Source organism: Stenotrophomonas sp. 86156_Sma (genome assembly GCF_056481625.1).
Genome location: NZ_CM151157.1, coordinates 3,789,215 through 3,846,885, shown reverse-complemented (window position 1 = coordinate 3,846,885; position 57,671 = coordinate 3,789,215). Strand labels below are relative to the sequence as shown.

The following is a 57,671-nucleotide window of genomic DNA, read 5'->3' as shown; positions in this document are numbered from 1 at the left end:
AACCAGCTGGCGGAACACGCTGCGCCAGGTGCGCGCGTCGAGGTCGCGGCCGATCGCGTAGGTGCTGAGCTTGTCGTGGCCCTGCTGCTTGACCTTCTCGTTCTCGCTGCCGCGCAGGACGTCGATCAGGTGGCCGACGCCGAAACGCTGGCCACTGCGGTAGACGCAGCTCAGCGCCTTCTGCGCCGGAATGGTCGCGTCCCACGAGGCCGGCGGCGTCAGGCAGTTGTCGCAGTTGCCGCAGGGCTGGGGATAGGTCTCGCCGAAACCGGCCAGCAGCACCTGGCGACGGCACTGCATCGACTCGCAGTAGCCCAGCAGGTGGTCCAGCTTGGACCGCTCCAGCTGCTTGCGCTCTTCGCCGGCTTCGGACTGCTCGATCATCTGCTTGAGCAGCACCACGTCGCCCAGGCCGTAGCACAGCCAGGCCTCGGCGGCCTCGCCATCACGGCCGGCGCGGCCGGTTTCCTGGTAGTAGCCTTCCATCGACTTGGGCAGGTCGGTATGCGCGACGAAGCGCACGTCCGGCTTGTCGATGCCCATGCCGAAGGCGATGGTGGCGCACATCACGATACCGTCCTCGCGCAGGAAGCGGCGCTGGTTGTTCGCGCGTACTTCCGGTGGCAGGCCGGCATGGTAGGGCAGGGCGTTGAAGCCCTGGCCGCAGAGGAATTCGGCGGTCTCTTCGACCTTGCGCCGCGACATGCAGTAGACGATGCCGGCCTCGCCACGGTGGCCGCGCAGGAAATCGGTCAGCTGCTTGCGGGCGTTGTCCTTCTGCACCACGGTGTAGCGGATGTTGGGGCGGTCGAAGGAGCTGACGAAGTGGCGTGCTTCCTGCAGATCGAGGCGCTCGGCGATCTCGCGCTGGGTCGGCGGATCGGCGGTGGCGGTCAGCGCGATCCGCGGGATCTGTGGCCAACGCTCGTGCAGCACGGTCAGCTGGCGGTACTCGGGGCGGAAATCATGGCCCCACTGCGACACGCAGTGTGCTTCGTCGATGGCGAACAGGGCGATCTGGCTGCGCGACAGCATCGACAGGAAGCGGCCGGTCAGCAGGCGCTCGGGGGCGACATAGAGCATGTCCAGCTCGCCAGCGAGCAGTTCGCGCTCGACGCGGCCGGCGGTCTCGGCGTCCAGGGTCGAGTTCAGGTACTCGGCACGCACGCCGAGCTGACGCAGGGCTTCGACCTGGTCCTGCATCAGCGCGATCAGCGGCGAGATGACGATGCCACAACCGTCACGCAGCAGGGCCGGCACCTGGTAGCAGAGCGACTTGCCGCCGCCGGTGGGCATCAGCACCAGGGCATCATGACCGGCAGCCACATGCTCCACGATGTCCTGCTGGGGACCACGGAAATCGTCGTAACCAAAGACGCGTTGAAGCAGGTCGTGCGCGGGACGGGAAGCCATCCGGCTAGTTTACCCCGGCGGGGGTGTCTCGGCAGGGCTGCGCCCTGCACCTGCTACAAGCCAGAGCAACCTCAAAGGCAACAGCCGTCTCTGGGGTGATCCGTGGGTTGGCGGGGCGGTGTCGGATTGCGGGGACGCCGCAAGTACGTCCGTGTAGGCTTGGCAGCCGCATCCATGCGGCTGACACCCCGCAATCCGACACCGCCTCGCCCTCGACAGGTTCACGCGGCTGTTGGTAGGTGTCGACCTTGGTCGACACATCTGTCAGATATCGAATGAATTCATCCGCGTCGACCAAGGTCGACACCTACCAGAGCGGACCCACCCCGCCTACCCACAGGAAACCAGCTTTTGACGTTGATGTTGACGTTGATTCGGCGGGTGCAGGGCTGCAAGCCCTGCCGACCCCCCTCAATCCTTACTGGAGCAGCGAGCGCAGCATCCAGGCGTACTTCTCGTGGGTCTGCAGGCGCTGGGTCATCAGATCCTCGGTCGGGGCGTCGTCACCCTTGGCCGCCACGTCCAGCACTTCACGTGCCGTACGGCAGACCGCTTCGTTGGCGACCACCAACTGGCGTACCATTTCACGCCAGTCCGCACTGTCGGTCAGGCCCGGTTCCTCGGCGATCGAGGTCAGCGCAGCGAATTCCCGGTAGGAGCCCGGGGCATTGAAGCCCAGCGCGCGGATGCGCTCGGCCACGTCGTCCAGTGCCGCCCACTGCTCGGTGTACTGCGTCTCGAACATGGTGTGCAGCGAGTTGAACATCGACCCGGTCACGTTCCAGTGGAAGTTGTGCGTCTTCAGGTAGAGCGTGAACGCATCGGCCTGGAAGCGCGACAGACCGTCGGCGATCTTCTTGCGGTCGCCCTGGGTGATCCCGATATCGATGTTCGGCGCCGACGGTGCCGCCGCTGCAAGCTTCTGCTTGCCGGTCTTGGCCTTGGTCGTGCTCTTGGTCTTCGCCATGGGGTTCCTCCTTGTGGAATCGTTGGCCTTCACAATAAACCGGTCGTGATGACTGGTCGCTTTCAAAGTTTTGAACGAACCGATTGATGAACTCTATCGATAAAAATCCATCGCCCCGCCTGCGCCAACAGCGCGCCGCCATCGACGGCGCCATGAGCCGCGACCGGGGCCGTTTGCTGGGGATGCTCTCGCGTTGCCAGGCCAAGCCGCAGGATGCGGCACTGGCCGCCACCTTCGAGCAGGCCTTGCAGGCGTCAGTGCAGCGCCGGATGACACGGGCGCAGCAGCAGCCGTCCATTACTCTGGACCCGCAGCTGCCGATTGCGCGTGAAGCCGACGCCATCATCGGGCTGATCCGCGACCACCAGGTCGTGGTGATCGCCGGTGAAACCGGCTCGGGCAAGACCACCCAGCTGCCGAAACTGTGCCTGGCTGCGGGGCGTGGCCAGGCCGGCATGATCGGCTGCACCCAGCCGCGACGGATTGCCGCACGTGCGGTGGCCAGCCGCGTGGCGCAGGAACTGCAGAGCGAACTGGGCCAGCTGGTCGGCTACCAGGTGCGCTTCAACGACAAGGTCAGCGAAGACAGCCGCATCAAGTTCATGACCGACGGCATCCTGCTGGCGGAAATCGCCAGTGACCGCTGGTTGTCGAACTACGACACGATCATCGTCGACGAGGCGCACGAACGCAGCCTCAACATCGACTTCCTGCTGGGCTACCTGAAGCAGCTGCTGCGTAAGCGCCCGGACCTGAAGCTGATCGTCACTTCGGCCACCATCGACACCGAACGCTTCGCCCAGCATTTCGACAATGCGCCGGTGATCAGCGTTGAAGGCCGCACCTACCCGGTGGAAGTGCGCTATCGCGCGCTGGAAGGCGAGGGCGAAGACCAGGGCGAACGCACCGTCAATGACGCCATCGTGTCGGCCGTCGACGAGATCACCCGTCTGGATTCGCGCGGCGACGTGCTGATCTTCCTGCCGGGCGAGCGCGAGATCCGCGATGCGCACCAGTCGCTGGAACGCCGCAAGTACCGCAATACCGAGGTGCTGCCGCTGTACGCGCGCCTGTCCAACCAGGACCAGGACCGGGTGTTCAACCCCGGGCCGAACCGGCGCATCGTGCTGGCCACCAACGTGGCGGAAACCTCGCTGACGGTGCCGCGCATCCGCTACGTGGTCGATCCGGGCTTTGCCCGCGTCAAGCGCTACAGCCCGCGCAACAAGCTGGACCGCCTGCACATCGAGCCGATCTCGCAGGCCAGCGCCAACCAGCGCAAGGGCCGCTGCGGCCGTATCGCCGAGGGCATCTGCTACCGCCTGTATGCCGAGGCCGATTTCCAGGCGCGGCCCGAGTTCACCGATCCGGAAATCCGCCGCTCCAGCCTGGCCGGGGTGATCCTGCGCATGCTGCAGCTGGGCCTGGGCCGCATCGAGGAGTTCCCGTTCCTGGAAGCGCCGGACGAACGCGCGGTGGCCGATGGCTGGCAGCAACTGACCGAACTGGGCGCGATCGACGCCGAGCGGCGCATGACTACCATCGGCAAGCAGATGGCACGCCTGCCGGTGGACGTGAAGCTGGCGCGCATGCTGGTGGCCGCGCAGGCCGCCGGCTGCCTGCGGCCGATGCTGGTGATCGCCTCGTTCCTGGGCATCCAGGACCCGCGCGAACGCCCGCCGGAAGCGCGTGGCGCGGCCGACAGCGCGCATGCGCAGTTCGCCGATGGGCGGTCAGAGTTTGTCGGAGTGCTGCGCCTGTGGGATGCCTATCGGCAGGCCCATGAAGACCTGACCCAGTCCAAGCTGCGTGACTGGTGCGGCCGCCACTTCCTTGGTTTCCTGCGCATGCGCGAGTGGCGCGAGCTGCATCGCCAACTGCGCCTGCTGTGCGAGGAACTGGGCTGGAAGGAAGAAGCCAACGAGGCCTCGATGGCACCGCTGCTGGCCGGCAGCAGTGCACCGGCTCCGGCGCGCGATGACGCCGCTGCAGTGAAGGCCACCCGTGGTCAGCTGCACCGTGCCGCGCGCCTGGCCCGCGAAGGCAAGGCCGAGGCGGCCCCGGCGCCAGTGCCCGTGCGTGCGCAGAAGGAACAGGTACCGGTGGGCGGCGGTTTCAGCGAACGCGTGCGTGCCGCTGCGTACCAGACCCTGCATCGGGCGCTGGTGGCGGGCCTGCCGACGCAGATCGGCCACCGCACCGAGAAGGGTGACTTCCAGGCGCCGCGCCAGCGCCGCTTCCTGCCGTTCCCGGGCTCGGCGCTGTCCAAGCGTCCGCCGCCGTGGCTGCTGGTGGCCAACCTGCTGGATACGCAGAAGGTGTGGGGCATGACCCTGGCGGCGATCGAGCCGGACTGGGTCATCGCCGAACTGCCGCACCTGCTGCTGCGCAAGCACTTCGACCCGCACTGGTCGCGCGCACAGGGCCAGGTGCTGGCCTCCGAGCAGATCAGCCTGTTCGGCCTGGTGCTGGCGCCGAAGAAGCCGGTGCACTACGGCCGCATCGCGCCGGGCGAAGCGCACGACATCTTCGTGCGCCAGGCACTGGTGACCGGTGAGATCAACACCCGCGCCAGCTTCGTGGCCGACAACCAGAAAGTGCTGGAGATCGCCCGCGAGGAAGAAGCCAAGCTGCGCCGTGCTGGGATCGTTGCCGACGAGGACTGGCAGGCGCGCTGGTACCTGGACCGGGTGCCGCCGCAGATCCATTCGGCGGCGGGTCTGGACACCTGGTGGAAGGGGCTGGCGCCGGAACAGCGCAAGACCCTGCACTGGTCCTTGGTCGATCTGTTGCCGGGTGAGGGCAGCGAACAGGAGCGCTATCCGAAGTACCTGCCGCTGGGCCAGGCGCGCCTGCCACTGCATTACCGCTTCGAGCCGGGAGCCGACGACGACGGCGTCACCCTGGACGTGCCGCTGCATCTGCTCAACGCGCTGGACCCGGTGCAACTGGGCTGGCTGGCGCCGGGTTTCGTCGCCGACAAGGCCTCGGCACTGATCCGCAGCCTGCCCAAGGCGATGCGCCGCAACTACGTGCCGGCACCGGACTTCGGTCGCGCGTTCTACGAGGCGTTCCCGCAGCCCAGCGCCGATGCCATCACCGGCGAGCTGGCGCGCTTCCTGTCACGTGCGACCGGCGCAACGGTGACGGCGCTCGATTTCGAGCCCGGCTCGATCGAGCCGCACCTGCACATGAACCTGCGGCTGCGCGACGAGCAGGGCAAGGTGCTGGCGACCTCGCGCGATCTGGACGCACTGCGCGCGAAATTCGGTGGTCGTGCCGGCGATGCGTTCGCTGCACGCGCTGGGCGCGAGATGGCCGCCGATGGCCTGCGCACGTTCCCGGCCACGCCGATTCCGCTGCAGGTACCCGGTGAAGCGGGCGTGCCGGCTTATCCGGCGCTGCTGGACGAGGGCGACAGCGTGGCGCTGCGCATCTTCGCCGATCGCCAGCAGGCGCTGGAGGCCCATCCGCTGGGCGTGCGCCGTCTGCTGGAGATTGCCCTGGCCGAGAAGGTGAAGCAGGCACGCAAGCAGCTGCCGGTCGGTGCCAAGACCGGCCTGTTGTATGCGGCGATCGAGTCGCAGGAGCGCCTGCGTGGTGACCTGGTCGATGCGGCGATGAACGCGGTGCTGGCCGAGGGGCTGGAAGACATCCGCGATGCGGCAGCCTTCGAGCAGCGTCGTGAGCATGCGGCCAAGGCGCTGTTCGGCGAGGCCATGTCGCGGCTGAAGCTGGCCGAAACCATCCTGGCGCTGGTCGCGGAACTGAAGCCGATGCTGGAAGCACCGTTGATGGGTTGGGCGCGCGGCAATCTGGACGACATGGAAGCGCAGCTGGTCGGGCTGATCCATCCCGGCTTCCTGCGCGACACGCCGGCCGACGCGCTGGCGCAGTACCCGCGCTATCTGAAGGCGATGATCCTGCGTACCGAGCGTGCCAAGCGTGATCCGCCACGTGACCAGGCACGCATGCTGGAACTGCATCCGTTCCTGGAGGCGTTGGCAGTGGGGGAGCAGCAGGGACTGCGCGAACGCCCGCAATGGCAGGCCCTGCGCTGGGACCTGGAAGAGCTGCGGGTATCGCTGTTCGCGCAGGAGCTGGGTGCGCGCACCGGCATCTCGGCGAAGAAGCTGGCGCAGCGGGTGACCGCATTGCGCCAGGCGTGACGTCGTTGCTGCAGAGCCGAGCCCACGCTCGGCTCTGCAGCAACGTCACGGCGTTACTTGGTTCGGCGCACCTTCGGCTGGGTGTTCACGCCGTCGACCTTCAGGTACCACACGCCCATCACACCGGGCTTGATGCTGACGGCGGGGGACTGCTTGCGCACACCGGCCAGGGTGCTTGCATCGGTCTGCTCCCATTCCTGGCCGTTGTCCAGCACGTAGACGCGGCCTTTGCCGAAGCCGCGGAACTCGCCCTGCAGCACGCCGGTGATCGGCTCGCTGCTGCCGAAATCGAAGAAGCCGCGATTCTTCACGATCACTTCCTGACGGCCTTCCTCGCGCGCCGTTTCCCGTACGGCCGCAACCGCTTGGGTGGTGGCCGCTTCGACCTTGCCCTGCAGCCAGTGGTTCAGCGTGGCCAGTTCCTGCGCGTTGAGCTTGTCCAGGCCGGCCGCCTTGAACTCGGCCGGTGACATCTGCTGCTGCAGGTCACCCTCCACCACGCGCTGGGCCAGCGCAGGCGCCGACAGGGACAGCAACAGTGCGGCACAGGCCAGCAGCCGTAGGCGGAAACGCGGGACGATCGAGGACATGTCGGGACTCTCCTGGGTTTGCCCGCGAGTGTAGCGGCATGTCTTCATGCCGGGTGATGGTGGCCGCGGTGATTGTCCCTGAACGGCGCCGGCGCTAGTGTAGGGGCCTCTGTCTTGCCTGCTCGATGCTGTGAACCGCGCTTCCGTCCCCGGCCTGGATGCCTTGTTGAACCGCCCCTCGGCAGCCGTGCTGCCTGCTCCGCTGCGCCAGGCCCTGCGCGGGCACTGGGAAGCGCCGGACTGCGACCATCAGATGCGCGCCAGCTGGTCGGTGCTGGGCGACACCCTCGACGCACTGGCGATGCTCTCGGCCGACGAAGGCGCGGTGGTCGCGGCCCTGCTGTTCGATCTGCCCGGCCTGCGCGCCAGCCTGGAGCAACTGCCGCTGGGCAACCACAAGGCCGCAGTGATCGGCCTGCTGGATGGCCAGGATGCGGCCGACCCGGTCTGGGCACTGCATGCCGGACGTGAGGCAGGGCGCAACAGCGAGGGCCTGCGCCGCCTGCTGCTGGCGATCATCCGTGACCTGCGCGTGGTGCCCATCCTGCTGGCGCGGCAGCTGGCGCGCATGCGCGCGGCCGACAAGCTGGACGACGAGCAACGCCGCGCGCTGGCGCAGCTGACCCGCGACATCCATGCGCCGTTGGCCAACCGTCTGGGCATCTGGCAGCTGAAGTGGGAGCTGGAGGACCTGGCGTTCCGCCACCTGGAACCGGAGACCTACCGGCGCATTGCGCGGGAGGTGGACGAAACCCGCATCGCCCGCGAGCGTTACGTCGAGAACGTCAAGAAGGTGCTGTCGCGCGAACTGGTCGCGCAGGGCATCAAGGCCGAGGTCAGTGGCCGCCCGAAGCACATCTACAGCATCTGGCGGAAGATGCAGAAGAAGCGGCTGGCGTTCGACCAGCTGTACGACATCCGTGCGGTGCGCGTCATGGTCGACGATGTCGCCGCCTGCTACGCCGCGCTGGGCGTGGTGCATGCACTGTGGGCGCCGGTGCCCAGCGAGTTCGACGACTACATCGCCCGGCCCAAGGCCAACGACTATCGCTCGCTACATACCGCCGTGGTCGGCCCGGAAGGGCGCACTATCGAAGTGCAGATCCGTACCCACGAGATGCATTCGCAGGCCGAGCTGGGCGTGGCCGCGCACTGGAAGTACAAGGAAGGCGGCAAGGGCGCGGAGAAGTCCTTCGACCGCAAGATCACCTGGATGCGCCAGCTGCTGGAGCAGGCGCAGGATGGGCAGGGCAATGAACTGGCCGGGGCGCTCGATGCCGAGCTGACCGAGGACCGGGTCTATGCACTGAGCCCGAAGGACGAGGTGCTGGACCTGCCGCAGGGCGCCACGCCGCTCGATTTCGCCTACCAGGTGCACACGATGGTGGGCCACCGCTGCCGTGGTGCGAAGGTCAATGGCCGTATCGTGCCGCTGACCTACCGCCTGCGCAGCGGAGACCGCGTCGAGATCCTGACCGGCAAGGAGGCCGATCCGCGCCGCGACTGGCTGATGCCGGCCAACGGCTTCCTGGCCAGCAACCGCTCGCGCGAAAAAGTACGCAGCTGGTTCCACAAGCTGGACCGCGCGCGCAACGTGCAGGCCGGGCGCGAACTGCTCGAGCGCGAGCTGAAGCGTCTGGGCCTGCAGCATTCTGATCTGGCGGTGGCGGCGAAGAAGTTCCATGCCGACAGCGTTGACGACCTCTACATCCAGGTGGCGCTGGGTGACACCGGCCCGAACCAGGTCAGTCGTACCCTGCTGGAAGCCGAACGTGCAGCGAGCCAGCCGGCGCCCGCGCCAGCCCTGCCGCGGCCGACCGCGCGCCGCGAGAACCTGGGCAAGTCCAAGTTCACCGTGCAGGGCGTGGGCAACCTGCTGGTGCAGCTGGCGCGTTGCTGCCAGCCAGTGGCCGGTGAACCGATCGTCGGCTACCTGACCCGTAGCCGGGGTGTCACCGTGCATCGTGCAGACTGTGCCGCGCTGGCCCGGCTGGCAGCCACCAGCCCGCAGCGCATCCTGCCGGTGGAGTGGGGCCAGGCCGGTGGCGGCTACGAAGTGGACGTGGTGGTCACTGCGGTCGACCGCCGCTGGCTGCTGAAGGACATCACCAACCTGATCGCCCAGGAAGACGCCTACGTGCTCGACATCCACAGTGACAACGTGCGCAACAGTGGCCGTGCCCACCTGCGCCTGCGCCTGAAGGTGAGCGACTACGGCCAGCTGTCGACCCTGCTGGGCAAGCTGGATGCGCTGCCCGGCGTGAGCGAGGCGCGTCGCCTCGGCTGAGCTTCACGCTGCCCCGGCTACCCTGCACGCATGGAACGCGAGCCTCCGCATCGCCCGCATGGCGCTGAACATCCTGCGCTGGACCGCGTCCGCCGCGAAGGCCGTTGGTGGTGGCTGCAGGCACGTCACGCGCGCCGGGTGTGGCGCTGGGCGCTGATCGCGGCGCTGGCGGTGTTCGTGCTGCTGGTGCTGCTGCGCAAGCCGCTGGCCGACTGGTTCTGGGATGAGCCTCAGATTGAACAGTTGCTGGCCGAAGGCGATCGCGCACTGGCGGCCGGGCGGCTGAGTGCCGCCGATGGCAGTGGTGCGCGTGAGCGCTACCAGGCCGTGCTGGCGCTGGATGGTGATCGTCCGCAGGCCCGTGAGGGGCTGGCCCGTACCGGCGCCGCGGCCCTGCAGCAGGCCAGCGAAAAACTGCAGGCCAACGACGTCGAAGGCAGCGCGCAGGCGCTGGCCCTGGCCCGGGAACTGCAGGTGCCGCAGGGCGACGCGGACGCCGTGGCACGCCAGCTGCAGGCCCGGCGCAGCGCAGGCGCCGGCATCGGTGCACTGCTGGCGCAGGCGCGCAACGCCTTTGCAGCGGGCCGGCTGGACGACGGTGACAGCAGCGCGCTGCCCCTGTTCCAGCGCATCCTGGTACTGCAGCCGGACAATCTGCCGGCGCTGGAAGGTCGCGAGGACGCACTGAGCGATCTGCTGCAGCAGGCCCGCATCCTGGCCGGACGCGGCGAGCTGGCCGAGGCAGCCGCGATACTGCAGCGTGCGCGCCAGTTCGATGCCGGCCACGCCGATCTGCCCGCCAGCCAGGAAGCATTGGCACAGGCCGTCGACCAGCGCCTGCGCCAGGCCCAGCGCGCCTTGCAGCGTCGGCAGCTGGAATCCGCAGCGAAGGGATTCCTCGCCGTGCTGGCAGTGGCGGTTGATGATTCCAGTGCCCAGCGCGGCCGCGAACAGACCTTGCAGGCGGTGCTGGCACGCAGCCAGAAGCAGGCCGACGATTTCCAGTTCGAAGCGGCGCAGGCCGATGCCGCACTGGCAGCGGAACTGGGTGCTTCGCCGGCCGTGCAACAGCAGCTCGCGCAACGCCTGCAGCGCGCCCAACAGGCGCAGAAGGCGCTGCAGCAGCCGGCGGTCAGCAACACGCAGCGCGAGCGCCAATTGCGCGACCACCTGCGCAGGATCGAGCGCGCCGAACGTGCCGGGCAATGGATCAGCCCCCCCGGCCACAGTGCGTTCGACGCGTTGCGCGAAGCGCAGTCACTGGCGCCACGCGATGCACGGGTGAAGGCTGCCGCAGCGCGGCTGCTGCCCGCCAGTCGCCGCTGCTTCGACGACAACCTGCGGCAGAATCGCGTGCAGGCGGCCGGTGCCTGCCTGCAGGCGTGGCAGACCCTGTCGCCGACCGCGGCCGGGCTTCCCTCGGCACGCCTGCGCCTGGCCCAGCGCTGGCTGGCGATCGGCAGCGAACGGCTCGGCAACGGCGATCTGGCTTTCGCGGCACACGCCGCCGAACAGGCCCGGTTGCTGCAACCGGACCTGGCCGAGCTGCCGGCGTTCGAAGACCGCCTGCGCCGCGCCGGCGGTCGCCCGGATTAGGTGAAGAACACCCGCTGCACGGTCGCGCGGGCAGCGTCGAGGGAGAAGTGCTCTGCGATGTTGGCCAGGCCGGCGTCGGACAACTGCTGCCACAGCTGCGGATCCTGGTACAGGCGGACCACCGCATCGGCGAAGCCCGCCGCATCATCCGCCACCAGCACGTCCTGGCCCGGGTGCAGGTGCATTCCTTCCACGGCGCAGGTGGTACCTACCACCGGCTGGCCATGGGCCATGCTCAGGTTGATCTTGCCCTTCACGCCGGCGCCGAAACGCAGCGGCGCGATGGAAATGCGTGCGCCGTCCATGTAGGGCGTGATGTCCTCGACGAAACCGTGCATCTGCACGCCGGGCTGGCGTGCGGCCAATGCCAGCAGCGATTCCGGTGTGGCGGCACCGATGCAGTGCAGGCGTACCTCGGGCAGGCGGGCGCGGATGCCGGCAAAGACTTCGCCGATGAACCACTCCATGGCATCCAGGTTCGGCGGATGGCGGAAGCCGCCGACAAACACCAGATCATGGCGCTGTTCGAACGGCTTGCCCGCGCCGGCGACGTCGTGCAGGTTGGAGATCAGCTCCACCTGCACGGAAGGGGCGTCGGCCTGCAGCTGCTCGCGCTCGGCGGCACTGACCAGCACGGTGACGTCGCACTGCTCCATCACCGCCAGCTCGCTGGCGCGGGTGCGCTCGGCGGCGCGCAGCAACCCGGCATCACCGGCGACTTCGGCACCACGACGTTCGCGCAGGTAGTGCAGGTCCACGGTGTCGAACACGGTGCGGGCCTGCGGCGCATAGCGCTTCAGCAGCGGCAGGCACTCGTGGGCGACATGGTGGCGGACCAGCAGCGCCACGTGGAAACGCGCACCGTGCGTTCGCAGCCAGCTGGCGACGCCATCGAGGAACGGCGCATACCAGACTTCCACGCCCATCCGCTGCAGTGCTTCGGTGGCGGCACCGCCATGTTCGCGGCGGGTGGGAACAAACACCACATGAGCGCCGCCCTGCAGCAGCAGGCGGATCAGGTTCACCTGGCGCAGTGACGCCGAATCGCGATCCGGTTGGGGTACTTCCTCGTCCAGGATCAACACCTGGCGTCGGCCACGCAGCAGCAGCGCGGGTGACGGGACTTCGCCCACCGCCGGATGGCGGGCCAGCTCGGTGGCCCAGCGGGCGGCGAAGATGGCCTGGTTGCGCACCTGGTAGGCCTTCACCCCGCTGCCGGTATCGGTGCCGTTGCTGGTGCCTTCATCGTGGATCACCCGGCTGGCTGGTTGCACCAGCACACGCAGGCCCTGGGCGCGAACGCGGAAGGCCAGGTCGGTGTCCTCGTAGTACGCCGGCTTGTAACGGGTATCGAAGCCGCCCAGCTGCTGCCAGAGGGCGCGCGGCAGCATCAGCGCCGCGCCGGAGCCGTAGTCGACGTCGCGCAGGCTGGCAAAGCGTGGGTCGTCCGCCGCCTCGAAACGGCCGTAGCTCCAGCCGCTGCCGTTGGCGAAGATCACACCCCCTGATTCCTGCAGGCGGCCATCCGGGTACAGCAGCTGGCTGCCGACCAGGCCGGCGTCGGGCGTGCTGGCGAACGTGTCCAGCAGGGCATCCAGCCAGCCCGGCTGTGGCACCGTATCGTTGTTGAGCAGCACCACATAGCGGCCGCGTGCGCGCGACACGCCATCGTTGCAGGCCTCGATGAAGCCGCCGTTGTGCTCGCGCACCTCATAGCGCAGTCCGGCGACCTGCGGCATCCACTGCACGGTGGCGTCGCTGCTGCCGTCATCCACGACCAGGATCTCGCACGCCGCCAGCGGCGGATGTGCCGCCAGGGCGCGCAGGCAGGCCAGGGTATGGCCGACGTGGTTGTAGACCGGGATGACGATACTCACTTCCGGCGTTTCGCTGAACGGCACCGTGAAGGGGGCGAAATCCTGTGCCGGCGGCAGGAACAGCGGCGTTCGCGGCGCGGGAACGGCGCGCTGGGTATGCACGCGGATGCGCTGCCAGGTCGCCCGCCACCCACGGGTACGCAGGCTGGCCAGGCTCCGGCGGGCCAGGCCCGTGAGGCGGTTGATCAGGTATCGGATCTCGGCCAGGGACATCGCCATCCGGTTGCAACTCCAGCTTAAGCAGGGGAACCCGGGAGAATTCGCCAGCCGCAGCGGCTGGGGTAGACTCGCCAGACCCTACATTCTCGCATTCCCGTGCCCCGACGCTACGATTCCGACGACATCGACGATTTCGACGACGACGACCAGCAGGACAACGGCCCGCTGTGGCGGCGCCGGCTGATCACCTGGAGCATGGCTGCGGTCGCGTTGGGATTGGGTTTCCTCATTCCCTATACGCTGTACCTGAACCAGCAGGTGACCCAGCGTTTCGGCGAGCTGCGCTGGCAGATCCCGACGCGCGTCTACGCGCGCCCGCTGGTGCTCACCCCCGGCAAGGCGATGGATGCGTCCACGCTGAAGACCGAGCTGGCCGCCTCCGCCTACCGCGATGACGGCCAGGGCAAGGAGCCGGCCACCTATGCGGTGAACGGCGGGCGCTTCGTCATCTCCAGCCGCGGCTACAACGACGTCGATGGCCGGGTTGCCCCGCGCCGGCTCGAGCTGTCACTGGCCGATGGTGCGGTCGCCTCGCTGCGCGACGCCGATAACCGCAAGGCCTTGAAGGCCGCGCGGTTGGACCCGGCCCGCATCGCCACCCTGTACGGCCAGAAGCAGGAAGAACGCCGCCTGATCCGCATGGACGAGGCGCCGGACCTGCTGGTGACCGGCCTGCAGGCGGTGGAGGACAAGGACTTCAACCGCCACCACGGCATCGACCTGTCCGGCATCGCGCGCGCGGTGTGGGTAACCATCCGCTCCGGTGGCCAGAGCCGCCAGGGCGCCTCTACGCTGACCCAGCAGCTGGCCCGCAGCGGCCTGCTCGGCATCGGCAAGGAGCAGACGGTTACCCGCAAATTCAACGAAGTGCTCTACGCGCTGATCATGGAAGCGCGCTACGACAAGCGCACCATCTTCGAGGCCTACCTCAACCAGGTGTACCTGGGCCAGCGTGGCAGCCAGGCCATCCATGGCATGTCCTCTGGCGCCGAGTTCTGGTTCGGTCGCGACCTGCAGTCGCTGGAGACCGAGCAGATCGCGCTGCTGATCGGCCTGGTCAAGGGCCCGTCCTTCTACGACCCGCGGCGCAATCCGGAACGCGCGCTGGATCGCCGCAACTTCGTGCTGGGCAAACTGCACGAAGCCACGCTGATCGATGACGCCGAGTACCAGCGTGCGTTGAAGGCCCCGCTGGGCGTGCCCAAGACGCCGGGCCTGGTTGCCGCCAACCGCTTCCCCGCCTATGTCGATCTGGTCCGCCGCCAACTGGGTCACGACTATCCGGAATCTGCCCTGCAGGGCGCCGGCCTGAGCGTGATGACCGGTATGTCGCCGTCCGCGCAGGCCTATGCCGAAGGCGCGGTGACCCGCACCATCAAGTCGCTGGAGAGCAAGCGTCGCCCCGAACTGCAGGCCGGCATGGTGCTGACCGACGTGCACAACGGTGATGTGCTGGCGGTGATCGGCAGCCGTGAAGTGTCCGAGGTGGGGTTCAATCGAGCGATCGAAGCACAGCGCCCGGTCGGCTCGCTGTTGAAGCCGTTCGTGTACCTGCTGGCGCTGGCGCAGCCGGACCGCTACTCGCTGGCCAGCTGGGTCGACGATTCGCCGGTGACGGTGCAGCTCGGCCGTGGCCGCAACTGGAGCCCGGGCAACGCGGACAACCGCAGCCACGGCACCGTGCGCCTGATCGACGCGCTGGCGCATTCCTACAACCAGGCCACGGTGCGCGTGGGCATGCAGGTCGGCCCCGAGCGTGTGACCCAGCTGATCCACGTGCTGGCCGGCATCAAGGCCGAAGCGAATCCGGCGGTGATTCTCGGTTCGACCGACCAGAGCCCGTACGCGATGGCCCAGCTGTACCAGTTCCTCGCGTCCGGTGGCGAAATCCAGCCGCTGCATGCGGTGCGTGGCGTGCTCGATCCGCAGGGCAAGCTGCTCAAGCGTTACGACAAGACCCCGGCACCGGCCCAGGAAGGCGACTCGATTGCCGCCAACCTGATCAGTGTCGGCCTGCAGCAGGTGGTTGCCAGCGGCACCGCGCAGCGGCTCAACGCCGATGGCCTCGGCCGCCTGCAGCCGGCCGGCAAGACCGGTACCACCAACGATGGCCGCGACAGCTGGTACGCCGGTTACACCGGCGATCATCTGGCGGTGATATGGATCGGCAACGACCAGAACGAGCAGGCCGGCCTGTACGGTGCCACCGGTGCGATGCGGGTGTGGTCGGGCATCTTCCAGCGCCTGCCGAGTGCCCCGCTGCGGGTCAGCAACAAGGGCCTGGACTGGCAGTCGGTGGCGCCGACCGGACTCAACAGCACGGATGAAGGCTGTCCGGGCGCGCGTCGTTTCCCGTTCGTGGTGGGCTATGCGCCGGCCTATGCACCGTGTGCGCCGGCGGTGTCGCCGGACGGGCAGGGTGCCGAAGGCGAGGGCGGTGGCTGGCGTAGCTGGTTCGGCCTGGACCGCAAGCCTGAGCCGCCTGCTGAACCTGCTGCGGCGCCCGCCGCCGCCACTCCTCCTCCGAGCCGATGATGCCGATGAACATGCGATCCCTGCTGCAGCCCCTGGCCCTGACCGGCCTCAGCCTGGCCCTGGCCGCCTGCGTCAGCAGCGCACCGCCGGTGGCCAAGCCGCCGGTTGATACCACCACGCCGGCACAGCGCCTGGCTGCGGTGGATGCGGCCGCAGGTCCGGACGACAAGGAGCTGTCGGTGCAGCCTCTGCGTGATTCGCAGGTGGAAGACCTGCGGGTGACTGCACAGACGCAGCGTCAGGCCAACGACCTGGCCGGCGCCGCCAGCAGCCTGGACCACGCGCTGGAAATCGTGGCCGGTGACCCGGCGGTGTTGCAGGAGCGTGCCGAGCTGGCGCTGTTGCAGGGCCAATGGGCACAGGCTGAGACGTTCGCGCGCAAGGCGGTGGATCTGGGCTCGAAGACCGGGCCGCTGTGCCGCCGGCACTGGGCGACGATCGAGCAGTCGCGCCTGGCGCGGGGCGAGAAGGAAAATGCGGTGTCGGCGCATGCGCAGATTGAAGGTTGCACGGTGCCGGGGATCAAGCGGTACTGAGGTATTCCACTCCATCGGGCGCTGCCCCCTCTGCGGCGCGCGCTCGCACTGATGGATACTGGTGATGGGCCGGGTAGGTGGGGCGTGCAGGACACGCCGTAAACCCATCCTTGGGGGCTCGATGGCGCCATCCATGGCGCCAACGGTCCTGCACGCCCCACCCACCCGGCCTGCCATACATCGCGCGGGCCGCAGGCAAGAACAAAATCAAAATCAAAAGCGGGTCGCGCGCTGCGCGCGCTCGCTGCCATTTCCTTTCTTCTTTCCCCGTTCCCTCCACCGCTTTTGACATGCCAGTCGAGCAAGCTCGACTCTACGAAGCACGTCCATCCGTCACCGGGAAACTGTCGAGGGTGGGGCGGGAGGGGCAGGCAGGACCGTTGGCGCCATGGATGGCGCCATCGAGCCCCCATGGACGGGTTTACGGCGTGTCCTGCCTGCCCCTCCCGCCCCGCCAAACACGCAGCAACCCAGAGCCATGAACACCGCTGTTGCTGTTGCCTTTGCCTACGCTCTGGCTTGAAACGGGTGCCGGGCAGCGCCCGGCCGGGTATCCTTTCCCTCTGATGTCCGACCTTGTCCATGCCAGCCGCGAAGCCCTCAGCGACGGCGGCGCGCTCGCCTCGCACCTGGATGCCTTCGTCCCGCGTCCGGCACAGCTGCACCTGACCGAAGCCATCGCCGATGCGCTGCAGCAGCGTGATCTGCTGCTGGCCGAGGCCGGTACCGGCACCGGCAAGACGTTTGCCTATCTGGTGCCGGTGCTGCTGTCCGGGTTGCGCACCATCATCTCCACAGGCACCCGCGCGCTGCAGGACCAGCTCTACCACCGCGATCTGCCACGGGTGCGCCAGGCACTCGGGGTCGGCCTGCGCAGTGCGCTGCTGAAAGGGCGTGCGAACTACCTGTGCCGCTATCGCCTGCAGCAGGCGCGCGGCGAACCGCGGTTTTCCAGTCCCGAGCAGGCCGCGCAGTTCCAGCGCATCCTGGCCTGGTCCGGTCGCTCGGAGTTCGGTGACATCGCCGAGCTCGACGGGCTGGCCGACGACTCCCCATTGCTGCCGATGGTCACCTCCACCGTCGACAACTGCCTGGGCACCGATTGCCCGTTCTGGGATGACTGCTTCGTGGTGCGCGCGCGGCAACGCGCGCAGGCCGCCGACGTGGTGGTGGTCAACCATCACCTGCTGCTGGCCGATCTGGCGCTGAAGCAGGACGGCTTCGGTGAGCTGTTGCCCGGTGCACAGGCCTTCGTCATCGACGAGGCGCACCAGTTGCCCGAACTGGCCGCGCAGTTCTTCGGCGAGGGTTTTGGCATGCGCCCGTGGCAGGAGCTCGGGCGCGATTGCCTGGCTGAAGCACGCGGTGTGGGCGGCGCGCAGTCGGCGCTGCAGGAACCGGTCGACCAGTTGCAGCAGGCGCTGCTGGCGCTGCGTTCGGCGATGGAGGGACTGCCGCCGCGTGGCACGCAATGGCGCGCGCTGGCGATGCCACAGGTGCGCGAGGGATTCGATACGGTGATGGCAGGGTTGGTGACCCTGGAGCAGGCATTGCAGCCGCTGCGCGAAGCGGCGGCGGGTCTGGATGCCTGTCATGCGCGGGCGCGTGAGGCGGTCTCGCGGCTCAGCCGCTGGCTGGGCGATGACGAGCCCACTCTCGACTTCGATACCGATCCGGCGGACACAGCCAGCGCGGCTGATGTGCTCTGGTACGAGCTCACGCCACGCGGTTTCCGCTGCCAGCGCACGCCGATGGATGTATCCGGCCCGTTGCGCGAGCATCGTGAGCGTAGTCGCGCGGCATGGATCTTCACCTCGGCGACGCTGACCGTGGGCGGTGGTTTCGATCACATCGCCACGCGTCTGGGCCTGGACGATCCGCACACGCTGGTCCAGCCAAGCCCGTTCAATTGGCCCGAGCAGGCGCTGTGCTACCTGCCCGAAGGCCTGCCCGATCCGGCGGCGCGCGGGTTTGGCACCGCGCTGATCCAGACCTTGCGGCCGGTGTTGCAGGCCTCGCAGGGCAGGGCCTTCCTGTTGTTCGCCTCGCACCGTGCATTGCGTGAGGCCGCCGAGGCATTGCGCGACGGGCCATGGCCGCTGTTCGTGCAGGGCGAGGCACCGCGCGCGACGCTGCTGCAGCGCTTCCGTGAATCCGGCAATGGCGTGCTGCTCGGCTCGGCCAGTTTCCGCGAGGGCGTGGATGTGGTCGGCGAAGCGCTGAGCGTGGTGATGATCGACAAGCTGCCGTTCGCGGCGCCGGACGATCCGGTGTACGAGGCGCGGCTGGAGGCGATCCGCAGCCAGGGCGGCAATCCGTTCCGCGACGAGCAGTTGCCGCAGGCGGTGATCGCATTGAAGCAGGGTGTCGGCCGCCTGATCCGCAGCGAGAGCGACCGTGGCGTGCTGGTACTGTGCGACCCGCGCCTGCTCAACCGGGGCTATGGCCGGGTCTTCCTCGATTCGCTGCCGCCGTTCCGGCGTACTCGCAGCCTGGCCGATGTGCAGGCCTTCTTTACGCCACAATGGGCGCCCGTGTCCGATGATGCGGCTGCCCCAGTCGCTGTTGCGACCGGCCCTGAGCCGGCGCCCGGTGCCACGTTCCCCCTGTTCTGACCCGATCCGATGAAACTGCTCGCCTTTGAAACCGCCACCGAAGCCTGTTCCGTTGCCCTGCATGTCGATGGGCAGGTGCTGGAACGCTTCGAGATTGCCCCGCGCCGGCACGCCGAACTGAGCCTGCCGTGGGCGGAGGCGCTGCTGGCCGAAGCCGGCATCAGCCGCCGCCAGCTGGACGGCATCGCGCTCAGCCGCGGCCCCGGCGCGTTCACCGGCGTGCGTCTTGCGATCGCGATTGCCCAGGGCATTGCGCTGGCCCTGGACCGTCCGCTGTTGCCGGTCTCGACGCTGCAGGTGCTGGCGTTGCGGGCACCGACGGAAGAAGCGCAGATCCTGTCAGCGATCGATGCGCGGATGGGCGAACTCTACGTTGCCCGCTTCGAGCGCGTGGACGGCCTGCCGGTGGCGCGTGATGCCGAGCGCGTATGCGCACCCGCTGCGGTATCGCTGCCGGAAGGGCTGTCCGCCTACGGTGTTGGTACCGGTTTGGGTGCGGCCGAGGGTGCGCTTGTTGCGCAGTTGGGCGCTGGCCTGCGCGGCTTTGATGCCACTGCGCTGCCGCGGGCGTCGGACGTGCTTGCACTGGCGGTGCCGGCGTTCGCTCGTGGCGAAGCCATCGCACCGGAGAAGGTCGAGCCGGCGTACCTGCGTGACAACGTGGCACTGACCCTGGTCGAGCAACAGGCCGCGCGCGAGGCGAAGGCGAAGGCCAACGGCTGAGCCCCTCGTGGCGGGGGGGGGGGCGTAGATCAAAAGCCGTGGTTTGGCCGGGCGGGTGGGCTGCGCAGGGGGCGCTGCAAGTACGTCCCTGTAAGCTCGGTCGCCGCTTGCCCGTGTGCGCTGTCCTGCGCACACGGCAAGACCGGGGTTGGGCGTCCTGCCCAACCCGCCCGAGGCATGCCTCGGGCCCATGCGGCTCACGCCCCTGCGCAGTCCACCCGCCCGGCCTCTGACAGTTCCCGTGTGCGTCCGCCACGGAAAATCAAAAAAAGAAAAGTCAAAGTCAAAAGCGGATCGCTTCGCTCGCATCCACGCATAGCGTGGATGTGTGTCGACCAAGGTCGACACCTACCAACAGCGGAGCGGGACGCGATGCGCCGGGATCTGTCAAAGGTGGGGCGGGGTGGCTGGGCAGGACCGTTGGCGCCATGGATGGCGCCATCGAGCCCCCAAGGATGGGTTTACGGCGTGTCCTGCCCAGCCACCCCGCCACACCAAATCCACAGTCCAACCGCCGCCTTTGACGTTGACGTTGACGTTGACGTTCAGCGGGTCCCGGGCCGCAGGCCCGGGCAACAAACCCTACCGGTCGTCGTGCAGGGTGCCGCCCGGCAGGAACACCCACGTGCGCGTGACCTGCAGGATATCGATCTCATCCTCGGTCTTCGGCAACGGCGGGAACGGCTGCGCCAGCTTCACCACCCGCAGCGCCGCCTCATCCAGCAACGGCGTCCCGCTCGAACGCAGGATCCGGCTGCTTTCCACGCTGCCATCGCGGCGCACACCCACGCTGATCACCACCTGGCCACCCAGGCGGCGCTGCCGGGCCTCGTCCGGGTAGTTCAGGTTGCCGACGCGCTCGGCGCGATCGACCCAGGCACGCAGGTAGTTGGCATAGGCATATTCGCGCGTGCTGGCCGACACGAACTTGCGGTTTGGGCGCTTGGCGTACTGCGCCGAGCGCAGATGGACTTCAGCGGCCAGGCGGGCCATTTCCACATCGCGCTGCTCGCGCGCGCTCAGCGGTGCGTCCGGTTCGGGCTGATCCGGCGTGGGCCGGGACTGCGCCTGCGCGACCACCTCTTCGCCATTGCGGCTGCTGACCACCCGCGCCTGCGGCGGCGGAACCGGTGCGGCCGATTGCTGCTGCTGCGGCACCGGGCTGATTCCAGACTGGGCCTGCGGCACGATGCCGGCCTGGTTGTCACGCGGACGCTGTGCGCGGTCGTGTTCGCCACCGCCTTCCTGGTTGGCTGCGGCCAGGAAATCAGCCTGCTTCGGCGTCAGTGCGGTGCGGGTCTGGCTGAAGATCACTTCCAGCGTCGGCACCAGCGGCGCATCGCCCTTCACGGCGAAGCCCACGCCCAGGATCAGCAGGGCGTGGACCAGCACCGACAGCGCGATGGTCGCCCCCAGCCGTTGCGCTTCGCGCGGCGGCGGGGGCAGTACGGCAGGTGCGGACGGCATCAGCGCAGGCCGGCCTCGAGTGCGTCGAACAGGGTGCCGGCGATGTTCAGGCCGTACTGTGCGTCCAGTTCGCGCACGCAGGTCGGGCTGGTCACGTTGACCTCGGTCAGGTAATCACCGATCACGTCCAGGCCGACGAAGCGCATGCCGCGACGCTTCATCTCCGGCCCGACCTGGGCGGCGATCCAGCGGTCGCGCTCGCTCAGCGGGCGACCTTCACCGCGGCCACCGGCGGCCAGATTGCCGCGGAATTCATCGCCCTGCGGGATGCGCGCCAGGCAGTAGTCGACGGGTTCGCCATCGACCAGCAGGATGCGCTTGTCGCCAGCGGTGATGTCGGGAATGAACTTCTGTGCCAGCGCCATCCTGTGGCCGCCGTCGGTCAGGGTTTCCAGGATCACATTCAGGTTCGGATCGCCCTGGCCGCTGCGGAAGATCGAGCGGCCGCCCATGCCATCCAGCGGCTTCAGAACCGCCTGGCCGTGTTCCAGGGCAAAGGCCTTCAGCGCCTTGGCATCGCGGCTGACCAGGGTCGGCGGGCAGCACTGCGGGAACAGCAGGGCGGCAAGCTTCTCGTTGTAGTCGCGCAGGCCCTGCGGGTTGTTGACCACGCAGGCACCGGCAGCGGCGGCCACGTCCAGCACCTGGGTGTCGTAGATGTACTCGGCGTCGACCGGCGGGTCCTTGCGCATCAGCACGATCTGGCCGGGACCGAACTCGGTACGACTGAACGCACCCAGCTCATACCAGCCGGCCGGGTCGTCGCGCACCTGCAGCGGTGCGGTCTGGGCCACCGCCACGCCACCTTCCAGGGCCAACCCGCCAGGGCGCACGTAGTGCAGGGCATGGCCGCGGCGCTGGGCTTCCAGCAACATGGCGAAGGTGGTGTCCTTGGCGATCTTGATGTGGGCGATGGGGTCCATCACCACGATGACGTTCAACGGCATGGGCGCACCTGTCTGGCAAGGCGTTGATGGTAGCGGCAACGCCGGTCGCGCGCCTCCCCGCCGTACTGCAACGCAGCGTCCGCCCGGCGGTCGCGCACGCATTGCGAAACCCGTCACGTTCAGGAGGGTGCCATGCCCCGCGCCATGGGGCGGCCTTGAAGCGGGCGCGGAAAGTGCGATATAGATACGCTTTCGTAGCGGCCCCCGCCAGAGATCGGGCCGTGCGCTTGGGGATAGGCAATGACTGAAAACACGACTGCGGGCGGGGAACTCGCAGGACTCCGGGTGATGGTCATCGATGATTCGAAGACCATCCGCAGGACTGCGGAAACGCTGCTCAAGCGCGAAGGCTGCGAGGTGGTCACCGCCACCGACGGCTTCGAAGCGCTTGCGAAGATCGCAGACCAGCAACCGCAGATCATCTTCGTCGACATCATGATGCCGCGCCTGGACGGGTACCAGACCTGTGCGCTGATCAAGGGCAACCAGCTGTTCAAGGCGACCCCGGTCATCATGCTGTCGTCCAAGGATGGCCTGTTCGACAAGGCGCGGGGACGCATCGTCGGCTCGGAGCAGTACCTGACGAAGCCTTTCACGCGTGAAGAACTGCTGGGTGCCATCCGCACATACGTCAACGCCTGACCAGGGGGGAAAGGCACAATGGCTCGTATCGTTCTGATCGAGGATTCACCGACCGACCGCGCGGTGTTCACCCAGTGGCTGCGCCGTGCCGGCCATGAGGTGCTGGAAGCGGACAACGCCGAGGATGGACTGCAGCTGGTCCGCGACCAGGTGCCGCAGCTGGTGCTGATGGACGTGGTCCTGCCCGGCATGAGCGGCTTCCAGGCCACCCGCGCGATGGCCCGTGATGCGGCGATCAAGCACATCCCGGTGATCATCGTCAGCACCAAGGCGATGGAAACCGACAAGGCATGGGGCCTGCGCCAGGGTGCAGCCGATTACATCGTCAAGCCGCCGCGCGAGGATGAACTGATCGCGCGGATCAACGAACTGGTGGCCTGATGCGCTCGCCCTTCGACATCCTCGAAGCCTATGAACGGCGCAGCCTGGCCCATGCGGTGCAGCTGCCCGAGCGGCAGTTCGCCCAGGATCTCTGGCGTGGCGTGGGCTACCGCGTCGGCCAGCGCCGGCTGGTATCCGATTTCCGCGAAGTGGTGGAAATCGTGCCGATGCCGCCGGTGACTCCGGTGCCGTGCGCGCAGCCGTGGCTGCTGGGCGTAGGCAACCTGCGCGGCAACCTGTTCCCGGTGGTCGACCTGAAGTACTTCCTGGAAGGCACGCGCACCGTGCAGCAGGAAGGCCAGCGCGTGCTGATCATGCGCCAGGCGGGTGGCGACGTCGCGCTGACCATCGATGAACTGTTCGGCCAGCGCAGCTTCGAACTGGACCAGCAGATCGCGGCCGGCACGCTGGCCGAAGGACGTTACGGCCACTTCGTCGATCGCGCCTTCCACGCCGACGGCCACGACTGGGGCGTGTTCTCGCTCTCGCTGCTGTCGCGTACCCCTGAATTCCGGCAAGCCGCGGCCTGAGGCCGGGCATCGCCCTCTGCATTGAAGATCGAGGTTGAACGATGAGTACTGCTTCGGACGCCACCAAGACCGGCAAGCTGCGGCTGGGCGGCAGCAACCTCTGGTTGTTCCTGCTGCTGGCATCGATGATCCTGTTCGGCGTCAACACCGGCGTCGCCACCTGGCAGGGCAGTCGCCTGGCCGATGCCGGCTCCAAGGCGGCCGACCTGCAGGTGCTGTCACAGCAGCTGGCCAACCAGGGCCGTGATGCGGTGGGCGGCAACGCGCAGGCGTTCACCGCCTTCAAGGCCACCCGCAACGCGATCGAACAGAACGTGTCGACCCTGCAGGGGCGCTACGGCAAGGAACCGGGCGTGTCCGGTGCGATCGCCACCCTGGCCGAGACCTGGGCGCCGCTGGGCAAGCAGGCCGGGCAGCTGGTTGCCAGTGAACCGGCGGTGCTGGCGCTGGCCGGCAATGCCAACAACTTCACCGGCGCGGTGCCGGGCCTGCAGGCCCAGCTGAACGAGCTGGTGCGCGCGATGTCCGCCTCGGGCGCGCCGTCGTCGCAGGTGTACAGCGCACTGCAGCAGGTCGTGGTGGCCGGTTCGATGGCCCGCCGCGTGACCGAAATGCGTGCCGGTGGCAGCGCCGCTGCCACCTCGGGCGATGCACTGGCACGCGACATTACCGTGTTCTCGCAGGTGCTCGACGGCCTGCGCAACGGCAACGAGGAACTGGGCATCACCGCCGTGCGCGGTGCCGCCGCCGTGGCCGCGCTGGAGCAGTCGCAGCAGAAGTGGGAGGCAATGAAGCAGGACGCCGATGCGATCCTGGCCAGCTCGCGCCAGCTGTTCGCCGCCCAGTCCGCCGCCACCGCGCTTGGCCAGGGCTCGGCGCACATGCTGGACGACAGCCGCAAGCTGTTCGAGGCGTTCTCCTCGTTCGGCTCGGTGTCCGATACCCGCCTGTTCCCGAACTTCTGGATCGGCGTGGTGTCCGGTGCGCTGTCGCTGATCGCGATCATTGGCTTCGTCTCCACCAACGTGCGCAGCCGCTCGCGCGAGCAGGAACTGCGCTACCAGACACAGGTGGAATTCAACAGCCGCAACCAGCAGGCGATCATGCGGTTGCTGGACGAAATCTCCTCGCTGGGTGAGGGCGACCTGACCGTGAAGGCCTCGGTGACCGAGGACATGACCGGCGCCATCGCCGACGCGATCAACTACGCGGTGGACGAGCTGCGCCACCTGGTGACCACCATCAACGACACCTCGGCCAAGGTCGCGCTGTCCACCCAGGAAACCCAGGCCACCGCCATGCAGCTGGCAGAGGCGGCGGGCCATCAGGCCAACCAGATCACCTCGGCCTCGGACCGCATCGGTGAAATCGCGGCGAGCATCGAACAGGTGTCGCGCAACTCGGCCGAGTCGGCCGACGTGGCACAGCGCTCGGTGGTGATCGCTGCCGAAGGTGCCGGCGTGGTGCGCGAGACCATCCAGGGCATGGACCAGATCCGTGACCAGATCCAGGAAACCTCCAAGCGCATCAAGCGCCTGGGCGAGTCGTCGCAGGAAATCGGCTCGATCGTGGAACTGATCAACGACATTTCCGAGCAGACCAACATCCTGGCATTGAACGCAGCGGTGCAGGCGGCTTCGGCCGGTGAAGCGGGCCGCGGTTTCGCGGTCGTGGCCGACGAAGTGCAGCGCCTGGCAGAACGCACCTCGGGCGCAACCCGACGCATCGAGAACCTGGTCCAGGCCATTCAGGCCGATACCAACGAAGCGGTCACCTCGATGGAACAGACCACCGCCGAAGTGGTGTCCGGTGCACGCCTGGCCGAGGACGCCGGCACCGCACTGACCGAAATCGAGCGCGTGTCCAATGCACTGAACACCCTCATCAAGAACATCTCCATCGCCGCCCAGCAGCAGTCGGCTGCGGCCTCGGACATCACCCGTACCATGGGCGTGATCCGGCAGATCACCGGCCAGACCTCGCAGGGTGCCGGGCAGACCGCCGAATCGATCGGTCACCTCGCGCAGCTGGCGGCCGACCTGCGTCGTTCGGTCGCCGACTTCAAGCTGCCGGCGTGACGCGGGCAGGGCGGCGAGCAAGGAACCAGTCGATGAAGCATTTCCATTCCCCACGCCAGAACTCGCGCGGCTTCCGCGCGGCGGCGAACGGAGCGCGTCCATGAGCAGTCTGCGCGATGCGATGAGCCACGCAGCGCTGGGCTGGGTCAAGCCCGAGCTGGACGAGACCCTGCGCCAGGTGCGCAACGAGGTCGAGTACTACGCGGAAGACCCGGCCGATGCCAGCCGCATGCGCATCTGCGCCGGCTACCTGCACCAGGTGCAGGGCACCCTGCGCATGGTCGAGCTGTACGCCCCGGCGATGGTGGCCGAGGAGCTGGAACAGCTGGCCAATGCCATCGGCGCCGGTAGCGTGGCTGATCGGGATGAAGCCTGCGCGACCCTGATGCGCGGCAGCGTGCTGCTGCCCGATTACCTGGAGCGCCTGCAGAACGGCCACCGCGACATTCCGATCGTGCTGATGCCGCTGCTCAACGAAATCCGTGCCGCGCGTGGCGAAGAGGGCGTGCATGACAGCGTGCTGCTGGCGTTCGCGCCGGACAGCGTCAGCGCCACCGAGGCCGAGCTGGACCATGCCCGTGGCAGCCTGAGCGGGCGCAACCGCGAGCTGCTGGATACCGTGGGCAGCGCGGTGAAGGAAGAACTGCTGCGCATCAAGGATGCGCTGGACCTGCACCTGCGTACTGGCGGTGCGCCCGAACAGCTGCAGAACCAGGCCAACGAACTTGGCGCCGTGGCCGATACGCTGGGCATGATGGGCCTGGGCGTTGCCCGCGGCGTGGTCGTGCAGCAGCGCGATGCGCTGCGTGGCGTGGTCGAAGGGCGCCAGCAGATCGACGAGAACCTGCTGCTGGATATCGCCGGCGCATTGCTCTACGTGGACGCGTCGCTGGACGACCAGGTCGCCCATCTGGGTGCCGGCGGCAGTGGCGAAGATGACCCCAGCGCGGTGGAGAACCGGCGCACGGTGGAGGTGCTGGCACATGAGGCCATCGCCAACTTCGCCGCCGCCCGCGAGCATTTCGTCGCCTTCATCGAAACCAGCTGGAACCATGCCGAGCTGCAGGACGTGCCGCGCCTGCTGGGCGATGTGTCCGGTGCGCTGCGCATGCTCGACCTGAACACCGCCGCCGATTACCTGCGCGGTGTGCAGCAGTACATCGAAGCCGAGCTGATCGGTCGCCAGCGCGTGCCCAGTGGCCGCCAGCTGGACACCCTGGCCGATGCCATGGCCAGCCTGGAGTACTACCTCGAGGCTCTGCGCGACCGCCGCCCGGGCCGCGAGGACATCCTCGACATCACCCGCAGCAGCCTTGAAGCGCTGCGCTATTGGCCGTTGCCGGACCGCAATGCGGTGGAGCCTGTTGCCGCCGCGCCGATTCCGTTCGCATCGCTGCTGGTGGACCGCGAGCCGATCGCGCTGCAGGCCGAGCCGGTGCAGCCGGAGCCCATCGAGATTCCGGTGCAGCCGGCCGCGCCCGCCGCCGGCACGGTGCCGGTGCCGCTGCCGGACTTCACCTTCGATCCGCCACCGGCCGCGCCTGCACCGGAGGTGGTGGACAACCGCCTGATGTTCGGGGCGCTGGGGAGTGTCGCCTCCACACCGCTGTCGCTGCATGACGACGCGGATGCACCGCTGGTCTTCGCCGCGTCCAGCGCGCCTGCGCCCGAGGTACCGCAATGGGATCTCGCACCGTTCCATCCGGACTCCGAGCCGACCGCGAGTGCCGAAGACGAGCGCAGTCCGACCTTCGCCAGCTTCGACCCGGTCAGTTTCGAACGGGCCGAAACCAGCGTGGAACCGGCGCCGCAGTGGACACTGTCGGAGGCAACACCGCCGGCATTGGCCGATGTGGCTGTGATGGATGTCGAGGACGACGTCGACGCGTCGATGCCCTTCGACACCGCTGACGTTGCCGCGCCCGTGTTCGACCCGGTGGCTGCCGAGCACGATGTGGTCGCCGCCGGTGACGACGTGGTGTTCCGTTTCGACGCCGATGCGCTGGACAATGCCGACGACGTGCTGTCGCTGCACGCGATGGAGACGCTGTCGCTGGACGACGACGCCGGATTGCACCCGGCGCTGGAGATCGTCGATCCCGCTGCATCCGTGCGGGTGGACGAAAGCCCTGTGGTTGCCGAAGCGGACGCGGTTCCGGCGGATGTGCAGGAGGAGGTGCCCGCGCCGATGGCCGAGGTGCTGACGCCGGTCTCCGATGCACCCGCACCGGCGGTGTCGGTGATTGATATCGACACCATCGCGCCGATCGACTTCAGCGAAGCCGACGCGCAGTTCTTCGCCGAGCTGAGCGCCGCGGCGGCCGATTTCAATCCGCAGGCCATGGCGGCTCCACCCGCTGCGGACATCCCGGTCGTGGCCGGCACCGAGACCGGCTTCGAGGCAGGCTTCGACGACGATGCCGAGAACATCGACGAGGACATCCGCGAGGTGTTCCTGGAAGAGTTCGACGACGAGCTGGCCAACCTGGGCACGCTGCTGCCGGCATGGCGCATGCAGCTGGACAACATGGACCGGCTGCGGCCGATCCGCCGCATCTTCCACACCCTCAAGGGCAGTGGCCGCCTGGTGGGTGCACGCACCCTGGGCGAGTTCGCCTGGAAGATCGAAGGCATGCTCAATCGCGTGCTCGATGGCAGTCGCCCGGCGACTCCGGCGGTGCTGGCGATGGTCGACAACGCCCATGCCGCGCTGCCGCAGCTGAACGCCGCGCTGCGCCATGGCCAGCGCATCAGCGTGGACCTGCAGGCGATGCAGGCCATTGCCGATCGGGTCGGTGCCGGCGAGGAGACCTTCTACGTACCGTTGCCGGCTGCGGCCGCGCCGGCAGCGACACTGGCCGAGTCCGAAGGCGAAGACGAAATCAGCCGCCTGCTGGAAGCCGAGGCCGCTGCGTCGGCGCAGGCCGATGCCACGGCGGTGGCGGAAGACGCCGGTACCCCGGCCAACATCGACAGCGTACTGCGCGAGATCCTCGAGGCCGAGGTCGAAGTCCACCAGGCGACCCTGCAGGAATGGCTGCGCTCGGCGCAGCAGGCACCGCAGCCGGTCAGCGACGCACTGCTGCGTGCGGTGCACACCATGAACGGCGCCTTCGCGATGACCGAAGTGCCGGAAATCACGGCGGTCACCGGCGGTGCCGAGTCCTACATCAAGCGCGCCCTGGCCGCCGACGTGGTGCCTGGCGACGAGGGCGTAGCCGCACTGGATGCGACCGCGCAGGCGATCACCGCGACCATGGAGGCGCTGCAGGCGGAACAGCCGCGGATTGTTCCGCAGGGCGCGCTGGTGCAGCGGCTGCAGGCATTGGCCGGCGAGCTCCCGGAAGCGCGCTGGCCGCTGTTCGCGCTGGAAGACGAGGACGAAGAGGGCGTCGAGCTGGCGCCTGATGCCGAGCAGGCATCCGCGGCCGAAGCGCCGCTGGCCGGGCTGGACACGCTGGACGAAACCAGCATGCCGTCCGCTTTCGATGCGGCGACCGATCTCATTGCCGAGCCGCAGTCGCATGCCGAAGATGCGCTGGAACCGGTTCCAGCTGCAACCGGGCTGGAGGCGCTGGACGTCGCAGCCGACAGCGGCCTGGACGTGGGTGAGCTGACCGCCAGCGACGATCTTTCGCGTTACTTCGACGCCGGCTGGCCGTCGGTGCCGGGCGAAGGTGAACCTGCCGCGGACGACACCGGCGCGATTGAATCGATCCAGCCGATTGAAAGTGCGCCTGATGTTGCCCAGCACGAATCAGATGCCGTGCCGGCGATCGCGACGGTCGACGACGCTGACCTGACCATGGCGGACGATCTGTCGCCGTACCTCGACGCCAGTGCGCTGCCGGTGGATGACCGCGACACGGAAGAGTTGCCGGTGTATGCGGAGGTTGACGCGATCGACCTGAATACGCCGTTGCCGTTTGATTCGGACAGTGACGATGACAACGTCATTGACGACGCTGCTGCACTGCCACTCGACAGCGAGCTGTCGAGCCTGCAGGATGAAATGGCTGTGCCGGGTTTTGCAGAACCGGTCACGCTGGCAGCCGCGCTCGAGGCCGGCCTGCACGTGATCGAGGAGGAGCAGACCCTGGACGACGACGGGCAATGGCCCGTGATCGGCCTCCAGGCCAGCGAACTCGCGCCGGGTGAGGCAGTTGCCTTTGCCGAGGATGCGGACGTCGGCGGGGAGGCGGCGGTCGGTGAAGGAGAGAGCGCCGATCAGCCGTCCCCGGCGACGGTGATTGAGGAGATCACCGCAGAGGCGCCGCAGGGCGGCACTGCTGCGGTGCGCTTCTTCGAAATGGAAGACGCACCGGGCCAGGGCACGGTCGATGCAGATGCCAATGCAGATGCAGATGCAGATGCAGAGATCGCAGAGGCCGACGTCGCGCCCCGTGCGCCGCACCACGAGCAGGCACCTGTTGCGGTGGATGCCGAAGACGGCGCCGATGCACTCGACTTCAGCGTGTACGACCGTGAGCTGGTCGATATCTTTGTCGAGGAAGGCAAGGACCTGCTCGACCACTGCGATGGCCTGATCAGCGAACTGCGCGATGCACCGCAGGACCGCGAGGTGCTGGCCGGCCTGCAGCGTGATCTGCACACCCTGAAGGGTGGCGCACGCATGGCTGGCATCAATGCCATCGGCGACCTTGGCCACAGCATCGAATCGCTGCTGGAGGCGGTGGCCGCTGGCCGTACCGAGATCGAACGTCGCGACGTGCAGCTGCTGGAGCGTGGCTTTGACCGCCTGCACCAGCTGCTCACTCGGACCGGCGCGCACCGCGTGGTGGAGCCGGCGCAGGATCTGGTCGAAGCCTTCGAGGTCCGCACCACCATCGATATCGCCGCAGCCGCTGCGGCCGCGCGTGCGGCCAGCGAGATCGAGACCGTGCCCGCACAGGCCGCGGGCCCGCTGGCGACCCCGATCGAAGCGCCGCTGTCGGCTCCGCTTCCGGCCGAGGGCGTGGTCGATGAAGATCCGCTGGCGCGTCCGCAGCAGGAGCAGGTGCGCGTGCGTGCCGACCTGCTCGACCGCCTGGTCAACCATGCCGGTGAAGTGGCGATCTACCGCTCGCGGCTTGAACAGCAGCTGGGTGCCTTCCGTGGTGCCATGGGCGAACTGGAGCGCACCAATGCGCGACTGCGCGACCAGCTGCGGCGACTCGACCTGGAAACCGAGGCGCAGATCGTCGCCCGCTACCAGCGCGAACAGGACCAGGCCGACCAGAAGTTCGATCCGCTGGAGCTGGACCGCTTCTCCACCCTGCAGCAGCTCAGCCGTGCGCTGAACGAGTCGGCGGCCGACCTGGGGGGCCTGCAGGGCGTGCTGGACGATCTGTCGCGCCAGTACGATTCGCTGCTGCAGCAGCAGTCGCGCGTCAGCTCCGAGCTGCAGGATGGCCTGATGCGCGCGCGCATGGTGCCGTTCGATGGCCTGGTGCCGCGCCTGCGCCGCGTGGTCCGCCAGTCCGGCATGGATACCGGCAAGCAGGTCCACCTGACCCTGGAAGGAACCCACGGCGAACTGGACCGCAACGTCCTCGACCGCATGGTCGCGCCGCTGGAACACATGCTGCGCAACTCCGTGGCCCATGGCCTGGAAGCGCCGGAACAGCGCCGCGCCGCCGGCAAGCCGGAGGAGGGCGAGATCGCCATCCGCCTGCACCGCGAAGGTTCGGAAATCGTGCTGGAAGTGGCCGATGACGGTGCTGGCCTGGACCGCGAGGCGATCCGCCGCCGCGCCATCGACCGTGGCCTGCTGGCCGCCGATGCGCAGCCGAACGAGCAGGAGCTGGACAACCTGATCTTCGCGTCCGGCTTCACCACCGCCGACCAGGTCAGCCAGCTGGCCGGTCGTGGCGTGGGCATGGACGTGGTGCGCAACGAAGTGCGCCAGCTCGGTGGCTCGGTCGACATCCAGTCGGTGCGGGGCCAGGGCGTGCGCTTCACCCTGCGCCTGCCGCAGACGCTGGCCGTCACCCAGGCGGTGTTCGTGCAGATCGGCGAAACCACCTTCGCGGTGCCGGTGGCCTCGGTCAGTGGTATCGGCCGCCTGTCGCGCGAGCGTTTCGAAGCCGCCGACAGCAGCTACCGTTACAGCGGCGAAGACTATCCGCTGTACGACCTCGGCAGCCTGGTCGGGCAGGCCCCGGCGCGTGCCGATGGCCAGGACCAGGTGCCGCTGCTGCTGGTCCGTGCCGGTGATCTGCGTGCCGCCGTGGCGATCGACCAGGTGCTGGGCAACCGCGAAATCGTGGTCAAGCCGGTCGGCCTGCAGATCGCGTCGGTGCCGGGCATCTACGGCGCGACCATCACCGGCGATGGCCGCGTGGTGGTGATCCTGGACGTGGCGCCGCTGGTGCGCCGCTTCCTCGCCAACCCGACGCTGCCTGTGCTGGCCAACGCACCGCGCCAGGAGCGCCAGGTGCCGCTGGTGATGGTGGTCGACGACTCGCTGACGATGCGCAAGGTCACCGGCCGCATCCTCGAACGCCACAACTTCGAGGTCAGCGTCGCCCGCGACGGCGTGGAAGCGCTGGAACGCCTGGAAGAGCGCGTGCCGGACCTGATGCTGCTGGATATCGAGATGCCGCGCATGGATGGCTACGAGCTCGCCACCGCGATGCGTGCCGACCCGCGCTACAGGGACGTGCCGATCGTGATGATCACTTCGCGCAGCGGTGACAAGCACCGCCAGCGCGCCTTCGAGATCGGTGTCCAGCGTTACCTGGGCAAGCCGTACCAGGAACTGGACCTGATGCGTAACGTGTACGACCTGCTGGGGATCGCCCGTGTCCGTGAGTGAAACCCAAGCGGCTCCGGCCGTGGCCCTGCTGGCCCGTCCCGGCGCGGCGCGTGAGCGCCTGCGTGAGGCGTTGTCGCACGCCGATGTGCAGCTGGTGCTGGAAGATGATCCCAACACGCTGGAGGCGCGGGTCCTGCAGGAGGCGCGCCCACAGTTCGTGGTGATCGCGCTGGAAGACGCCATCGAGGACGCCTTGGAGCGCCTGGAAGCGGTGCTGTCCGCACCGGGTCTGACCCTGGTCTTCGACGAGGCCGAACTGGCTGCACGTCGTGATGGTTGGGAGGCTCAGCGCTGGGGCCGTCATCTGTCCGCCAAGCTGCATGGCCACCAGCAGGTGTTGCCGCCGGGGGCCGAAGAAGAACCCAGCCTGCAGCTGGAGCCGGGCCACCCGGCACCGGCACCGGCGCCGCAGGAAGAAGCGCTGCAGCCGCACCTGGAGCAGGCATTGAGCTGGGCCGACGAGGTCCCCGCTGACACTCTGTACTCGCCGCCTGTACAGCTGCACGAACCGATCGCGCTGGAACAGGCGCTGGCCGCGCTGCAGCCGGTGGTGCCTGAGCCGCTGCAGGCCCCCGCACTGCCGTCGCTGGCAGAGACCGCGTCCGCAGTACCGCCGCTACCGCCGGTCTCCTTCGACCACACCGCCTGGTCGCTGGTCGAGGACGAGGCCGATGCCTCGGCAACCGCTCCGCACCACGCTGCCGTGGAGGCTCCGCTGCCTTCCTTCGATACCGGTCATCTGAGCCTGGTCGATCTGGATGCCGCAGCGCCCGTGGGCGCACGCGCCGGATCGCTGCTGGTGCTGGCCGGCATCGGTGGCCCGGATGCGCTGCGTCGCCTGCTCGGCGCGCTGCCGCCTTCGCTGAGCGTGCCCGTCCTGGTGCACATGCGCCTGGATGGCGGGCGCTACGGCAACCTGGTCAAGCAGATGGCCCGCGTGTCGCCGTTGCCGGTGCAGCTGGCTGAAGCCGGCCAGCGTGCAACTCCGGGTGAAGTGCACGTGCTGGCCGATGACATCGGCGTGCAGGCAGCCAGTGACGGCCTGCATTTCGTCAGCGACGCGCAGGGCATTGCGATTGCCGCGCTGCCAGCTGACCACACCGCGCTGGTCCTGCTCAGCGGCGCTGACCTTGCGCATGTTGGTCCGGCGCTGGATCTGGCCGCCGCCGGTGCATGGGTGGCCGGGCAGGTGGGCGAGGGCTGCTACGACCCGGCTGCGGCCACGGCGGTGGTTGCTGCCGGCATGGTGGCCGGTGAACCGCAGGAACTGGCGCAGGCGATTGCCGCGCGCTGGGGTGAGCAGGACGACAACGGAGAAGCACCATGAGCTATGCCAGCAATGACGAAATCCGTGGCGTCCTGATCCAGGCCGGCAACGCGCGCGTGCTGCTGCCCAATGCCACCGTGGCCGAAATGATGTCGCGCGTGCCGGTGCAGCCGGTCTCCGATGCGCCGCGCTGGCTGGTGGGCGAGATCGGTTGGCACGGCTGGCAGGTGCCGCTGGTCTCGTTCGCACGTCTTTCGGGACTGGGCGAAGAAGCCGTGGGCGGCCACAACAAGGTGGTGGTGCTGAAGGCCCTCAGCGGCAACGCGCAGCGTCCGTACTACGCGCTGCTGACGCAGAACTTCCCGCAGCTGATTTCGGTGCCGCGCGACGGCCTGCTGGCTGACGCCTCGGAAGAAACCCTGCCGGACATCGTGCACATGCGTGTGCTGCTGGGCGAGCAGAGCGCGCTGCTGCCGAACCTGGACGCGCTGGAAGCCGCCCTGGATTCGCTGGCGGCCTGATCGGACATCCGCCGGGCATTTTGAATTCCCGGTAGTGCCGGCCGCTGGCCGGCAACCGCATGATTCCGTGGATGCCGGCCAGCGGCCGGCACTATCAGGAATCGGCCCTTACCCCAGATCCCCCAACCGCGCCTGCAGTGCTGCAATCGCGGCCAGGCCGGCCGTTTCCGTGCGCAGAATGCGCGGCCCCAGCTGCAGGCCCTGGAAGCCCGCGGCCGCCAGTTGATCACGGTCGCGTGGCGACCACCCCCTTCCGGGCCGATTGCAATCACGATGCCCCCGCCAGGCGCGGCGTCCAGCGTCGACAGCCGGTGCGCACCCAGCGGGTCCAGGGTCAACCGCAGCGTATCGGGCGGCAGCGCCGCTGCCGCCTGCGCCAGCGACAGCGGGGATCCCACCTGCGGAATGCGCGCGCGCCCGGACTGGCCGCAGGCCGAGGTCACCACATTGTTCCAGTGCGCCACGCGCTTCTCCGCCCGTGCTGCATCCAGCTTCACCTCGGTGCGCTCGGCGTTGACCGGAATGATCGCCGCCACGCCCAGTTCGGTGGCTTTCTGCAGGATCAGGTCCATCTTCTCGCCACGGGCGATGCCCTGCAGCAGGGTAATCGTCAGCGGCGATTCGTTGTCGATGGCCTGCACGGCGTCGATGCGCACCTGCACTTCGCGCTTGCCGGCCACGGTCAGCGTGGCGCTGTAGTCATGGCCGTCGCCGTTGAACAGCACACAGGTATCGCCCTCGCGCAGGCGCATCACCCGTACCAGGTGGTTGGCGGTCTCTTCCGGCAGGGTCACGGTCTGGCCGCTGTGCAGCGCCAGGTCGATGGGGCAGCGGGTCACGCGCATGCAATCGCCTCGTCAATCGCCGCCAGCGTGGTATGTGCCAGCAGCTCCAGTTGTTCGTCGTCCACGCAATAGGGTGGCATCCAGTACAGCACGTCGCCCAGCGGACGCAGCACCACGCCACGTTTCAGCGCGGCCTTGTAGGCGTGCAGGCCCAGCTGCAGCGCCGGGTCGAACGGGGTGCGCTTGTTGCCGTCGCGCGACAGCTCGAACGCCACCACCATGCCCGCCTGGCGCACGTCGGCCACGTGCGGATGGTCGCTGAACGGTGCGGCCAGCGTGCCCATCACCGAGGCGATGCCGCGGTTGCGCGCGATCACATCGTCGTCGCGGAAGATGTCCAGCGTCGCCAGCGCGGCCGCGCAGGCCAGCGGGTTGCCGGTGTAGCTGTGCGAGTGCAGGAACGCGCGCTCGCGCGAGTCGTCGAGGAAGGCGTCGTACAGTGCCTGCGTCGCCAGCACGGCGGCCAGTGGCAGGAAGCCGCCGGTCAGGCCCTTGGACAGGCACATCAGGTCCGGCATCACCCCGGCCTGCTCGCAGGCGAACAGGGTACCGGTGCGGCCGAATCCGGTGGCGATCTCGTCGGCGATCATGAATGCACCGTGCGCATCACACAGTTCGCGAACCCGCTGCAGGTACACCGGGTCATGCATGCGCATGCCGCCGGCGCACTGCAGGCGCGGTTCCAGGATCACCGCACAGATCTCGCCCGGGTGCTGGTCGAACAGCGTGGCCAGTCCATCCGCGGCCTGCCGCGCGCGATCTGCCGCACTCTGGCCCGGCTCGGCCAGGTAAGCGTCGGGCGAGGGCGCGAACAGGCCTTCGGCCAGCAGCGGTGCATAGACACGGCGGTAAAGGGGGATGTCGCCCAGCGCCAGCGCGCCCAGGGTCTCGCCGTGGTAGCCGTTCTCCAGCGCGATGAAGCGCGTGCGGCGCGGCTCTCCGCGGTTCTGGAAGTACTGGAATGCCATCTTCAGCGCCACTTCCACGCCGGCGGAGCCGTTGTCAGCGTAGAACACCTTGGCCAGCGGCTCGCGGCCGGGCTGCCGCGGCGCCAGCGCCAGCAGGCGTTCGGCCAGGGTGATCGCCGGCTCGTGGCCGAAGCCGGCCAGCATCACCTGTTCCAGCTGCCCAGCCTGGGCGGCAATGGCACCGCCGATGCGCGGCTCGGCATGGCCGAACAGGTTGGTCCACCAGCTGCTGACCGCGTCCAGGTAGCGGTTGCCGTCGTGGTCGAACAACCAGGCGCCCTGGCCGCGTGCGATCGGGACCAATGGCAGGGTGTGCGGATGCTCGCGCATCTGCGTGCACGGGTGCCACAGCACCTTGAGGTCGCGTTGCCGCCAGTGCTCGACCAGCGGGGAGGGGGTTGGGTCTGCTAGCATTTCGGGCTCATGAACATGTTGCTGCCTGCACATTCTATCGGCCCCGGCGCAGGCGCCGGCCGCCGCGGAGATTCCGCATGAACGATGACCGTGCCGGCCGTCGCTTGCCGATCATCCATCGGATCACCGATGAGGAGAACGGTCCCTTCCAGCGCCAGCACCTGGACCTGGAGTTCTCCAACGGCGAACGCCGCCGCTTCGAGCGGCTGGTCAGCCGGGGGCATGGCGCGGTGGTGGTGGTGCCGATGCTCGACGACGAAACCGTGCTGCTGGTACGTGAATACGCCGCCGGCATGCACCGCTACGAACTGGGCCTGGTCAAGGGCCGGATCGATGCCGGCGAGACCCCCGAGCAGGCCGCCGACCGCGAACTGAAGGAAGAGGCCGGTTACGGCGCGCGCCGGGTGGATGTGCTGCGCGCGATGACCCTGGCCCCGACCTACATGAGCCACCAGTCGTGGCTGGTGGTGGCGCGCGACCTGTACCCGGAAAAGCTGGCCGGCGACGAGCCGGAAGAGCTGGAAGTCGTCCCGTGGAAGCTGGCCGAGTTGGACCAGCTGATGCTGCGCGAGGACTTCTCCGAGGGACGCTCGCTGGCGGCGCTGTTCATTGCCCGCCAGTGGCTGCAGGGATTGCGATGATCAAACTGACCACGGACCTGCGCGAGACCGCCATCGCCATTGCCCAGGAAGCCGGACAGGCCATCATGCAGGTCTATGCCGATGGCTTCGACGTGCAGCTCAAGGACGACAACAGCCCGGTTACCAGTGCCGACCTGGCGGCCAACCAGGTCATCGAGCAGGGCCTGCAGCAGCTGACCCCGGATCTGCCGATCCTGTCCGAGGAATCGGCGCAGGTACCCTGGGAGCAGCGCCGCCACTGGGGCGCCTACTGGCTGGTCGATCCGCTCGATGGCACCCGTGAGTTCGTCAAGCGCAACGGCGAGTTCAGCGTCAACATCGCGCTGATCTACCAGGGCGCACCGGCCTTCGGCGTGGTGCTGGCCCCGGTGACGGGCATCGTCTGGCATGCCATGCGCGGGGAGCTGGCCTATCGCCGGCAGGGCCTGCACGACACCGTGCTGCGCACCCGCACGCCGGCCACCGCACCGCTGCGGGTTGCTGCCAGCCGCTCGCACCGCTCACCGGAAACCGAGGCGCTGCTGGCGCGCATGGGCCGCATCGAGACCATCGCGCAGGGCTCGTCGCTGAAATTCTGCCGGATCGCCGAAGGTGGCCTGGATGTCTATCCGCGTCTGGGCCCGACCTCCGAATGGGACACCGCCGCCGGCCAGTGCGTGCTGCACGCCGCCGGTGGCGCGGTGCTGTCGGCGGCGACCGGCAAGCCGTTCCGCTACAACCGCCGCGAGACCCTGTTGAACGGCGATTTCATTGCCCTTGGTGATACCAGCCTGCCGTGGCGCGACTGGTTGTCCGACTGACCCTGGAGGCCGCATGAGCGCGCATGACACCCCCATCGCCGGCAGTGCAGCCAGCAACGAACTGGAACGCCTGCTGGCGATCATGGCGCGCCTGCGCGATCCGCAGGGCGGCTGCCCCTGGGACCTGGAACAGAACTTCGCGACCATCGCGCCGTACACCATCGAGGAAGCCTACGAGGTGGCCGATGCGATCGACCGTGGCGACCTCGATGATCTCTGCGATGAGCTGGGCGACCTGCTGCTGCAGGTGGTGTTCCATGCACGCATGGCCGAGGAGCAGGGCGCCTTTGCCTTCGCCGAGGTCGCACGCGCGATCAGCGACAAGATGCAGCGCCGCCACCCGCACGTGTTCGCCGATGTCAGCGTCGATGACGCCGACGGGGTGACGCGTAACTGGGATGCGATCAAGCGTGCCGAGCGTGCCGCCAAGGGCGAGCAGGACACCTCCGCATTGGCCGGCATCTCGCGTGGCCTGCCCGAATGGCAGCGAGCGGTGAAGCTGCAGTCGCGCGCGGCCAAGGTCGGTTTCGACTGGCCGGGCCCGTTGCCGGTGTTGGACAAGGCGGCGGAGGAACTGCAGGAGCTGCGCGAGGAGTTCGAGCGCGGCGATATTGCCGGCAACAAAGCGCGCCTGCAGGAAGAGCTGGGCGATCTGCTGTTCGTCTGCGCCAACCTGGCACGCCACGCCGATATCGATCTGGGTGCGGCGCTGCGCGGGGCCAACCACAAGTTCGAACGCCGCTTCCGTGCGATGGAAGCGCAGGCTGACGCCCAGGGTGGAGCGCTGGCGTCGATGGACCTGGATGCGCAGGAAGCACTGTGGCAGCACGCCAAGGCGGCGGAGAAGGCGTGAAGACGCTCGCGCTGTTCCTGCTGACCGCGCTGGCCGAAATTGTCGGCTGCTACCTGCCGTGGTTGTGGCTGCGCAAGGGCGGAAGCGTGTGGCTGCTGCTGCCGGCTGCCGCCAGCCTGGCCCTGTTCGCCTGGCTGCTGACCCTGCACCCGACCGCCAGTGGCCGGGTCTATGCGGCCTACGGGGGTGTCTACATCGGCACCGCGCTGTTCTGGCTGTGGCTGGTCGATGGCATCCGCCCCAGCCGCTGGGACCTGTTCGGCGCAGCCCTGTGCCTGGCCGGCATGGCGGTGATCATGTTCGGCCCGCGCACGCCCCCGGTGTAGCGTCGAGCCATGTTCGGCCGCTTCGGCTTTTGTAGCGTCGAGCCATGCTCGACCGCTTCCGCTCTTATGTAGCGTCGAGCCATGCTCGACTGCAACTGGGAGGGCCAGTCGAGCATGGCTCGACGCTACAAAGGCAGCGCCACCGGATCATGCACTGCCTTGTCAGAATCGGCCACGCTGTCCAGGCCGCTTTCCCTCCCGGGAAGGCGCATGATGGCGGTGACCACGGCCCCCGGAACACGCACATGTCCCGCTTCGCCAGCTTCCGCGAGTTCTATCCGTTCTATCTCAGCGAGCACCGCCACCCGGTATCGCGCCGGCTGCACTTCGTCGGCAGCTGCGGCGTGCTGCTGCTGGTCGTTGCAGCGATCCTGCGCGGGCAGCCGGTGCTGTTGCTGGCCGCCCTGTTCTGCGGTTACAGCTTCGCCTGGGTCGGCCATTTCTTCTTCGAGAAGAACCGCCCGGCCACCTTCCAGCACCCGCTGTACTCGTTCATGGGCGACTGGGTGATGTTCGCCGACATCCTGCGCGGGCGCGTGCCCTGGTAGCTCCGCTGTGAATGTGGCCTTCACGCGCTATGCTGGGGCCTGGACGTCATAGATAAGGAAAGCAAGATGTTCCCGACCATGTTCTTTACCGTGGTACTGGCCTTCGTGGCCGTGGTGATCCTGTTCAAGGCAGTACGGATGGTGCCCCAGGGCTACGAGTGGACCGTCGAGCGCTTCGGGCGCTACACGCACACCATGACCCCCGGCCTGCATTTCCTGATCCCGATCGTGTACGGGGTGGGGCGCAAGGTGAACATGATGGAGCAGGTGCTGGACGTGCCCAGCCAGGAAGTGATCACCAAGGACAACGCCGCCGTGCGCGTGGACGGCGTGGTGTTCTTCCAGGTACTGGATGCCGCCAAGGCCGCCTATGAGGTGGCCAACCTGGAAGTGGCGATGATCGCCCTGGTGCAGACCAACATCCGTACCGTGATCGGTTCGATGGATCTGGATGAATCACTCAGCCAGCGCGAGGTGATCAATGCCCAGCTGCTGAGCGTGGTCGACCATGCCACCAATCCCTGGGGAGTGAAGGTCAACCGCATCGAGATCCGCGACATCCAGCCGCCGCGCGATCTGCTGGATGCGATGGCGCGGCAGATGAAGGCCGAGCGCGAGAAGCGCGCGCAGATCCTCGAGGCAGAGGGTTCACGGCAGTCGGAGATCCTGCGCGCCGATGGCGAGAAGCAGGCCACCGTGCTGGAAGCCGAAGGCCGTCGCGAAGCTGCGTTCCGCGATGCCGAGGCGCGCGAGCGCCTGGCCGAGGCCGAAGCGATGGCGACCAAGGTGGTGTCGGCGGCGATTGCCGAGGGTGACGTGCAGGCGATCAACTACTTTGTCGCGCAGAAGTACGTGGAAGCGTTCAAGGAGCTGGCCAGTTCGCCGAACCAGAAGCTGGTGCTGATGCCGATGGAGGCCAGTGGCGTGATCGGTTCGATCGCGGGCGTGGCCGAACTGGCGAAGCAGGCGCTGGCCAGCCAGGACAACAAGGCCGCCGGCAAGCGGCCGCCGCCGCTCGGAGGCTGACATGCGCTGGGAAGTCGTCGGTTGGGGCGCGCTGGCGCTGCTGCTGTTCGCTGCCGAAGCGCTGGCGCCGGGTGCGTTCATGCTGTGGATCGGCATTGGCGCGGCGGCAGTGTTCGTACTGGTTGCGGTGTTCAGCGACATTCCACTGTTGTGGCAGGTGATCGCTTTCGTCCTGCTGAGTGTGGTCTCGATCCAGTGCTACCGGCGCTGGGGGAGGCCGCGGGCACGGCCCAGCGATGCGCCGTTGCTCAACCGCCGTGCCGAGCAGCTGGTCGGCCGGGAGGTGGTACTGCAGCAGGCCATCGTCGGTGGCCAAGGACGGGTCAGCATTGACGATGCGTCCTGGCAGGTGAGTGGACCGGATCTGCAGGCCGGCAGCCTGGTACGGGTGGTGGCGGTGCAGGGCAGCACGCTGCTGGTCGAAGCGGTGGCCTAGGGGTTCCCAGCCAACGGCGGAGCCCCTCGTGGGTGGTCGCGGAAGGTGGTTCATGTGTCTGGGTCGGGCGGGTTGGGTTCGCGGGACACGCCGTAGACCCCGCTCCGCGGTCCGGCCCAGCCGCTGGCGGCTGCGCGTTCGGTCGCTTGCGAAGCAGTGCTTCGCAAGCAAAGCGCCCTCACCCATGGGGGCTCGATGGCGTCATCCATGGCGCCAACGGTCCCGCGAACCCAACCCGCCCGGCCCCCGACAGTTTCCGTGCGCGTCCAGCCCACGGAAAAAGAAAAAAGAGCAAAGAGCAAAAGCACTCGCTCCGACCCGCCCAGGCCGAGTCAATCCAGAGCCGATGAACTCAGGCTTTGCGCTCCAGCTGTAGAAAGCGGCGCCGGCCGCAGGCCGGCCAAACACCCCGCTGCGCTGCGGCGCGACCTGCGGGCGACCGATCTGGGATAATGGGGATTCTTGTTTCCTCTGCTGCCGGACCCGGTCATGACCCAGAAGACGCTGCTCAACGATACCCACCGCGCCCTTGGCGCCAAGATGGTCGATTTCGGGGGTTGGGACATGCCCATCCACTACGGCTCGCAGCTCGACGAGCACCACCTCGTTCGTCGCGAGTCGGGTGTGTTCGACGTCAGCCACATGACCGTGGTCGACCTGCGCGGTGACCAGGTCAAGCCGTTCCTGCGCCGCCTGCTGGCCAACTCGGTCGACAAGCTGAAGGTGACCGGCAAGGCGCTGTACTCGTGCATGCTGAATCCGCGCGGCGGCGTCATCGACGACCTGATCGTCTACTACCTGGGCGACGATTTCTTCCGCATGGTGGTCAATGCCTCCACCCGCGAGAAGGACCTGGCCTGGCTGCGCGAGCAGGCTGCACCGTTCGGCGTCACCGTCGAGCAGCGCCCGGACCTGGCCATCCTCGCCGTGCAGGGCCCGCAGGCGCGCGACATCGTGATCGGCCTGGCCCGCGAAAGCGATCGCGCAGCGCTGGCCAAGCTGGGCCGTTTCGCCGCCCTGCAGGTGCAGTCCGATGACGGCGTCGAACTGTTTGTCGCCCGTACCGGTTACACCGGCGAAGACGGCTTCGAAATCCTGCTGCCGCAGGACGCCGTGGTCGCGTTCTGGAACCGCCTGCTGGCGGCGGGCGTGAAGCCGGCCGGCCTCGGCGCACGCGACACGCTGCGCCTGGAAGCCGGCATGAACCTGTACGGCCAGGACATGGACGAAGAGATCAGCCCGTACGAAGCGGCGCTGGCCTGGACCGTGTCGCTGGACGAAGGCCGCGACTTCATCGGCCGCGACGTGCTGGAAGCGCAGAAGGCTGCCGGCACCGCCCGCCAGATGATCGGTCTGGTGATGGACGAGAAGGGCGTGCTGCGCCATGGTCAGGCGGTGACCACCGCCGGCGGCCAGGGCGAGATCCTGTCCGGCACCTTCTCGCCGACCCTGGCCAAGGGCATCGCCTTCGCCCGTGTACCGGCCGGTGAACTTGGCGAGGTCACCGTCGACATCCGTGGCCGGCAGGTGCCGGTGCGCGTGGTCAAGTTCCCGTTCGTGCGCGAAGGCCAGGCCCAGCCCGGCGTGCTCGCCGACGCCTGATCCGAAACTGCCGATCGCCACTGACAGCAGTGGCGGCCGGTTGGTTACACTAGCCCCGTTTTTTCCACCCCTGCATATCTCTGGAGCAGTCCCATGAGCGAGATCCCCGGCGACCTCAAGTTCCTCAAGTCCCATGAGTGGGCCCGTGTCGAAGGCAATGGCCGTGTCACCGTCGGTATTTCCGACCACGCCCAGGGCCTGCTGGGTGACCTGGTCTACGTCGAACTGCCGGAAGTCGGCGCCGACGCAAAGGCGGGCGAGCAGATCGCCGTTGTCGAGTCGGTGAAGGCCGCCTCGGACGTCTACAGCCCGATCAGCGGCAAGGTCGTCGAGGTCAACTCGGCGCTGTCCGACAAGCCGGAAACCATCAATGAAGATGCCTACGGCGAAGGCTGGATGTTCGTGGTCGAACTGACCAACGCTGAAGAGGTCAACGAACTGCTGGATCCGGACGCGTATGCCGAAGCCCTGGAAAACGACGACCACTGAGTCGTCACTTCCGGGTTCTGGAACGGCCACCTTCGGGTGGCCGTTCTTGTTTTGGCGAGTGCGTCGGACTCATGACGGCGGGTTCGCTCTGCACCCTCGGCGTGGCATCAGCCGACAGACGAACGGTGCCGATCAGCGTGCGCAGTTTTGCGCAAATCCGCGTTTCCGCCCCGCGCCGAAGCGATCGAATGTGAAAACTTTTCGCCCCCCGTTGCGGCCCCGTTGTGCTGGCGTTGGCGACGGTGCGGGTGACCATCGGCGATGCACGTGCGCTGTTGTCCGGAACATGTGCCTATCTGCGCAGAGTGCTTATTTCAAGTGTTTTTTGTTCAGAGAGCGCATCGACTTCGTCGTATGCGGCGCGCGTGCGCGCCGCTTCAATGGTCGTTGCAGGGCGCGCACGGCGGTGGCGAGGGCGGCGTCCGGGATGGCGCGGATGTGAAAATTTTTCGCGGGGGTTGTTGACAGTAAAAAAAACCGTGATTAGGTTTCGCCTCAGCAGACCTTGCCTGCCCAACCGAGTGCGCAGAATCAATCGTCCGATGCGAAGCAGCCCCTTCAAGACCACCGCGACCCTGATGACGGTGGACATGGCCCCGCTTCCCCCGGAGAAATGCAAGGCAACTCCCGTTCCGATGTCCGCTCCGCCGATCGAGGCGGGCATTGCCGCATCCGTAACGGCGCGCCTGACGCGCCGGCGGTCCCCGCACGCAGCATCCGCGGGTTTGATCCACCTGGGCGTTTCAACTCCCTATCACTGACGAGGAGCCATCCCATGGCAACCAAGAAAGCTGCGAAGAAGAAGCCCGCCGCCAAGAAAGCGGTGAAGAAGGTCGCGAAGAAGGCCGCTGCCAAGAAGGCAGTGAAGAAGGTCGCGAAGAAGGCGACCGCCAAGAAGGCAGTGAAGAAGGCTGCGAAGAAGGTCGCCAAGAAGACCACTGCGAAGAAGGCAGTGAAGAAGGCGGCGAAGAAGGTAGCCAAGAAGTCCACTGCCAAGAAGGCCGTCAAGAAGACCGCGAAGAAGGCCGTCAAGAAGGTAGCCAAGAAGGCCACCAAGAAGACTGCCAAGAAGGCAACGGCCCGCAAGCCGGCCAAGAAGGTCGCGAAGAAGGCAACTGCCAAGAAGGCCGTCAAGAAGACTGCCAAGAAGGCAGTAAAGAAGACCGCGAAGAAGGCGACCAAGAAGGCTGCCCCGAAGAAGGCAGCGAAGAAGGTTGCCAAGCGCAAGCCGGCCGCCCGCAAGAAGAAGGCTGCTCCGGTCGCTCTGCCGGCAACCCCGGCGCCGCTGATCTAAGTACTTCCCGATAGCCGCATCCTGAAACCCCCTTCCCTGACTGCCCAGCGGGGAGGGGGTTTTTTTATGGGCCGTCTGCAGGGTCGAGCCGTGCTCGACTGCTTTTCTGACGGTCGACGCTAGCGGTGCGGCGCCGGTGGAAAGCGCTCCACCAGGAAGTCCAGGAAGCTGCGCAGGCGGGTCGAGTGGTAGCGATCGTGGGCGTAGACCACGTGCATCGGCCGACCGGTCTGGCCGAACTCAGGGAACAGCTGCACCAGGCGTCCGGTATCGATGTCGGCAGCCAGCAGCAGTGCCGACTGCAGCACGATGCCCAGCCCGTGCAGCGCTGCCGTGCGCAGCGCTTCGCCGTTGTTGATCTGCAGCCGGCCGCCGGGCACACGCTTGAGTTCGCCAGCATCGGCCTGCAGCCACTGTGCGAGTGCGCTCGGTTCGAAGGACAGGCACTGATGCACGGCGAGGTCCTGCAGGCTGCGAGGCGTGCCATGCCTGGCCAGGTACGCCGGCGATGCGCACATCATCAAGCGATACGGTGCCAGCGCACGCGCCACCAGCATGCTGCTGTCGGCCAGCGTGCCGATGCGCAGCGCCGCTTCGAAACCCTCCTCGGCGAGGTCGACCACGCGGTCGCTCAGCGTGACTTCGACCCGGACATCCGGATGGCGCGCCATGTATTCGGCCAGTGCCGGTACCAGTGCGTGCGTGCCGAAGATCACCGGCGCACTGATGCGCAACGTGCCCGCCGGTGCCAGCTGCTGGTGCTGCGCCTGTGCGTCCGTTTCTTCCACCAGCCGCAGGATCTCCCGGCAGCGGGTGTAGTAGTCCTCGCCGAAGGGCGTCATGTGCTGGCGCCGGGTGGTACGGCTCAACAGCTGCATCCCCAGCCGTGCTTCCAGCGCACGCAGGTGCTTGCCGGCCATCGTCGCCGAGATATCCATCGCCGCCGCCGCAGCGCTGAGGCTGCCCTTGTCCACGATCAGCACGTAGACCTGCATGCTCTCCAGCAGATTCATCTGACACCCCGGGTGTTGAATGCTGAAACCTGCGCGGAGTTTATCAATCAGGGGTGATCAAACAGCATGTACTGCACGGGCCGGATGTACCGGCTGGCGGATTGGGAGAACATCATGGATCTGGGGCTTGAAGGGCGTACCGCGCTGATCACCGGGGCGGGCAGTGGCATCGGTGCCGGTGTGGCCAGGCTGCTGGCGGCACAGGGAGTACGCATTGCGATCAGTGCACGGCGTGCCGAGCCGCTGCATGCACTGGCGGCGGAGATCGAATCTGCAGGCGCGCCGACACCGATCGTCCTGCTGGGCGACCTCACCGATGCGGAGCAGGTACGCCACATTGCGGATGCAGCCTCGGCGGCACTGACGCGTGTCGACATCCTCGTCAATGCGGCTGGAGGAGGCCGGCCGACCACGGTGGATGCGGGGGACGATGTCTGGGAGGAAGCCATGACCTTGAACTTCTCTTCGGCACGACGCCTGACCCAGGCACTGCTGCCGGCGATGCAGGCGCAGGGCTGGGGGCGGGTGATCAACCTCAGCGGTTCAATGGAACCGCGCGCGGTGAATGCTGCCACGGCGGCGAAGGCGGCGTTGCATCTGTGGAGCAAAGGGCTGTCGTCGGCGCTGGCCTCACAGGGCATCACGGTCAATGCAATCGCGCCGGGACGCATCAACAGTGCTCAGATCCGGGACCGCCTGCATCCAACCGAGGAAAGCCGGCGTGAGTTCATCGAACGCAACATTCCGATCGGGCGTTTTGGTGATCCGGAGGAGGTGGCGCCGCTGGTGGCCTTTCTGGCCTCGCCCTTGGCCGGCTACATCACCGGCGCGGTGATTCCGGTGGATGGCGGCATGCACTACTTCGCGCATTAGCCTTCCGTTTGTAGAGTCGAGCGGTGCTCGACTGCTTTGCTCTACAACTGCCAACAAAAAGGGCGACCCGCAGGCCGCCCTTCGCACACACGGTGAAGCCCGCCAACTCAGCGCGGCGAGGCCACCGCACGGTTGCTCGAAGCACCCTTGCCCTTGCGCTTGTCCTGCTGCGCCGGACTTGCGCCTTCGGCCATCAGGTTGTCGCTGCCGAAGTCGGTGTCCACGTCCAGCCAGCGCTGCGTCGGCAGGCCGAGCGCGGAATCGAGCACCGTCGGCAGCAGGCCGCTGGGCAGGCCGCTTTCGCCGTTCCACATGATGGCGATGCCGAGATCGCGTTCCGGCACCAGCGCGACCAGGCCGCGATAGCCCTGCACGGCACCGGCATGGAACACCACATCGTGGCCGGCGTAGTCGAAGGTGCGCCAGCCCAGTGCGTAGCCGGCCGAATGCAGGCGCTCGCGGCGCCAGCCCGAACGCATTTCGCCCGGGGTGTTGATCAGGCTCGAATGCAGAGTGGCCAGCAGCGGTGCCGGCAGCACGTCCGGGCGATGGCCGGTGTGTGCCAGCAGCCACTGCGCCATGTCGCTGGCGCTGGCGTTGACGCCGGCGGCCGGGGCGACGCGGTAGTAGGTCGGCTTCGGTGTCAGCGACACCCAGCCATTGCGGCTGCGCACGTGCGGACGCGCCCAGCGCGAGCTGGCCTGGATGCCGGCCAGGCCGAGGCTGGCATCGTTCATGCCCAGCGGCTTGAAGATGCGGCGCTCGACCGACTGCTCGTAGAAGCTGCCGGAGGCCGCATAGACGACGTCGCCGATCAGGCTGAAGGCTACGTTCTGGTAGGCGTAGCAGTCGCCCGGCAGGCACTTCAGGCTGGTGTTGGCCAGTTTCTGGGTCAGCGCGTAGTACTCGGCATTGCCTTCGATGTCGCGGTCGTAGGCGTTGTACGGCAGGCCGACGCGATGGCTGAGCACGTCGGCCACGGTCAGGCGGTCAGTGGCTTCCGGCGAGTTCAAACGGAAGCCCGGCACATAGTCGGTGACCTTGCTGTCCCAGCGCAGCGTGCCGTCGTTGACCAGCAGGCCAGCCATGGTGCCGGCGAAGGCCTTGGACAACGAGGCCAGCCGGAACACGGTGTGCGCATCGACCGGCAGCGGATTGTTGACGTCGGTGACGCCATAGCCGCGCGCGCTGAGGATACGGCCGCCCTGCACGATCGCCACCGCCATGCCCGGCACGCGCTCGCCATAGGTGAGCTGCTGCGCCATCGATTCGATGTTGGCGACGTTGAAGCCAGCCGCCGGCGCCTGCACCTGCGGCACCAGGCCGGTGCGGTAGGCCGCCGGCTGGGTGTGGGCGACGCTGGGAGCCGCAGCGGATTCGATGTTGGTCGGCATCGGCGGCAACGCCGGCGGTGTCTGCGCGGTGGTGGACAAGGCAACGGGCATCAACATGCCCAGCAAACCGGTGGCCGCCGAACGGATCGGACGACGCAGGCTGTTCTTTTTCATCGTGGAGACCCGTGCGCGACTGCTGATGGCGATTCTAGCGCCGCTTTTCCCTTGTGCACAAACAAAGCGAAGATGAATGCGCATCTCGTTGAAAAAGTTGGAATTTTGACGCCCCGAAAGCATGTGTCGGAACGTGTCGTCCGGGCGGGGCCGTGACACTGCGTTGCGGCCTTCTGCGAGGCTGCTGCTGGCGATGATGCAGTGCATTGGCTAACGTACGCGCTTCACCGCCCCGGAGCCTGCCATGCCGCTGTCCAACCGCCGTCTTCTGGCGAGGGACACCGCGTGAGCGCGGTGAAGGGCAAGGGGCCGTTGCGTGGGCTGACGGCGGCACTGCGTGAGTCGCCGGCGCTGTGGTGGTCGTTCCTGTACTTCTTCTGCCTGCTCAGCGGCTACTACGTGCTGCGCCCGGTGCGTGAGGCGATGGCTGCCTCGGCCGATCTGGAGACCGTGTTTCCGCCGATGCTGATCGCCTGGTTCGCCAGCCACGGCATCGCGCTGAAGGATTTCGTCCTGCAGTTCCTGTTCTCCTGCGTGTTCGTGATCATGCTGGTGCTGCAGCCGGTGTATGGCTGGCTGGTCAGCCGCTTCCCACGGCGGGTGTTCCTGCCGGCGGTGTATGGGTTCTTCATCGTCACCTTGCTGGGTTTCTACGTACTGTTCGACAGCAACGTGCCGGGGCGCGGCATGGCCTTCTTCCTCTGGGTGATGGTGTTCAACCTGTTCGCGGTGGCGGTGTTCTGGAGCTTCATGGCCGACGTGTTCTCCAACGCGCAGGCGCGGGCGTATTACGGCTACATCGGCGCGGCTGGCACCATCGGCGCGTTCCTGGGCCCGCTCATCACCAGCGCGCTGGCACAGCGTGTGGGCATCGCCAACCTGATGCTGGTGTCTGCGGGTTTCCTGATTGTCTGCTTGTTATGCATCTGGCGGTTGCGGCACTGGGCGGTGCTGCGCGAACGCGAGCAGCAGCTGGTCTCGGGCGAGAAGCCGATGGGCGGCAGCGTGCTTGACGGCCTGAAGCTGATCGCACGCGAGCCGCTGCTGCGCTGGCTGGCGGTGCTGGTGGTGTTCGGCGTGGGCGTGGGCACCCTGTTGTACAACCAGCAGGCCAGCATCGTGCGCGCGGCCTTCAACGACCCGGCTGCCAGCACCGCGTTCTTCTCGCGCATCGACCTGGCGGTGAACGCGCTGACGCTTCTGTTGCAGTTGAGTCTGACTCGCTGGCTGTTGTCGCGCCACGGCATAGCCCCGGCCCTGCTGATTCCCGCGTTCGCCATCCTGATCGGCTTCTCGGTGCTGGCCGCATCGCCGCTGCCGATGATGGTGGCGGTGGTGCAGGTGCTGACCCGCGCCAGTGAATTCTCGCTCTTCAAGCCGGCACGCGAAACCATCTACACCCGGGTGGACCGCCAATGGCGCTACAAGGCCGGTGCGGCCATCGACACGGTGGTCTACCGTGGTGCCGACCTGAGCTTCACCTGGGTGCACAAGGGCTTGTCGTTGTTTGGTTCACACGTGGTGTTCATCGGCGGCGTGGTGGTTGCCGCGTGCATGACCGCCGCCGCATTCGGTGTGCTGCGCGAAGAAAAGAAGCTGCCGCGCGACCGCTGAGCCGCGCGGGGTCGGCTCCCTCTCCCACGGAGAGGGCTCTGACCCCATCACCCCATCCATCTATCCAAGGAACCGCCCATGTACTGGATCGCACTCGCCCTGACCCTGCTGGTCGCCCTGCTGCACGTCTATTTTCTGTTGCTGGAAATGTTCCTGTGGACCCGCCCGCTGGGCCTGAAGACCTTCCGCAACACGCCAGAGAAGGCAGAGACCACGCGCGTGCTGGCGGCCAACCAGGGCCTGTACAACGGCTTCCTGGCGGCGGGCATCGTGGTGGGGCTGGTGATCGATCAGCCGGTGCTGGTGACGTTCTCGCTGGCCTGCGTGGTGGTGGCCGGGTGCTATGGCGCGTACAGCGTGAGCCGGCGCATTTTCATGATCCAGGCCGTACCGGCCATTCTGGCGCTGGTGTCGCGAGCGCTCTGACGTGGGCGCGTGCTGGCAGGCGCCGCCGCTCAGCGGCTGATGGCGCGCATGAAGCCCAGCCACATTGGCACGGCATGCAGCGCCGCACCCAGCACGAACAGGCCCGTCAGCAGGTGTACGCGCCAGTCGTTGATGCGCAGGAAGACGAGTTGTTCAAGCGCGCGGCCCACCCAGAACACCGCCATGAAACCCAGCAGGACCAACCCCAGACGAGTGCCGACCAGGTCCGGGGCAAAGATCAGCGCGATCAGCCCCATTCCCAGGAACGCATAGATCACGCGCAGATTGAGGATCTGCATGATCGCGCGGTTGACCGTGCCGAGCTGGGCGAGCTCGCGTTTCCAGCCGAACAGCCGCCAGAACGCCAGATGGAAGGCGGCAAACCCCAGGCTGTGAATGCCTGCCAGGCGCACAAGCAGTTCAGCGGTCGTCATGGTTGATCAGCCTGTGCGCGGAGGGCGCGGCGATACCCACATTGCGATGGTCGCATGGAACACCTCGGTCCCTGCCGCATCGGTCACGCTGACCTTCACAGGCAGGTCGTAGCCGTCCGCAGCACTGACGATGGACAACATTGGCGTCGCCACGGCCTTCAACGTGCCCAAGGCCTTGGCCTGGTATTTCACTTCCATGCCCTTGGGGATCCAGCGCATGTCTGGCGGCAGGCTGGCGTCCACCATCACCCCGCCGACCAGCTCGGCCAGATTGCACATCGCGATCGCATGTACCGTGCCGATGTGGTTGTTGATGCGGCGGTGCTGGCGGATCACGCCTTCGCAGCGGCCTGGCTCCAGTGCGGTGATGGTGGGCGCGATGCTGGCGAAGTAGGGCGCCTTGAAGCACACCGCGCGTGAGAACAGCCAGTTGCCGGCAGGCCAGCGCTGCAGGCGGTGGTAAAGCGAGAGCAGGGGCGTGGACATGGTTGACGTTCCGGTCGGCGGATAAAGCGACGGCGGGCCAAGGCCCGCCGTCGAGGCAACGCGTGTCGCGGGCGATCAGGCCGCCTGCGAATGCGGGTCCTTGTGCTGGCGGTCGTAGTAGCTGGCCGCGCGCAGTTCGTGGGTGTCGAAGTCGTCCACGGTGATGGTGTCCAGGGTCAGCGTACGCAGTTCTTCCAGCAGGCTGCGCTCGTCCTGGGTGATCACGCCTTCGGCCACGGCCTCGTCCAGCTGGCTCTTGAAGTCCAGCGCTTCGATGCCCTTGCTCTTCAGCGCCTTCAGGAACTTGCGCTCCACCGGCTCGGCCATGATCGCCTTGCTCAGGTAGCTGTTGATACGGCCGCCCGGGTTGTTCTCGCACGGGGTCAGGAACACGCCGCTGGCCAGACGGTCGCGGGCTTCGTTCGGCGCCATCAGCAGAGCGGCAACACGGCGGCTCAGGCGGTCGCCGGGGGCCTCGGCACGACGGCCCAGCGGGAAGATCAACGCCCACATCAGCCAACCGATCGGACGGATCGGGAAGTTGCGCAGCGCGGCCGACAGCGATTCTTCGATCTTGTGCACGCTGTCATGGAAGGCCCAGGCCAGCAGCGGCTGGTCGGCCTGCGGTGCGCCTTCGTCGTGGTAGCGCTTGAGCATGGCGCTGGTCATGTAGACGTGGCTCAGCACATCGCCCAGGCGGCCGGACAGCGATTCCTTGAACTTCAGCTTGCCGCCGAGGGTCATCATCGAGATGTCGGCCATCAGCGCCAGGTTGGCCGAGTAACGGTCCAGTTTGCGGAAGTAGCGGCGGGTGTAGGCGTCACCCGGGGCAGCACCGAAGCGTGCACCGGTCAGGCCGAACCAGAACGAACGCACGGCATTGGAGAGGCCATAGCGGATGTGGCCGAACAGGCTGCGATCGAACTCCTGCAGGCCGGCACGGGTGTCCGGATCCTGCGCGGCCTTCATTTCCTTCAGCACCCACGGGTGGCAGAGGATCGCACCCTGGCCGAAGATCAGCAGGCTGCGGGTCATGATGTTGGCGCCTTCCACGGTGATCGCGATCGGCGCGGCCTGCCAGCTGCGGCCGGCGAAGTTGCGCGGCCCCAGGATGATGCCCTTGCCGCCGATCACGTCCATCATGTCCGAGATCACTTCGCGGCTCATGTTGGTGCAGTGGTACTTGGCGATCGCCGACGGCACCGACGGCACGTCACCACGGTCAACCGCCGCGGCGGTGGCCTGCGACAGCGCGCTGATCTTGTACGCCTTGCCGCCGATGCGGGCCAGCGCTTCTTCCACGCCTTCGAAGCGGCCGACCGACAGGCCGAACTGCTTGCGGATGCGCGCATAGGCGCCGGTCACCGCGGCACCGGCCTTGGCACCACCACTGGCGGTGGACGGCAGGGTGATCGAGCGGCCCACGGCCAGGCACTCGTTGAGCATGTTCCAGCCCTTGCCGGCCATGGCAGCGCCACCGATCAGCTGGGTCAGCGGGATGAACACGTCCTTGCCGCGGATCGGACCGTTCTGGAACGTCGAGTTCAGCGGGAAGTGGCGGCGGCCGATTTCAACGCCGGCGGTGTCGCGCGGCAGCAGGCCCAGGGTGATGCCGATGTCGCGGGTATCGCCGATCAGGCCATCCGGATCGTACATGCGGAAGGCCAGGCCGATCAGCGAGGCAACCGGGGCCAGGGTGATGTAGCGCTTGTCGAAGGTCAGCTTGACGCCGAGCACCTGCTCGCCGTTCCACTCGCCCTTGCAGACGATGCCGTAGTCCGGAATGGAGGTGGCGTCGGAGCCGGCGAACGGACCGGTCAGGCCGAAGCACGGCACTTCGCGGCCATCGGCCAGGCGCGGCAGGTACTGGTCCTTCTGTTCCTGGGTGCCGTAATGCACCAGCAGTTCACCCGGGCCCAGCGAGTTGGGCACGCCGACGGTGGAGCTGACCACCGAAGACACCGACGCCAGCTTCTGGATCACCTTGTGGTGGGCCAGCGCGGAGAAGCCCAGGCCGCCGTACTCCTTCGGGATGATCATGCCGAAGAACTTGTTCTTCTTGATGAAGGCCCACAGTTCCGGCGGCAGGTCGGCGTGGACGTGGGTGATTTCCCAGTCGTTGACCATGGTGCACAGCTCTTCCACCGGGCCATCGAGAAAGGCCTGTTCTTCGGCGGTCAGCTGCGGCTTGGGATAGTTGAGCAGGATGTTCCAGTCCGGATCACCGGTGAACAGTTCACCCTCGAAACCGACCGAGCCGGTTTCCAGCGCGATGCGCTCGGTCTGCGACAGTGGCGGCAACACCTTGCGGAACACCTTCATCATCGGGCCGGTCAGCAGCGGCTTGCGGATGAACGGCAGCAGCAGCGGCACGGCGATGACGGCCAATACAGCGGCTGCGACGATCGTGGCGGTCTGGTTGACGTAGGGAATGAACCAGCAGGCGGCCAGCAGGGCCACGCTGATCAGCGTCCAGGTAACCAGCCGCATGCGGTGGTAGGCGACGAACGCGCCTGCCAGCAGCAGGGCGAGGAAGGGAAGAACGATGCTCATGAGCGTGCTCCGGTGACGTGCTCGTTTGTGGCGGACGAAGCCGCAGCGTCTGCTGCGGGCAACACGTCCAGATAGTCCAACACAGTAGCGGTAAAGGCGTCGTTGTCATCGCCGGCGACCATGTGCGTGGCCTGCGGCAGCTGTACATGGCGCGCGTGCGGCGCCAACGCCAGGAATTCGGCCACGGTCTGCGGCGTGACCAGGTCGCTGCGACCGCCGCTGACCAGCAGCAGCGGGCACTTCACCTGGCGCGCGGCTTCGGCCAGTGCGTCCTGGTGCTGTTCGCTGTCGCGGGCCAGTTCGGCCACCAGGCGCGGATCCCAGTGCCAGCGCCAGCGGCCGTGACCGTCTTCGCGCAGCAGCGCGCGCAGCGACTGCTCGGATTTGCGCGGACGGTGCGGCATGTAGGCCGAGATCACGTCGGCGGCCTGGCTCAGCGAGGCGAAGCCGTCGGGATGGGCGGTCATGAAGGCGAGGATGCGCTCGACACCGGCGGTATCCCAGCGCGGGGTGATGTCGACCAGCACCATCGCCGAGAACAGGCCCGGCCAGCGCGACTCGGCCAGCAGGCCGAACAGGCCCCCCATCGAGGCCGCAACCAGCACCGGCGGGCGCGGCTGTTCACCGGCCAGCACGATCAGGTCATCGGCGAACTGTTCGCCGTGATAGGGCAGGTCGGCGGCATTCCAGTCCGAATCGCCGTGACCACGTGCGTCATAAGCCAGCGTCTGCAGGCCGGCTGCAGACAGGGCACGCGCGGTGGCATTCCAGGCGTGACGGGTCTGGCCGAAACCGTGCGCGAACAGTACCCGGCCACGACGACCGTGGTCGCTGGCAGTGGCGGCGAGGCGGGCACCATGGGCCGCCTCCAGGTGCAGGTCATGGAACGCAGCGGGAGTAGGGGACGTAACCATACTTGCTAGTATGGATCGCTTGTGAGGGAAGTCAATACTGCATCGTATGGTGCGGTGCGGCAGCCCTGCAGGAGAGCCCTTTGACGGTTTCGCCCGCAACGGCGTACTGCAACGAACCCCGGCGTATGGTTAAATCAGCCCATGAATCAACCTGACGCTTCCGCCGGCGAACCGCGCGCCGGCCGCAACAGCCGCCTGAGTGCCGAAGACTGGGCCCAGGCGGCCCTCGACCTGATTGCTGAACAAGGCGTAGGCGCCGTTGCGGTGGAACCGCTGGCGCGGCGCCTCGGCGTGACCAAGGGCAGTTTCTATTGGCATTTCCCCTCGCGTGACGCCTTGCTGCAGGCCGCGCTGGAACGCTGGGAACTGTTCGAACAGGAACAGGTGTTCGGCAGCCTGGAAGACGTACCGGACCCGCGCGTGCGCCTGCGCCAGCTGTTCCAGATGGTGGCGCATGAAGTGCAGCCGCACATCATCTACAGCGAGCTGCTGAAGGCACTGGACCATCCGATGGTGCGTCCGGTGATCGACCGCGTGTCGCAGCGCCGCCTCGACTATCTGATCGCCTCGTTCCGCCAGGCTGGGCTCAGCTCGACCGATGCGCGCCACCGCGCACGCCTGGCCTACGCCGCCTATGTCGGCTTCCTGCAGCTGTCGCTGCAGCTGCAGCAGCCCAAGCAGGCGCGCGAGGATTTCGAGGCCTATGTCGAGCATCTCATCGAGACGCTGATTCCGAACGGTTGAGCGTTGTTGCTGCGTTGAATGCAGAAAGGCCGCGGCAATGCCGCGGCCTTTTCCGTTGGTGCTGCCGCAATCTGGCAGGCACAAAAAACAACGGCCCCTTGCGGGGCCGTTGCTGCATCAGCTGATCAGTGGATCGATCAGAACTTCTGCTTGTACTGCATGTACATGTAGCGGCCCGGCAGGTCGTACTGCGGGTCGAACATGTTGTACGAGGTGTAGTACGAAACCGGCGGGCTCTTGTCCCACGCGTTGTTCAGGCCGACCATGATGGTGCCCTTCCACGGCGTGTTGTAGCGGAACTGGATGTCGTGGTAGGTCGTGGCACCAATGTGGTTCGTTCCCTTCGCGCCATCAGAGCAGTATGCGAAGGTTTCCGGTTCCTTGACTGGATCAAACGGGCACGGTTCGGTCATGCCGGACTTGTAACGAATGCCGTAGTTGACCCCGAAGTCCCCGTAGGACCAGTCCACATACAGATTGGAACGGATGCGCCAGTACGGATCCTGGTCGAGATAGCGTCCCTGGCGACCCTCGATCGGAGCATCCTGAGTCGACTTGGTATCCCACTTGGACAGGTAGGTGCCGTCCAGAGTGATGGTGAACTGGCCGATCGAAGTTTCCGGCAACTTATACAGGATGCCCAGATCCCAACCTTCCACCTTGTACGACGCCAGGTTCTGCAGCGGCATGTTGACGTTGGTGATGGTGTAACGCTGGTTGGTGCTGCCGTAGTTCGGGTCACGCGTGATCAGGCCGCAGTTGGCTGCCTGCTCCTGCGCGGTGCCGCCATAGCAACGATCCATGATGTCCTGGATGGCCGGACGGGTGATGGCGTCCTCGATCTTGATCTGCCACCAGTCCAGGGTCACGTTCAGACCCTGCACGAAGCTCGGGCTCCACACCAGGCCCAGCGTCTTGCTGGTCGAGGTTTCCGGCTTCAGGTTCGGGTTGGCCTGCCAGGTGAACGGCTCAGGAGTCTGCTTCGCACCACTACCAGCGCCCGGCTGAACGAAGCCGATCGGCACGCCCTCTGCCGCACATTGTGCCGCGATAGCGCCGGTACGGCGACCAGACGTTGAGGAGCACGGATCGATGTAGCTCTCGAACGAGTCAGCATCACCGCGATACAGGTTGTTGATGCTCGGGGCGCGGAAGCCTTCCGAGTAGTTACCACGCACCATCAGGTCGTCGATCGGCTTCCAGCGGAAACCGAACTTGTTGTTGGTGGTGTTGCCGAAGTTGCTGTACTTCGAGTAGCGGGTTGCCGCGCTGAAGTCGAGCAGCTTGGCGCCCGGCAGGTCAGCCAGCACCGGGATCGACAGTTCCAGGAAGAACTCGTCCAGGTCATAGCTACCCTTGGTGGGGGATGCTCCGTTGCCGGTGCTCAGGCCAGAGGCGATGAAGGCGTCCGGATCGAACTGACCGGTTTCCTTGCGATATTCGTAACCAGCTGCGAAGCCCAATGCACCCGCCGGCAGCTGCACGATTTCGCCGGAGATGTTGGCGTAATAACCCTTGGACACCAGGCTGGCGGAGTCATGCGCGGTGAACGAGGTGTAATCCAGTGCCTCCTGCGAGATCGAACCCATCCCACCCAGCGGATTGATCGGGGCGCAGCCCGGAATGATTGCGCCAGCGGAGTTGAGGCACACAGCCTTGCCATCGCGGATCGCCGAGGGACCATATGCCTCGGCCAGACGCTGCTTGTTGAACAGGCCGTAGGTCAGATCGTTCTGGTCGGTCTTGTCGTAGCGGTAGCCGACATCCCAGTCGAAATTGCGGTCGGCGAATTCGAAGAAGCCCTCGAAACCACCGTAGAAGTGCCAGTTCTTGACGTTCTGGTTGAACGAACGTCCACCGGTTTCGTTGAAGCGGCGCGCGACGCCAGTCAGATCAACGCCGTACGGATTGTACATGCTGCCCGCGCTGAGGCGCTGGCCGGTGACCGGCATGGCAGCCAGCAGCTGTTCGGACTTGCGTTCGTTGTACATCGCCTCGGTGCGGAAGGTGATGTTGTCGGTAACGTTGTAAGAACCCACCGCGAACAGCGAGGTGCGCTCGTTGGGGGTCAGCAGGTAGTTGTCCGGCGCGGTGTTGTAGCCGTGAACATTGGGATCGAACGGCGTTTCAACGCCGTTGAGGATGATGTAACGCTCGTCGTTACGCAGATACGAACCCGGAATACCGGTGCTGCTCTGGCCGCTGAAGAACGGCGGGCCACCGGCGGAGATCTTGCGATCGCCGGCCATCACGGCCTTTTCGTTGACGTAGGAGACGCCCAGCACCAGCGAAGCGCGGTCAGTGGTGGTGCCCAGAGTGAAGTCGGCCGCTTCGCGGTCGCCGTCACCGGCGCTGTACTGGCCCTTGTAGAAGTTGGCTTCCGCGCCATCGAAGTTCTGCTTGGTGATGATGTTCACCACGCCGGCGATCGCGTCCGAACCGTAGATGGTCGATGCGCCGTCCTTCAGGATGTCGATGCGCTCGATCATCGCGGTCGGGATGGTGTTCAGGTCGACGCTGCCATCCAGGCCGGTGGTCCAGCGGCGGCCATTGACCAGCACCAGAGTGCGCTCGGAACCCAGGTTGCGCAGGCTGACGCCGGCAGAACCGTCACCGCCGTTGTTGTAGGTACGGTTCAGGGCGGCACCGTTGGCGGCAACGCGCTGCAGGATGTCGGCGACCGAAGT

The 57,671-nt window shown here is 67.2% G+C and carries 43 protein-coding genes and 1 pseudogene (2 of these 44 running past the window's edge); 28 read left to right on the top strand and 16 right to left on the bottom strand.

All coding sequences use genetic code 11. The features are described 5' to 3' along the window. Both recQ and ACZK33_RS17775 read right to left on the bottom strand, forming a co-directional pair. Positions 1-1,413: the 5' portion of a DNA helicase RecQ gene (gene recQ, locus ACZK33_RS17780; protein ID WP_423174873.1), read on the bottom strand. The gene continues 393 nt to the left of window position 1, outside the view; 1,413 of the gene's 1,806 nt are visible here — the first part of the coding sequence; the start codon lies at positions 1,411-1,413; its stop codon lies beyond the left edge, outside the window. Positions 1,414-1,831: 418 nt separating this feature from the next. Continuing rightward, complete coding sequence (locus tag ACZK33_RS17775; protein WP_006439098.1) at positions 1,832-2,380, bottom strand: Dps family protein; 549 nt, start codon at positions 2,378-2,380, stop codon at positions 1,832-1,834. Positions 2,381-2,466: 86 nt separating this feature from the next. On the opposite strand from ACZK33_RS17775, the gene hrpA reads away from it, so the two are divergent. Beyond that, positions 2,467-6,549 (top strand): ATP-dependent RNA helicase HrpA, encoded by a 4,083-nt coding sequence (gene hrpA, locus ACZK33_RS17770; protein ID WP_423174872.1) that lies wholly within the window; start codon positions 2,467-2,469, stop codon positions 6,547-6,549. A gap of 53 nt (positions 6,550-6,602) precedes the next feature. On the opposite strand, the gene ACZK33_RS17765 is transcribed toward hrpA, so the two are convergent. Next, the gene (locus ACZK33_RS17765) at positions 6,603-7,139 is read right to left on the bottom strand and encodes a hypothetical protein (protein WP_329893271.1); all 537 of its coding nucleotides are present in this window, start codon (positions 7,137-7,139) and stop codon (positions 6,603-6,605) included. Between the two features lie 130 nt (positions 7,140-7,269). Between ACZK33_RS17765 and ACZK33_RS17760 the strand changes: the two genes are divergently transcribed. Continuing rightward, positions 7,270-9,426: a RelA/SpoT family protein gene (locus ACZK33_RS17760; protein ID WP_032130198.1), complete on the top strand. Its 2,157-nt coding sequence runs from the start codon at positions 7,270-7,272 to the stop codon at positions 9,424-9,426. Between the two features lie 30 nt (positions 9,427-9,456). Next, positions 9,457-11,022 (top strand): hypothetical protein, encoded by a 1,566-nt coding sequence (locus tag ACZK33_RS17755; RefSeq protein WP_423174871.1) that lies wholly within the window; start codon positions 9,457-9,459, stop codon positions 11,020-11,022. Here ACZK33_RS17755 and ACZK33_RS17750 read toward each other — a convergent pair. After that, the gene (locus ACZK33_RS17750; RefSeq protein ID WP_423174870.1) at positions 11,019-13,118 is read right to left on the bottom strand and encodes a glycosyltransferase; all 2,100 of its coding nucleotides are present in this window, start codon (positions 13,116-13,118) and stop codon (positions 11,019-11,021) included. The genes ACZK33_RS17755 and ACZK33_RS17750 overlap by 4 nt on opposite strands. A gap of 96 nt (positions 13,119-13,214) precedes the next feature. On the opposite strand from ACZK33_RS17750, the gene mrcB reads away from it, so the two are divergent. The 4 genes from mrcB (at position 13,215) to tsaB (ending at position 19,527) form a co-directional block, all read left to right on the top strand. After that, complete coding sequence (mrcB, locus tag ACZK33_RS17745; RefSeq protein WP_180844975.1) at positions 13,215-15,653, top strand: penicillin-binding protein 1B; 2,439 nt, start codon at positions 13,215-13,217, stop codon at positions 15,651-15,653. Beyond that, positions 15,650-16,189 (top strand): hypothetical protein, encoded by a 540-nt coding sequence (locus ACZK33_RS17740; protein ID WP_080356554.1) that lies wholly within the window; start codon positions 15,650-15,652, stop codon positions 16,187-16,189. The genes mrcB and ACZK33_RS17740 overlap by 4 nt, the downstream gene beginning before the upstream one ends. A 566-nt stretch (positions 16,190-16,755) precedes the next feature. Next, positions 16,756-18,804, top strand: coding sequence for a DNA repair helicase YoaA (locus ACZK33_RS17735; RefSeq protein WP_423175214.1), 2,049 nt, complete (start codon positions 16,756-16,758; stop codon positions 18,802-18,804). A gap of 9 nt (positions 18,805-18,813) precedes the next feature. Next, positions 18,814-19,527: a tRNA (adenosine(37)-N6)-threonylcarbamoyltransferase complex dimerization subunit type 1 TsaB gene (gene tsaB / locus ACZK33_RS17730; RefSeq protein ID WP_423175213.1), complete on the top strand. Its 714-nt coding sequence runs from the start codon at positions 18,814-18,816 to the stop codon at positions 19,525-19,527. Between the two features lie 582 nt (positions 19,528-20,109). Here the strand turns inward: tsaB and ACZK33_RS17725 are convergent. After that, on the bottom strand, positions 20,110-20,994 hold the full coding sequence (locus ACZK33_RS17725; protein WP_423175652.1) for an energy transducer TonB family protein: 885 nt from the start codon (positions 20,992-20,994) through the stop codon (positions 20,110-20,112). Next, positions 20,994-21,941, bottom strand: a complete 948-nt coding sequence (gshB, locus tag ACZK33_RS17720; protein ID WP_012511876.1) for a glutathione synthase — start codon at positions 21,939-21,941, stop codon at positions 20,994-20,996. The genes ACZK33_RS17725 and gshB overlap by 1 nt, the downstream gene beginning before the upstream one ends. Before the next feature lie 240 nt (positions 21,942-22,181). On the opposite strand from gshB, the gene pilG reads away from it, so the two are divergent. The 7 genes from pilG to ACZK33_RS17685 all read left to right on the top strand — a co-directional run bounded on the left by pilG (position 22,182) and on the right by ACZK33_RS17685 (position 34,177). Continuing rightward, positions 22,182-22,583, top strand: a complete 402-nt coding sequence (gene pilG / locus ACZK33_RS17715; protein ID WP_005418455.1) for a twitching motility response regulator PilG — start codon at positions 22,182-22,184, stop codon at positions 22,581-22,583. Positions 22,584-22,601: 18 nt separating this feature from the next. Beyond that, positions 22,602-22,964, top strand: coding sequence for a response regulator (locus ACZK33_RS17710; RefSeq protein WP_005410717.1), 363 nt, complete (start codon positions 22,602-22,604; stop codon positions 22,962-22,964). Next, positions 22,964-23,494: a chemotaxis protein CheW gene (locus ACZK33_RS17705; RefSeq protein WP_005410716.1), complete on the top strand. Its 531-nt coding sequence runs from the start codon at positions 22,964-22,966 to the stop codon at positions 23,492-23,494. Before ACZK33_RS17710 ends, ACZK33_RS17705 begins: the two co-directional genes overlap by 1 nt. 41 nt (positions 23,495-23,535) lie before the next feature. Then, a complete protein-coding gene (locus ACZK33_RS17700) occupies positions 23,536-25,572 on the top strand; it encodes a methyl-accepting chemotaxis protein (RefSeq protein ID WP_032130100.1) in 2,037 nt (678 codons plus the stop codon). Between the two features lie 100 nt (positions 25,573-25,672). Further along, entirely contained in the window at positions 25,673-32,389 is a 6,717-nt protein-coding gene (locus tag ACZK33_RS17695) for an Hpt domain-containing protein (protein ID WP_423175655.1), read from the top strand. After that, positions 32,376-33,716, top strand: a complete 1,341-nt coding sequence (locus ACZK33_RS17690) for a chemotaxis protein CheB (RefSeq protein WP_423175657.1) — start codon at positions 32,376-32,378, stop codon at positions 33,714-33,716. Before ACZK33_RS17695 ends, ACZK33_RS17690 begins: the two co-directional genes overlap by 14 nt. Then, on the top strand, positions 33,713-34,177 hold the full coding sequence (locus tag ACZK33_RS17685; protein ID WP_006385148.1) for a chemotaxis protein CheW: 465 nt from the start codon (positions 33,713-33,715) through the stop codon (positions 34,175-34,177). The genes ACZK33_RS17690 and ACZK33_RS17685 overlap by 4 nt, the downstream gene beginning before the upstream one ends. A 108-nt stretch (positions 34,178-34,285) precedes the next feature. On the opposite strand, the pseudogene ACZK33_RS17680 reads toward ACZK33_RS17685, so the two are convergent. Both ACZK33_RS17680 and bioA read right to left on the bottom strand, forming a co-directional pair. After that, positions 34,286-35,022, bottom strand: a pseudogene (locus ACZK33_RS17680) (16S rRNA (uracil(1498)-N(3))-methyltransferase). Beyond that, entirely contained in the window at positions 35,013-36,404 is a 1,392-nt protein-coding gene (bioA, locus tag ACZK33_RS17675; protein WP_423175660.1) for an adenosylmethionine--8-amino-7-oxononanoate transaminase, read from the bottom strand. The pseudogene ACZK33_RS17680 and the gene bioA overlap by 10 nt, the downstream one beginning before the upstream one ends. A 77-nt stretch (positions 36,405-36,481) precedes the next feature. Between bioA and nudE the strand changes: the two genes are divergently transcribed. The 9 genes from nudE (at position 36,482) to gcvH (ending at position 43,125) form a co-directional block, all read left to right on the top strand. After that, the gene (gene nudE / locus ACZK33_RS17670; protein WP_010482713.1) at positions 36,482-37,045 is read left to right on the top strand and encodes an ADP compounds hydrolase NudE; all 564 of its coding nucleotides are present in this window, start codon (positions 36,482-36,484) and stop codon (positions 37,043-37,045) included. Next, a complete protein-coding gene (gene cysQ, locus ACZK33_RS17665) occupies positions 37,042-37,845 on the top strand; it encodes a 3'(2'),5'-bisphosphate nucleotidase CysQ (RefSeq protein WP_423175662.1) in 804 nt (267 codons plus the stop codon). Before nudE ends, cysQ begins: the two co-directional genes overlap by 4 nt. A 13-nt stretch (positions 37,846-37,858) precedes the next feature. Next, a complete protein-coding gene (gene mazG / locus ACZK33_RS17660) occupies positions 37,859-38,698 on the top strand; it encodes a nucleoside triphosphate pyrophosphohydrolase (protein ID WP_049422149.1) in 840 nt (279 codons plus the stop codon). Beyond that, a complete protein-coding gene (locus ACZK33_RS17655) occupies positions 38,695-39,024 on the top strand; it encodes a YnfA family protein (RefSeq protein WP_032130110.1) in 330 nt (109 codons plus the stop codon). Before mazG ends, ACZK33_RS17655 begins: the two co-directional genes overlap by 4 nt. A 245-nt stretch (positions 39,025-39,269) precedes the next feature. Next, complete coding sequence (locus ACZK33_RS17650) at positions 39,270-39,572, top strand: Mpo1-like protein (protein ID WP_049422150.1); 303 nt, start codon at positions 39,270-39,272, stop codon at positions 39,570-39,572. Positions 39,573-39,638: 66 nt separating this feature from the next. Then, positions 39,639-40,598, top strand: a complete 960-nt coding sequence (locus ACZK33_RS17645) for an SPFH domain-containing protein (RefSeq protein ID WP_005410704.1) — start codon at positions 39,639-39,641, stop codon at positions 40,596-40,598. Between the two features lies 1 nt (position 40,599). Further along, positions 40,600-41,034 carry an NfeD family protein gene (locus ACZK33_RS17640; RefSeq protein ID WP_121504657.1) on the top strand — a complete coding sequence of 145 codons (435 nt, stop codon included), beginning with the start codon at positions 40,600-40,602 and terminating at the stop codon, positions 41,032-41,034. Between the two features lie 489 nt (positions 41,035-41,523). Next, on the top strand, positions 41,524-42,636 hold the full coding sequence (gene gcvT / locus ACZK33_RS17635) for a glycine cleavage system aminomethyltransferase GcvT (RefSeq protein WP_032130056.1): 1,113 nt from the start codon (positions 41,524-41,526) through the stop codon (positions 42,634-42,636). A gap of 93 nt (positions 42,637-42,729) precedes the next feature. Continuing rightward, a complete protein-coding gene (gcvH, locus tag ACZK33_RS17630) occupies positions 42,730-43,125 on the top strand; it encodes a glycine cleavage system protein GcvH (protein ID WP_005410701.1) in 396 nt (131 codons plus the stop codon). Between the two features lie 292 nt (positions 43,126-43,417). Here gcvH and ACZK33_RS17625 read toward each other — a convergent pair whose 3' ends face one another. Next, positions 43,418-43,717 (bottom strand): hypothetical protein, encoded by a 300-nt coding sequence (locus ACZK33_RS17625; protein WP_125895567.1) that lies wholly within the window; start codon positions 43,715-43,717, stop codon positions 43,418-43,420. A gap of 21 nt (positions 43,718-43,738) precedes the next feature. Here ACZK33_RS17625 and ACZK33_RS17620 point away from each other — a divergent pair, with 21 nt between their 5' ends. Then, on the top strand, positions 43,739-44,419 hold the full coding sequence (locus tag ACZK33_RS17620) for a histone (protein WP_182266552.1): 681 nt from the start codon (positions 43,739-43,741) through the stop codon (positions 44,417-44,419). Between the two features lie 119 nt (positions 44,420-44,538). Here the strand turns inward: ACZK33_RS17620 and ACZK33_RS17615 are convergent, their stop codons facing one another. Continuing rightward, positions 44,539-45,432 (bottom strand): LysR family transcriptional regulator, encoded by an 894-nt coding sequence (locus tag ACZK33_RS17615; RefSeq protein WP_423174803.1) that lies wholly within the window; start codon positions 45,430-45,432, stop codon positions 44,539-44,541. A 114-nt stretch (positions 45,433-45,546) separates the two neighbouring features. Here ACZK33_RS17615 and ACZK33_RS17610 point away from each other — a divergent pair, with 114 nt between their 5' ends. Beyond that, positions 45,547-46,305: an SDR family NAD(P)-dependent oxidoreductase gene (locus tag ACZK33_RS17610; RefSeq protein WP_423174802.1), complete on the top strand. Its 759-nt coding sequence runs from the start codon at positions 45,547-45,549 to the stop codon at positions 46,303-46,305. 107 nt (positions 46,306-46,412) lie between these two features. On the opposite strand, the gene ACZK33_RS17605 is transcribed toward ACZK33_RS17610, so the two are convergent. Next, a complete protein-coding gene (locus tag ACZK33_RS17605; RefSeq protein ID WP_423174801.1) occupies positions 46,413-47,813 on the bottom strand; it encodes a serine hydrolase domain-containing protein in 1,401 nt (466 codons plus the stop codon). 285 nt (positions 47,814-48,098) lie between these two features. Between ACZK33_RS17605 and ACZK33_RS17600 the strand changes: the two genes are divergently transcribed. Continuing rightward, a complete protein-coding gene (locus tag ACZK33_RS17600) occupies positions 48,099-49,427 on the top strand; it encodes an NTP/NDP exchange transporter (protein WP_423174800.1) in 1,329 nt (442 codons plus the stop codon). Between the two features lie 78 nt (positions 49,428-49,505). Then, a complete protein-coding gene (locus ACZK33_RS17595) occupies positions 49,506-49,853 on the top strand; it encodes a DUF1304 domain-containing protein (protein ID WP_423174799.1) in 348 nt (115 codons plus the stop codon). Between the two features lie 29 nt (positions 49,854-49,882). On the opposite strand, the gene ACZK33_RS17590 is transcribed toward ACZK33_RS17595, so the two are convergent. The 4 genes from ACZK33_RS17590 to ACZK33_RS17575 form a co-directional block, all read right to left on the bottom strand. Beyond that, the gene (locus tag ACZK33_RS17590) at positions 49,883-50,287 is read right to left on the bottom strand and encodes a hypothetical protein (protein WP_478453652.1); all 405 of its coding nucleotides are present in this window, start codon (positions 50,285-50,287) and stop codon (positions 49,883-49,885) included. Positions 50,288-50,293: 6 nt separating this feature from the next. Beyond that, positions 50,294-50,773 carry a hotdog fold domain-containing protein gene (locus ACZK33_RS17585; RefSeq protein ID WP_032130063.1) on the bottom strand — a complete coding sequence of 160 codons (480 nt, stop codon included), beginning with the start codon at positions 50,771-50,773 and terminating at the stop codon, positions 50,294-50,296. A gap of 75 nt (positions 50,774-50,848) precedes the next feature. Beyond that, entirely contained in the window at positions 50,849-53,326 is a 2,478-nt protein-coding gene (locus ACZK33_RS17580; protein WP_032130064.1) for an acyl-CoA dehydrogenase, read from the bottom strand. Continuing rightward, the gene (locus tag ACZK33_RS17575) at positions 53,323-54,240 is read right to left on the bottom strand and encodes an alpha/beta fold hydrolase (RefSeq protein ID WP_032130065.1); all 918 of its coding nucleotides are present in this window, start codon (positions 54,238-54,240) and stop codon (positions 53,323-53,325) included. Before ACZK33_RS17575 ends, ACZK33_RS17580 begins: the two co-directional genes overlap by 4 nt. 141 nt (positions 54,241-54,381) lie before the next feature. Here ACZK33_RS17575 and ACZK33_RS17570 point away from each other — a divergent pair, with 141 nt between their 5' ends. Beyond that, positions 54,382-54,984: a TetR/AcrR family transcriptional regulator gene (locus ACZK33_RS17570; protein WP_006464233.1), complete on the top strand. Its 603-nt coding sequence runs from the start codon at positions 54,382-54,384 to the stop codon at positions 54,982-54,984. Positions 54,985-55,121: 137 nt separating this feature from the next. Here ACZK33_RS17570 and ACZK33_RS17565 read toward each other — a convergent pair whose 3' ends face one another. Next, positions 55,122-57,671: the 3' portion of a TonB-dependent receptor plug domain-containing protein gene (locus tag ACZK33_RS17565; protein WP_329893286.1), read on the bottom strand. Its footprint extends 204 nt past the window's final position; the window shows 2,550 of its 2,754 coding nt (coding positions 205-2,754); its start codon lies off the right edge, out of view; the stop codon is at positions 55,122-55,124.

Excerpts from the sequence above, each read along its gene's own strand:
- ACZK33_RS17740 (WP_080356554.1), top strand. The coding sequence starts at position 15,650 with ATGATGCCGATGAACATGCGATCCCTGCTGCAGCCCCTGGCCCTGACC.
- ACZK33_RS17590 (WP_478453652.1), bottom strand. The coding sequence starts at position 50,287 with ATGACGACCGCTGAACTGCTTGTGCGCCTGGCAGGCATTCACAGCCTG.
- ACZK33_RS17585 (WP_032130063.1), bottom strand. The coding sequence starts at position 50,773 with ATGTCCACGCCCCTGCTCTCGCTTTACCACCGCCTGCAGCGCTGGCCT.
- nudE (WP_010482713.1), top strand. The coding sequence starts at position 36,482 with ATGAACGATGACCGTGCCGGCCGTCGCTTGCCGATCATCCATCGGATC.
- ACZK33_RS17685 (WP_006385148.1), top strand. The coding sequence starts at position 33,713 with ATGAGCTATGCCAGCAATGACGAAATCCGTGGCGTCCTGATCCAGGCC.
- gcvH (WP_005410701.1), top strand. The coding sequence starts at position 42,730 with ATGAGCGAGATCCCCGGCGACCTCAAGTTCCTCAAGTCCCATGAGTGG.
- ACZK33_RS17775 (WP_006439098.1), bottom strand. The coding sequence starts at position 2,380 with ATGGCGAAGACCAAGAGCACGACCAAGGCCAAGACCGGCAAGCAGAAG.
- ACZK33_RS17755 (WP_423174871.1), top strand. The coding sequence starts at position 9,457 with ATGGAACGCGAGCCTCCGCATCGCCCGCATGGCGCTGAACATCCTGCG.
- ACZK33_RS17700 (WP_032130100.1), top strand. The coding sequence starts at position 23,536 with ATGAGTACTGCTTCGGACGCCACCAAGACCGGCAAGCTGCGGCTGGGC.
- bioA (WP_423175660.1), bottom strand. The coding sequence starts at position 36,404 with ATGCTAGCAGACCCAACCCCCTCCCCGCTGGTCGAGCACTGGCGGCAA.
- ACZK33_RS17570 (WP_006464233.1), top strand. The coding sequence starts at position 54,382 with ATGAATCAACCTGACGCTTCCGCCGGCGAACCGCGCGCCGGCCGCAAC.
- ACZK33_RS17735 (WP_423175214.1), top strand. The coding sequence starts at position 16,756 with ATGTCCGACCTTGTCCATGCCAGCCGCGAAGCCCTCAGCGACGGCGGC.
- hrpA (WP_423174872.1), top strand. The coding sequence starts at position 2,467 with ATGAACTCTATCGATAAAAATCCATCGCCCCGCCTGCGCCAACAGCGC.
- ACZK33_RS17575 (WP_032130065.1), bottom strand. The coding sequence starts at position 54,240 with ATGGTTACGTCCCCTACTCCCGCTGCGTTCCATGACCTGCACCTGGAG.
- ACZK33_RS17705 (WP_005410716.1), top strand. The coding sequence starts at position 22,964 with ATGCGCTCGCCCTTCGACATCCTCGAAGCCTATGAACGGCGCAGCCTG.
- pilG (WP_005418455.1), top strand. The coding sequence starts at position 22,182 with ATGACTGAAAACACGACTGCGGGCGGGGAACTCGCAGGACTCCGGGTG.
- tsaB (WP_423175213.1), top strand. The coding sequence starts at position 18,814 with ATGAAACTGCTCGCCTTTGAAACCGCCACCGAAGCCTGTTCCGTTGCC.
- ACZK33_RS17625 (WP_125895567.1), bottom strand. The coding sequence starts at position 43,717 with ATGTCCACCGTCATCAGGGTCGCGGTGGTCTTGAAGGGGCTGCTTCGC.
- gcvT (WP_032130056.1), top strand. The coding sequence starts at position 41,524 with ATGACCCAGAAGACGCTGCTCAACGATACCCACCGCGCCCTTGGCGCC.
- ACZK33_RS17725 (WP_423175652.1), bottom strand. The coding sequence starts at position 20,994 with ATGCCGTCCGCACCTGCCGTACTGCCCCCGCCGCCGCGCGAAGCGCAA.
- ACZK33_RS17580 (WP_032130064.1), bottom strand. The coding sequence starts at position 53,326 with ATGAGCATCGTTCTTCCCTTCCTCGCCCTGCTGCTGGCAGGCGCGTTC.
- ACZK33_RS17750 (WP_423174870.1), bottom strand. The coding sequence starts at position 13,118 with ATGGCGATGTCCCTGGCCGAGATCCGATACCTGATCAACCGCCTCACG.
- ACZK33_RS17595 (WP_423174799.1), top strand. The coding sequence starts at position 49,506 with ATGTACTGGATCGCACTCGCCCTGACCCTGCTGGTCGCCCTGCTGCAC.
- gshB (WP_012511876.1), bottom strand. The coding sequence starts at position 21,941 with ATGCCGTTGAACGTCATCGTGGTGATGGACCCCATCGCCCACATCAAG.
- mazG (WP_049422149.1), top strand. The coding sequence starts at position 37,859 with ATGAGCGCGCATGACACCCCCATCGCCGGCAGTGCAGCCAGCAACGAA.
- ACZK33_RS17695 (WP_423175655.1), top strand. The coding sequence starts at position 25,673 with ATGAGCAGTCTGCGCGATGCGATGAGCCACGCAGCGCTGGGCTGGGTC.
- ACZK33_RS17620 (WP_182266552.1), top strand. The coding sequence starts at position 43,739 with ATGCAAGGCAACTCCCGTTCCGATGTCCGCTCCGCCGATCGAGGCGGG.
- ACZK33_RS17645 (WP_005410704.1), top strand. The coding sequence starts at position 39,639 with ATGTTCCCGACCATGTTCTTTACCGTGGTACTGGCCTTCGTGGCCGTG.
- ACZK33_RS17650 (WP_049422150.1), top strand. The coding sequence starts at position 39,270 with ATGTCCCGCTTCGCCAGCTTCCGCGAGTTCTATCCGTTCTATCTCAGC.
- cysQ (WP_423175662.1), top strand. The coding sequence starts at position 37,042 with ATGATCAAACTGACCACGGACCTGCGCGAGACCGCCATCGCCATTGCC.
- ACZK33_RS17640 (WP_121504657.1), top strand. The coding sequence starts at position 40,600 with ATGCGCTGGGAAGTCGTCGGTTGGGGCGCGCTGGCGCTGCTGCTGTTC.
- ACZK33_RS17615 (WP_423174803.1), bottom strand. The coding sequence starts at position 45,432 with ATGAATCTGCTGGAGAGCATGCAGGTCTACGTGCTGATCGTGGACAAG.
- ACZK33_RS17605 (WP_423174801.1), bottom strand. The coding sequence starts at position 47,813 with ATGAAAAAGAACAGCCTGCGTCGTCCGATCCGTTCGGCGGCCACCGGT.
- ACZK33_RS17710 (WP_005410717.1), top strand. The coding sequence starts at position 22,602 with ATGGCTCGTATCGTTCTGATCGAGGATTCACCGACCGACCGCGCGGTG.
- ACZK33_RS17765 (WP_329893271.1), bottom strand. The coding sequence starts at position 7,139 with ATGTCCTCGATCGTCCCGCGTTTCCGCCTACGGCTGCTGGCCTGTGCC.
- ACZK33_RS17610 (WP_423174802.1), top strand. The coding sequence starts at position 45,547 with ATGGATCTGGGGCTTGAAGGGCGTACCGCGCTGATCACCGGGGCGGGC.